Annotated in this window: 55 protein-coding genes; 38 read left to right on the plus strand and 17 right to left on the minus strand. The window is 62.6% G+C overall.

Annotated elements, in window-relative coordinates; translation table 11 throughout:
- Positions 1-110: 110 nt before the first annotated feature.
- Entirely contained in the window at positions 111-722 is a 612-nt protein-coding gene (locus NKJ37_RS10745) for a thymidine kinase (RefSeq protein WP_352674731.1), read from the plus strand.
- Between the two features lie 70 nt (positions 723-792).
- Here the strand turns inward: NKJ37_RS10745 and NKJ37_RS10750 are convergent, their stop codons facing one another.
- Together NKJ37_RS10750 and NKJ37_RS10755 are read right to left on the minus strand one after the other, a co-directional pair.
- On the minus strand, positions 793-1,194 hold the full coding sequence (locus NKJ37_RS10750) for an EamA family transporter (RefSeq protein ID WP_352773806.1): 402 nt from the start codon (positions 1,192-1,194) through the stop codon (positions 793-795).
- A 14-nt stretch (positions 1,195-1,208) separates the two neighbouring features.
- Positions 1,209-1,688 (minus strand): DMT family transporter, encoded by a 480-nt coding sequence (locus NKJ37_RS10755; RefSeq protein WP_352773807.1) that lies wholly within the window; start codon positions 1,686-1,688, stop codon positions 1,209-1,211.
- Between the two features lie 101 nt (positions 1,689-1,789).
- Here NKJ37_RS10755 and NKJ37_RS10760 point away from each other — a divergent pair, with 101 nt between their 5' ends.
- The 9 genes from NKJ37_RS10760 (at position 1,790) to NKJ37_RS10800 (ending at position 12,838) form a co-directional block, all read left to right on the plus strand.
- The gene (locus NKJ37_RS10760) at positions 1,790-2,647 is read left to right on the plus strand and encodes a LysR substrate-binding domain-containing protein (protein ID WP_128303730.1); all 858 of its coding nucleotides are present in this window, start codon (positions 1,790-1,792) and stop codon (positions 2,645-2,647) included.
- A gap of 114 nt (positions 2,648-2,761) precedes the next feature.
- On the plus strand, positions 2,762-3,151 hold the full coding sequence (locus tag NKJ37_RS10765) for a c-type cytochrome (protein ID WP_023809867.1): 390 nt from the start codon (positions 2,762-2,764) through the stop codon (positions 3,149-3,151).
- Positions 3,152-3,462: 311 nt separating this feature from the next.
- Entirely contained in the window at positions 3,463-4,551 is a 1,089-nt protein-coding gene (locus NKJ37_RS10770; protein WP_127266549.1) for a hypothetical protein, read from the plus strand.
- 31 nt (positions 4,552-4,582) lie between these two features.
- Entirely contained in the window at positions 4,583-5,728 is a 1,146-nt protein-coding gene (locus NKJ37_RS10775) for a hypothetical protein (protein WP_023809869.1), read from the plus strand.
- Between the two features lie 24 nt (positions 5,729-5,752).
- Positions 5,753-7,663 carry an AAA family ATPase gene (locus NKJ37_RS10780; RefSeq protein ID WP_352773808.1) on the plus strand — a complete coding sequence of 637 codons (1,911 nt, stop codon included), beginning with the start codon at positions 5,753-5,755 and terminating at the stop codon, positions 7,661-7,663.
- Positions 7,664-7,791: 128 nt separating this feature from the next.
- Entirely contained in the window at positions 7,792-8,208 is a 417-nt protein-coding gene (locus NKJ37_RS10785; RefSeq protein ID WP_127290194.1) for an endonuclease domain-containing protein, read from the plus strand.
- Between the two features lie 109 nt (positions 8,209-8,317).
- Positions 8,318-9,619: a DUF6638 family protein gene (locus NKJ37_RS10790; RefSeq protein ID WP_352773809.1), complete on the plus strand. Its 1,302-nt coding sequence runs from the start codon at positions 8,318-8,320 to the stop codon at positions 9,617-9,619.
- A gap of 103 nt (positions 9,620-9,722) precedes the next feature.
- Positions 9,723-10,847, plus strand: a complete 1,125-nt coding sequence (locus NKJ37_RS10795; protein WP_352674722.1) for a DUF2333 family protein — start codon at positions 9,723-9,725, stop codon at positions 10,845-10,847.
- Between the two features lie 311 nt (positions 10,848-11,158).
- On the plus strand, positions 11,159-12,838 hold the full coding sequence (locus NKJ37_RS10800) for a formate--tetrahydrofolate ligase (protein ID WP_023809872.1): 1,680 nt from the start codon (positions 11,159-11,161) through the stop codon (positions 12,836-12,838).
- Between the two features lie 65 nt (positions 12,839-12,903).
- Here NKJ37_RS10800 and NKJ37_RS10805 read toward each other — a convergent pair whose 3' ends face one another.
- A complete protein-coding gene (locus NKJ37_RS10805) occupies positions 12,904-13,548 on the minus strand; it encodes a cysteine hydrolase family protein (protein WP_352773810.1) in 645 nt (214 codons plus the stop codon).
- A 126-nt stretch (positions 13,549-13,674) separates the two neighbouring features.
- Here NKJ37_RS10805 and NKJ37_RS10810 point away from each other — a divergent pair, with 126 nt between their 5' ends.
- Positions 13,675-14,670: a GlxA family transcriptional regulator gene (locus tag NKJ37_RS10810; protein ID WP_352721673.1), complete on the plus strand. Its 996-nt coding sequence runs from the start codon at positions 13,675-13,677 to the stop codon at positions 14,668-14,670.
- 5 nt (positions 14,671-14,675) lie between these two features.
- Here the strand turns inward: NKJ37_RS10810 and NKJ37_RS10815 are convergent, their stop codons facing one another.
- Positions 14,676-15,233: a sugar O-acetyltransferase gene (locus tag NKJ37_RS10815; protein WP_352610505.1), complete on the minus strand. Its 558-nt coding sequence runs from the start codon at positions 15,231-15,233 to the stop codon at positions 14,676-14,678.
- Positions 15,234-15,373: 140 nt separating this feature from the next.
- Here NKJ37_RS10815 and NKJ37_RS10820 point away from each other — a divergent pair, with 140 nt between their 5' ends.
- The 4 genes from NKJ37_RS10820 to NKJ37_RS10835 all read left to right on the plus strand — a co-directional run bounded on the left by NKJ37_RS10820 (position 15,374) and on the right by NKJ37_RS10835 (position 19,647).
- Complete coding sequence (locus tag NKJ37_RS10820) at positions 15,374-15,835, plus strand: DUF4126 domain-containing protein (RefSeq protein ID WP_352773811.1); 462 nt, start codon at positions 15,374-15,376, stop codon at positions 15,833-15,835.
- The gene (locus NKJ37_RS10825; protein ID WP_352773812.1) at positions 15,832-17,208 is read left to right on the plus strand and encodes an FAD-containing oxidoreductase; all 1,377 of its coding nucleotides are present in this window, start codon (positions 15,832-15,834) and stop codon (positions 17,206-17,208) included. Before NKJ37_RS10820 ends, NKJ37_RS10825 begins: the two co-directional genes overlap by 4 nt.
- A 126-nt stretch (positions 17,209-17,334) precedes the next feature.
- Positions 17,335-18,507 (plus strand): MFS transporter, encoded by a 1,173-nt coding sequence (locus NKJ37_RS10830; RefSeq protein ID WP_352773813.1) that lies wholly within the window; start codon positions 17,335-17,337, stop codon positions 18,505-18,507.
- An 84-nt stretch (positions 18,508-18,591) separates the two neighbouring features.
- Entirely contained in the window at positions 18,592-19,647 is a 1,056-nt protein-coding gene (locus NKJ37_RS10835; RefSeq protein WP_352773814.1) for a succinylglutamate desuccinylase/aspartoacylase family protein, read from the plus strand.
- Between the two features lie 273 nt (positions 19,648-19,920).
- On the opposite strand, the gene NKJ37_RS10840 is transcribed toward NKJ37_RS10835, so the two are convergent.
- Complete coding sequence (locus NKJ37_RS10840; protein WP_352773815.1) at positions 19,921-20,691, minus strand: isocitrate lyase/PEP mutase family protein; 771 nt, start codon at positions 20,689-20,691, stop codon at positions 19,921-19,923.
- A gap of 316 nt (positions 20,692-21,007) precedes the next feature.
- On the opposite strand from NKJ37_RS10840, the gene NKJ37_RS10845 reads away from it, so the two are divergent.
- Both NKJ37_RS10845 and NKJ37_RS10850 read left to right on the plus strand, forming a co-directional pair.
- Entirely contained in the window at positions 21,008-23,197 is a 2,190-nt protein-coding gene (locus NKJ37_RS10845; protein WP_292559717.1) for an anthranilate synthase, read from the plus strand.
- A gap of 5 nt (positions 23,198-23,202) precedes the next feature.
- The gene (locus NKJ37_RS10850) at positions 23,203-24,150 is read left to right on the plus strand and encodes a cation diffusion facilitator family transporter (RefSeq protein ID WP_352759541.1); all 948 of its coding nucleotides are present in this window, start codon (positions 23,203-23,205) and stop codon (positions 24,148-24,150) included.
- A gap of 245 nt (positions 24,151-24,395) precedes the next feature.
- Here the strand turns inward: NKJ37_RS10850 and NKJ37_RS10855 are convergent, their stop codons facing one another.
- Positions 24,396-25,499, minus strand: a complete 1,104-nt coding sequence (locus tag NKJ37_RS10855; RefSeq protein WP_352553376.1) for a hypothetical protein — start codon at positions 25,497-25,499, stop codon at positions 24,396-24,398.
- 102 nt (positions 25,500-25,601) lie between these two features.
- On the opposite strand from NKJ37_RS10855, the gene NKJ37_RS10860 reads away from it, so the two are divergent.
- The 5 genes from NKJ37_RS10860 to NKJ37_RS10880 all read left to right on the plus strand — a co-directional run bounded on the left by NKJ37_RS10860 (position 25,602) and on the right by NKJ37_RS10880 (position 28,809).
- Positions 25,602-26,039 carry a DsrE family protein gene (locus NKJ37_RS10860; RefSeq protein ID WP_352553374.1) on the plus strand — a complete coding sequence of 146 codons (438 nt, stop codon included), beginning with the start codon at positions 25,602-25,604 and terminating at the stop codon, positions 26,037-26,039.
- A gap of 150 nt (positions 26,040-26,189) precedes the next feature.
- Positions 26,190-26,969 (plus strand): SDR family NAD(P)-dependent oxidoreductase, encoded by a 780-nt coding sequence (locus NKJ37_RS10865; RefSeq protein WP_352773816.1) that lies wholly within the window; start codon positions 26,190-26,192, stop codon positions 26,967-26,969.
- Between the two features lie 63 nt (positions 26,970-27,032).
- Complete coding sequence (locus NKJ37_RS10870) at positions 27,033-27,341, plus strand: putative quinol monooxygenase (protein WP_127290228.1); 309 nt, start codon at positions 27,033-27,035, stop codon at positions 27,339-27,341.
- 28 nt (positions 27,342-27,369) lie between these two features.
- Complete coding sequence (locus NKJ37_RS10875) at positions 27,370-27,615, plus strand: type II toxin-antitoxin system Phd/YefM family antitoxin (protein ID WP_023809887.1); 246 nt, start codon at positions 27,370-27,372, stop codon at positions 27,613-27,615.
- A 90-nt stretch (positions 27,616-27,705) separates the two neighbouring features.
- Entirely contained in the window at positions 27,706-28,809 is a 1,104-nt protein-coding gene (locus tag NKJ37_RS10880) for an AbrB family transcriptional regulator (protein WP_352553369.1), read from the plus strand.
- A 36-nt stretch (positions 28,810-28,845) separates the two neighbouring features.
- Here the strand turns inward: NKJ37_RS10880 and NKJ37_RS10885 are convergent, their stop codons facing one another.
- Positions 28,846-29,925 carry an SIP domain-containing protein gene (locus tag NKJ37_RS10885; protein WP_352773817.1) on the minus strand — a complete coding sequence of 360 codons (1,080 nt, stop codon included), beginning with the start codon at positions 29,923-29,925 and terminating at the stop codon, positions 28,846-28,848.
- A 122-nt stretch (positions 29,926-30,047) separates the two neighbouring features.
- The gene (locus NKJ37_RS10890; RefSeq protein ID WP_352773818.1) at positions 30,048-30,932 is read right to left on the minus strand and encodes a LysR family transcriptional regulator; all 885 of its coding nucleotides are present in this window, start codon (positions 30,930-30,932) and stop codon (positions 30,048-30,050) included.
- Positions 30,933-31,079: 147 nt separating this feature from the next.
- On the opposite strand from NKJ37_RS10890, the gene NKJ37_RS10895 reads away from it, so the two are divergent.
- Positions 31,080-32,615, plus strand: coding sequence for an MFS transporter (locus NKJ37_RS10895; protein ID WP_023809890.1), 1,536 nt, complete (start codon positions 31,080-31,082; stop codon positions 32,613-32,615).
- Positions 32,616-32,638: 23 nt separating this feature from the next.
- Here the strand turns inward: NKJ37_RS10895 and NKJ37_RS10900 are convergent, their stop codons facing one another.
- On the minus strand, positions 32,639-33,415 hold the full coding sequence (locus NKJ37_RS10900; RefSeq protein ID WP_023809891.1) for an esterase family protein: 777 nt from the start codon (positions 33,413-33,415) through the stop codon (positions 32,639-32,641).
- Between the two features lie 4 nt (positions 33,416-33,419).
- The gene (locus tag NKJ37_RS10905; RefSeq protein WP_023809892.1) at positions 33,420-34,586 is read right to left on the minus strand and encodes an ATP-grasp domain-containing protein; all 1,167 of its coding nucleotides are present in this window, start codon (positions 34,584-34,586) and stop codon (positions 33,420-33,422) included.
- 712 nt (positions 34,587-35,298) lie between these two features.
- Between NKJ37_RS10905 and leuA the strand changes: the two genes are divergently transcribed.
- The 4 genes from leuA (at position 35,299) to NKJ37_RS10925 (ending at position 40,668) form a co-directional block, all read left to right on the plus strand.
- Positions 35,299-36,975: a 2-isopropylmalate synthase gene (gene leuA / locus NKJ37_RS10910; protein WP_023809894.1), complete on the plus strand. Its 1,677-nt coding sequence runs from the start codon at positions 35,299-35,301 to the stop codon at positions 36,973-36,975.
- Positions 36,976-37,159: 184 nt separating this feature from the next.
- Complete coding sequence (locus tag NKJ37_RS10915; RefSeq protein ID WP_023809895.1) at positions 37,160-38,935, plus strand: tetratricopeptide repeat protein; 1,776 nt, start codon at positions 37,160-37,162, stop codon at positions 38,933-38,935.
- A 198-nt stretch (positions 38,936-39,133) separates the two neighbouring features.
- Positions 39,134-39,937, plus strand: coding sequence for an alpha/beta fold hydrolase (locus NKJ37_RS10920; RefSeq protein ID WP_023809896.1), 804 nt, complete (start codon positions 39,134-39,136; stop codon positions 39,935-39,937).
- 113 nt (positions 39,938-40,050) lie between these two features.
- Positions 40,051-40,668 (plus strand): hypothetical protein, encoded by a 618-nt coding sequence (locus tag NKJ37_RS10925; protein ID WP_023809897.1) that lies wholly within the window; start codon positions 40,051-40,053, stop codon positions 40,666-40,668.
- Here NKJ37_RS10925 and NKJ37_RS10930 read toward each other — a convergent pair.
- The gene (locus tag NKJ37_RS10930; protein WP_023809898.1) at positions 40,652-41,581 is read right to left on the minus strand and encodes a metallophosphoesterase family protein; all 930 of its coding nucleotides are present in this window, start codon (positions 41,579-41,581) and stop codon (positions 40,652-40,654) included. The genes NKJ37_RS10925 and NKJ37_RS10930 overlap by 17 nt on opposite strands.
- A 53-nt stretch (positions 41,582-41,634) precedes the next feature.
- On the opposite strand from NKJ37_RS10930, the gene NKJ37_RS10935 reads away from it, so the two are divergent.
- Positions 41,635-42,129, plus strand: coding sequence for an NUDIX domain-containing protein (locus NKJ37_RS10935; protein ID WP_023809899.1), 495 nt, complete (start codon positions 41,635-41,637; stop codon positions 42,127-42,129).
- Between the two features lies 1 nt (position 42,130).
- Here the strand turns inward: NKJ37_RS10935 and NKJ37_RS10940 are convergent, their stop codons facing one another.
- A complete protein-coding gene (locus NKJ37_RS10940) occupies positions 42,131-43,123 on the minus strand; it encodes a glutathione S-transferase family protein (protein ID WP_023809900.1) in 993 nt (330 codons plus the stop codon).
- A 275-nt stretch (positions 43,124-43,398) separates the two neighbouring features.
- Here NKJ37_RS10940 and NKJ37_RS10945 point away from each other — a divergent pair, with 275 nt between their 5' ends.
- The 6 genes from NKJ37_RS10945 to NKJ37_RS10970 all read left to right on the plus strand — a co-directional run bounded on the left by NKJ37_RS10945 (position 43,399) and on the right by NKJ37_RS10970 (position 48,228).
- Positions 43,399-43,935 (plus strand): GNAT family N-acetyltransferase, encoded by a 537-nt coding sequence (locus NKJ37_RS10945; RefSeq protein WP_023809901.1) that lies wholly within the window; start codon positions 43,399-43,401, stop codon positions 43,933-43,935.
- A gap of 61 nt (positions 43,936-43,996) precedes the next feature.
- A complete protein-coding gene (locus NKJ37_RS10950) occupies positions 43,997-44,758 on the plus strand; it encodes a 3-hydroxyacyl-CoA dehydrogenase (protein WP_023809902.1) in 762 nt (253 codons plus the stop codon).
- Positions 44,759-44,764: 6 nt separating this feature from the next.
- Positions 44,765-45,940 (plus strand): CaiB/BaiF CoA transferase family protein, encoded by a 1,176-nt coding sequence (locus NKJ37_RS10955; protein ID WP_023809903.1) that lies wholly within the window; start codon positions 44,765-44,767, stop codon positions 45,938-45,940.
- Between the two features lie 31 nt (positions 45,941-45,971).
- A complete protein-coding gene (locus NKJ37_RS10960) occupies positions 45,972-46,751 on the plus strand; it encodes a HugZ family pyridoxamine 5'-phosphate oxidase (protein WP_023809904.1) in 780 nt (259 codons plus the stop codon).
- 152 nt (positions 46,752-46,903) lie between these two features.
- A complete protein-coding gene (locus NKJ37_RS10965; RefSeq protein ID WP_023809905.1) occupies positions 46,904-47,248 on the plus strand; it encodes an ArsR/SmtB family transcription factor in 345 nt (114 codons plus the stop codon).
- A 164-nt stretch (positions 47,249-47,412) separates the two neighbouring features.
- Positions 47,413-48,228: a TrmH family RNA methyltransferase gene (locus tag NKJ37_RS10970; RefSeq protein ID WP_352721701.1), complete on the plus strand. Its 816-nt coding sequence runs from the start codon at positions 47,413-47,415 to the stop codon at positions 48,226-48,228.
- Between the two features lie 91 nt (positions 48,229-48,319).
- On the opposite strand, the gene NKJ37_RS10975 is transcribed toward NKJ37_RS10970, so the two are convergent.
- A complete protein-coding gene (locus tag NKJ37_RS10975; RefSeq protein WP_352630089.1) occupies positions 48,320-49,456 on the minus strand; it encodes a coiled-coil domain-containing protein in 1,137 nt (378 codons plus the stop codon).
- A gap of 189 nt (positions 49,457-49,645) precedes the next feature.
- Complete coding sequence (locus tag NKJ37_RS10980; RefSeq protein WP_245273156.1) at positions 49,646-50,182, minus strand: DUF1134 domain-containing protein; 537 nt, start codon at positions 50,180-50,182, stop codon at positions 49,646-49,648.
- A 390-nt stretch (positions 50,183-50,572) separates the two neighbouring features.
- On the opposite strand from NKJ37_RS10980, the gene chpT reads away from it, so the two are divergent.
- Entirely contained in the window at positions 50,573-51,202 is a 630-nt protein-coding gene (gene chpT / locus NKJ37_RS10985) for a histidine phosphotransferase ChpT (RefSeq protein ID WP_024504504.1), read from the plus strand.
- Between the two features lie 239 nt (positions 51,203-51,441).
- Positions 51,442-51,846: a response regulator gene (locus tag NKJ37_RS10990; protein WP_024504503.1), complete on the plus strand. Its 405-nt coding sequence runs from the start codon at positions 51,442-51,444 to the stop codon at positions 51,844-51,846.
- Between the two features lie 104 nt (positions 51,847-51,950).
- Here NKJ37_RS10990 and ctrA read toward each other — a convergent pair whose 3' ends face one another.
- Positions 51,951-52,646 carry a response regulator transcription factor CtrA gene (ctrA, locus tag NKJ37_RS10995; protein WP_006203583.1) on the minus strand — a complete coding sequence of 232 codons (696 nt, stop codon included), beginning with the start codon at positions 52,644-52,646 and terminating at the stop codon, positions 51,951-51,953.
- A 451-nt stretch (positions 52,647-53,097) separates the two neighbouring features.
- Between ctrA and NKJ37_RS11000 the strand changes: the two genes are divergently transcribed.
- Complete coding sequence (locus tag NKJ37_RS11000; RefSeq protein ID WP_013529907.1) at positions 53,098-53,475, plus strand: flagellar export protein FliJ; 378 nt, start codon at positions 53,098-53,100, stop codon at positions 53,473-53,475.
- 86 nt (positions 53,476-53,561) lie between these two features.
- Here the strand turns inward: NKJ37_RS11000 and NKJ37_RS11005 are convergent, their stop codons facing one another.
- Positions 53,562-53,960: a winged helix-turn-helix transcriptional regulator gene (locus tag NKJ37_RS11005; RefSeq protein WP_023809911.1), complete on the minus strand. Its 399-nt coding sequence runs from the start codon at positions 53,958-53,960 to the stop codon at positions 53,562-53,564.
- Between the two features lie 90 nt (positions 53,961-54,050).
- Here NKJ37_RS11005 and NKJ37_RS11010 point away from each other — a divergent pair, with 90 nt between their 5' ends.
- Positions 54,051-54,977: an NADP-dependent oxidoreductase gene (locus NKJ37_RS11010; RefSeq protein WP_352773819.1), complete on the plus strand. Its 927-nt coding sequence runs from the start codon at positions 54,051-54,053 to the stop codon at positions 54,975-54,977.
- Positions 54,978-55,041: 64 nt separating this feature from the next.
- Here the strand turns inward: NKJ37_RS11010 and sciP are convergent, their stop codons facing one another.
- On the minus strand, positions 55,042-55,317 hold the full coding sequence (gene sciP, locus NKJ37_RS11015) for a CtrA inhibitor SciP (RefSeq protein ID WP_013529904.1): 276 nt from the start codon (positions 55,315-55,317) through the stop codon (positions 55,042-55,044).
- Positions 55,318-55,359 lie beyond the last annotated feature (42 nt).

Here is a 55,359-nt window from a genome sequence, read left to right on the forward strand (position 1 = left end):
AGGCGCTTTTGCCATGCCGGACGGTTTTTTCGAAGACGGGCGGGCTTTTTCAGGGGAATGCGGGCGACCGCCCCTCCCCGTATCAGGGCAAGTCGGCTTAAAAGAGCGGCATGGCCAAGCTTTACTTCCACTACGCGACTATGAACGCCGGCAAGACGACGATGCTCTTGCAGGCCTCTTACAATTATCGCGAGCGCGGCATGGGCACGATGCTGTTCGTCGCCGGCCACTACCGCAAGGGCGACACCGGCCTGATCTCGTCGCGCATCGGCCTGGAGACGGAAGCCGAGATGTTCCGCGATGGCGACGATCTGTTCACCCGCGTCGCCGATCATCACGCGCATACGTCAGTGCATTGCGTCTTCGTCGACGAGGCGCAGTTCCTCGAGGAGGAGCAGGTCTGGCAGCTCGCCCGCATCGCCGACCGGCTGAATATCCCGGTCATGTGCTACGGCCTGCGCACCGATTTCCAGGGCAAGCTGTTTTCCGGCTCGCGCGCGCTGCTGGCCATCGCCGACGATTTGCGCGAAGTGCGTACAATCTGCCGCTGCGGCCGCAAGGCGACGATGGTCGTGCGCCTCGGCCCCGATGGCAAAGTGGCGCGCCAGGGCGAGCAGGTGGCGATCGGCAAGGACGTCTATGTCTCGCTCTGCCGCCGTCATTGGGAAGAAGAAATGGGCCGCGCCGCGCCCGACGACTTCATCGGCTTTATCAAGGGCTGACTCTGTCTCTTGGTTTTTGGAGCAATTCCCAGGGGGAGCGCTATGTGCTTTTCTTGGAATTGCACCGGGCTCATACGGTCGAGACACGCCACTTCGGAAACCGCCAACCCAGCCGCACACCCAGCGTCGCCACTGCAATCAGCGCCATGCCGGCAGCCTGCGCCGGTCCGAGCGGATGCCCATAGATCGCCCAGTCGACGATGATGGCGACGACGGGATAGATGAAGGTGATGACGCCGATCACCGGTGTCGTCAGGCGCGGAAAGGCCGAATTCATCAACACGTAGGCAATGCCGGTGTGCAGCACGCCGATGCCGAGCAGCCAGCCCCATGACGCAAGCGCAATATGTTGGCCGACGCCGGCGAACGGGGCGAGCATGACGACCCCCACCACCGTCTGGCAGAGTACCGTAATTTCGGCGCGCTGCTGACCAAGGCCCTTGGCGAGGATCGTTGTAACGGCGTAGAGCATTGCGCCGCCCAGCGTCAGCGCAATGCCCGGCGCCAGTTGGCATCGTCGTGGCCGTGCGCGAAGACGAGGCCGCTGGCCAGCACGACGCCGAGAAACGCACCGAGCATCCACAGCAGTTGGTCGAGCGAGATGCGCTCCTTGAGGAAGACGACACCGATCAGGACCACGAAGAACGGCTGGATATGGTAGATAATCGTCGTCGTGGCGATCGATGTCATGGCGAAGCCGGCGAAGAAGGCCGTCCAGCTCAGCACCATGCACACGCCGGCAAGTGCTGCAAGGGCAAGCCGAGACGGCGACAGCGTCCGATCCGGCAGATAGCCGCGCAACAGGCACCATAAGAAAAGGAATATCGCGCCGAACACACATCGCCAGAAGACGACGGCAACGGGATGCAGCCCCGATTCCGTGGCGAAGGCGCCGACCGTACCGGCGATCACCATTGCCAGAGCAAGGCTCGCGGCCGGAAAGCGGGCTGTCGAGGCGTCCGTCATGTGGTGGTTTCCCAGCGATCCCAGCAACCATCTGGTCACTGGCGCCACCTTCAAACAAGCGAATAGATTTGTGATGACCTATTCGATATACTGATAGCACCATGGCCGCGCCACTCGATCTCAATCTGCTGAAAACCTTTGTCGCCGTCGTCGAGAGCGGCAGCCTTTCCAATGCAGCACCCAGGGTCGGCCGCAGCCAGTCGGCGGTCAGCATGCAGATGCAGCGGCTGGAGGAGATGGTCGGCAACCAGCTTCTGGTGCGTGGTCCCAGAACCGTCACTCCCAATGCGATCGGCGAGGATTTCCTGATCTATGCGCGCCGGTTGCTGAAACTGTCGGATGAAGCCTGGGCAAGTGTCACCCGGCCCAAGGAAACAGGCAGCGTCCGCTTGGGGGTGCCCGACGATTATGCCGCCTTCCTCCTGCCGCCCGTGCTCTCACGCTTCGCGGCGGAGCATCCCCTGGTGACGGTGGAGTTGATCTGCGAACAGTCGACCGCGCTGGTGAAGACGCTGGCGGAGGGGCGGCTGGATCTGGCGATCATCACCCGCTTGCCGGAGCAGCCGCTTGAGGTGATCCGGCTGGAACGCTTCGTCTGGGTCGCCTCATCAAACCATGTCGCCTGGGAGACCGATCCGCTTCCGGTCGCCTTGTTCGAACCGGGCTGCGCCGCCAGGATGAATGTCCTGCAGGCGCTTGGCGATGCCGACCGCTCCTATCGCTGTACCTATTCAAGCGCCTCTCTGCTTGGCCTGATCGCCGTCGTCCAGGCCGGGCTCGCGGTGGCTGGCCTCGCCCTGCGCAGCGTACCACCGTCGCTGCGCATCGTCGGCGGCAATGAAGGGCTTCCGGTGCTGCCGGACCTCGAAATCGGCATCCTTCGCAACCCGCTGTCGACGACCCAGGCGGTCGAGCGGCTGAATGATTTCCTGCGCCGCGATCTGGCACAACAGGCCTGACTCGCGGGCCTGTCTTCCGCAATCCCGCCGCGATGCAGCGTTTGTTTCCGCGATGCAGCGTTTGTTAAAGCCTCGGCACTATAAGGCCGCCAGCCAGAACTCTCCGGGGGCAGCATGTTTCGAGCCGCTTCGTCCGCCAGCATCCTTCTCCTTGCCAGCTCGCTTGTGGCCCATGCCGGCGGCGACCCGGCCCTGGGCAAGAAGGCCTTCAACCGGTGCATGGCCTGCCATGAAGCAGCCACCGACCGCGACAAGGTCGGTCCGCATCTGTTGGGCGTCGTTGGCCGCACCGCCGGCAGCGCCGAGAGTTTTCTTGGCCGCTATTCCGAGGCGATGAAGAGTGCCGGCGCCGCCGGCCTGGTCTGGGATGAAGCCAATCTCACCGAGTATCTCAGGGCACCCAAGCTGAAAGTGCCCGGCAACAAGATGGCGTTTGCCGGCCTGGCCAAAGACGACGACATCGCCAATGTCATTGCCTATCTGAAGGCCGATCCCAAGCCCTGATCCGCTGTTCGTCAGCTCTGTAAAGCCGGCTTTCTCCTCGCATATCGCGGCCGCGATTGCTTCGGTGGTTTGCCCAATACAAAGGCATCCGTGCGCCTTCGCCTTGCCGCATGAAAGTTCAATGACAGCTGAACTATGGCTGGTCGGCAAGCTAATCACGCTAAGCCCACGCCTTCACTGGTTTTCAAGACCCTGACGAATTTTTTTGTTTTCACGCCGCCCTTATCTTCACGTCTTTCAATCCCCTGATGCCCCACATATATTCGCCGCTGTTCGCGACCAGCGACGTCATGCCGAAGCGGGAGGCCCCAATGGCGACATTGCAGAATTTCGACGCCGAAATTGCCAAGACCAAGCAGGTCGTGCAGGACATGCGCTCCAAGATCGAGCAATCCGGCACCATGCTTGATACGCTTGCCACATCAGACAAGAAGATCGGCGACGCAAATTTCGACCTCGAGAACGCCCGCATCGAGGATGTGCTGAAGCAGCAGAAGGTGATGGAAGGCAACATTGCCGACCTGATCATCGGGCTGGAGGACGCCACCAACGTCTTCGGCGCCGAGTTCGAGAGCATGAAGAACTACACCGGCTGGGAAAAATTCATTGGCATCTTCTCCAGCCAGAGCAAGCAGCGCATGCGCACCGACCGCGTTCGCAACATGTCGCTGGCCGGCAATCTGCAGGAACTGCTGGTCAAATCCGACACCATCGTCGGCATATTGAAGGCGCAGAAAGAGGTTCTCGACCAACGCTACAAGACCTCGGAAACCAGCCTGTCTCAGGTTATCGAGCGCCGCAAGACCACCATGACCAATCTCGAAGCCGTGCAGAAGCGCATCGAGGAGCTCAACCCGATGCTGCTCGACATCGAAAACAAGATCGCCGCTTCGACCAGCCAGAAAGACCGCACGCAGCTCGAAGGCGAACGCTCCAAGCTGGCGACGGAATACAACGAAAAGCAGGCCAAGGAGCAGGAGCTGCTGGCCGAGAGCCAGACGCTCGAGCGTTACACCTCGATGTTCCAGACCTTCGTCGATTCGCTCAACAACCAGATCGCCGCGCAATCGACGCTGATCAACAAGCTGACCATCGATACCGAGCAGCGCATCGTGCTCTACAAAGCGCTGGAAGATTCGCTGAAGACCGCCGCCCAGCAGGACGTCGCCCACAAGATCAACACGCTGGGCAGCCAGGTCGACAACACCGCCGAGGAAACCATGGCCGGCATCGGGGCTGCTTCGCAAAAGCACATCGGCGACCTGCTTGAGATGCACGAGAAGAACATGGTCGCCACCGCCGACATCCAGCGCCGCAAGAAGCTGGCCGACGATGCCTTCGCCCGCCGCTTCGACGAGGTGCTGAAGAAGCACAATTCGGCTAACTACGTGCAGTCTTAAGGGTGACAGCACTGCCCGCGAGCGACCAGGCATGACCCCCGAAAACGAAGCGGCGGCACGGTATTTTTCCGCCATCACGGCCGCGCTCAGCGGCCTTGAAGTGTTCATGCGCGACGATCGCTCGCCGCTCTACCGGCATGGCATCGTCGCCAAGATCGTCGCCGAACACATCGCCAGGCTCGACAAGTCGTTTTCCTGCTGGCGCAACCGGCTCGGCTTCATGGACACATTCCGCATTTCGCGCGCCGAAAGCGGATTTCCGGTGTTCCAGAACCTGCTCGAACTGGAAAACGACCGACGCCAGGCCGACGCGCGGCTTGCCAACATTCCGCTCGCCGGCGAGTTGCGCGAGGAAATGGCCGACTTCATCCTGCGCCACAAGGAATTCCCCGCAGCGCTGCAGAAGTCGATAGCCGAGCGGCTTTATCTCGAGGACGTGAAAAGCGAGAACACGTTCGGCCCGTTCACGCTGGCGCAAACGGCCAAGGTCTCGGTAAATCCAAAGACGGGGCGGCCTTATTATCTCGTCCACTGGGCGACGTTCGACGGCAGCGCCAACCTGCCGCTAGTCTACATGGTGACGGTGGAGGATTCGTCCGAAACGATGATTCGCCAGCTTGTCGATAGAAACGGCAAGCTGAACGAGACGATTGACATTCCGCTGCCGGTCGATGGCCTGCTCAATCCCGAGCTTGCCCACCGTTTCGACGATTTCACCGAGAAGAACTCCGCCTACACGCTGTCGCCGGCGACCATCGCGGTCAATCTCGACAAGGATTTCGAGCCGCTGCACCCCAAGCAGCTGCGCCGCGTTGTGCTCGGCCCGTTCTATTCGGCTGGCATCACCGACAACAATTCGACGGTGACCGAGGTTTTGGCCAAGGTGCGCAAGCCCGAAAATGCCTGGCTTTTGACCTGGACCATCCAGGAGGTCTATTCCAAGGCCGAGAAGCCCGGCCGCAAGGGCCTGTTTTCCAGCGAGAAGACGACGCAGGAATTCTTCATCAACACCGACGATCTGGAAGCCGCGCGCCAGGGCGTGTCGAGCTATGAAAACCACGCGCTGATCCCGCACGAGGCCTATCAGGCGCTCTACGCCGCCGGCGAGGCGCAAAAGGTCTTTGCCGGCTACAAGGTTCACATCCTGTCCAACGGACAGGTCATCTCAGACGTCTGACCGTCACACCACGGAGCACCCTTCATGGATACCGGCCTGACCACCATCCCGGAAGCCGCCATCGAGAAGCACCGCGCCACCGCGCAGAGCTTCATCACCCGTGTCGTCGTGCTGGAGGACCCGTCACGCGAGTCCGGCACAGCACTTGCCGGCACCAACCGCCGCTTCGTCTCGACCGTCTCGGTCGGTTCGGTGCGCCGCACGCGCGAGGTCGAGCTGTCGAAGACCGTCGGCGCCGTTCATCCCGATGATCAGCTGCTGACCATCCCGCAGCACACGCTCCTGTTTCGCGCCCGGCGCGGCACGGCGATCGCGCTGGCAATATCGGACGTCTTTGCCGAGGGCTCGGACCTTGAAAGTCTGCAGGCCAAGAACACCCGCGCGCCGCTCGAAGGCGACGAGGCGTCTACCTTCAAGAAGCTTCTGTCGGCCTCGGCTTACATTTCGGCCTTCAGCCTCGCCTCCTACCTGTTCCAGCTGATCGACAGCGACGGCGAGGCGCCCAACGACAGTCCCGAACCGGACTTCCTGTTCGACACGCCGCAGGATGCGGTGAAGTCGATCCTGGCCGGCCTCGACAAAGCGATCTCGGGATCATCCGACGACGCCGATTTGATGACCAGAGCGCGTGCCTTTGCCCGCGTCGCCATCGACGGGCTGCTGGCCCGCAAGGGCCGCTTCGACGGCATCGGCCCGTTCGAGAACGCGCATATCCGTATCGATGCCGACGATTTCACCCTCGATGGTTTCGACGTCGCGCCGGGCAAGCGTTCAAAACCGCTGGTGATGACATTCAAGAAGCCGGAAGAGGTCGTCGGCAATCACATCGCCAAATACCAGTCGGTCAAGCTCGCCAAGATGCTGATGGCCTACGACTTCGAGCGCGAACTCAATCCGTTCGTCGAACTCGGCGGCTTCCTGTTCACCTTCATCGGCGACGGCGCCCCCGGCACCGGCAAGACGACCCTGATCCAGATGATCGCCGGCCTCGTCAACGGCTACTGCCAGGTCGCCGGCTATCCCTTCGCCTACGAGAATTTCGGCGTCGACCAGATCTCGTCCTATCAGGGCAAATCAGGCCAGAACTGCCGCCAGTTCATCAACAATGTGCTGAACCCGCGCGTCATCGGATTCGGCACCATCGACGACATCGACCAGGTGGCGGCGCGCCGCTCAGACGACCGCGCCTCGGCCGGCCAGCAGGAAATCACCGGCGTGTTGATGGATGCCTTCGCCGGTGCCGCGACCGTGGTGCGCGGCAATTGCTCGTTCGGCATGTTCTCCAACTATCCCGAAAATGTCGACGACGCGCTGCGCCAGCGCGCCGGCGCCCGCTGGCTGGTCGACGGGCCGCAGAGCCGCAACGACTACATCGATATTTTTGTCCTGCTGGCGGGGAAAAACCACAAGATCCCGCTCGGCGACCACGATCTCTACGCCGCGCAGGAAATCCAGCGCGCCGTGACCGAAGCCTATGAGGGGCACGAGAAGCCGCAAGAAGACGGGCTGATGAAGGTCTACGAGCGCTACATGAAGGAGAACGGCGCACCGAAATCGATGGCCGACATCGGCACCTATCTGCACCTGATCAAGGATGCCGAGCCCCGCTTCACCGGCCGCGCCATCAAAAACGTCACCGACGCCATCAAGATGCGCGCCATGGACATCGAGCTTCCCAACGACTGGTTCGAGAAGCCGGAAGTCTTCATGCACAAGGGTTATGACGAGAAGAAAGCGATGATCGAGGAACTGCGCGGCCCCTTTTCGATGGACATGGTCATGCAGGAGATCAACCGCTACGCCGACTCGGAGTTCCGCTATTCCGACAAGTCCGACGACTCCGCCGTCCAAAAGCTGCTGCGCGACGCCCGCCTGCGCGAACGGGCCGCGCTCGAGATGGAGGAGATGAAGAAGAAGGGGCTGTGGAATGCGTGACGTTCCGTTTGAGAATCCTCGCCATCAGTGGACAGGTTGCAATCGCGGCGCCGAAGAACAAGGCTCCAACGCTGACGCCCCCCTCTCCCCGTTCTTCACGGGGAGAGGGTAAGGGTGAGGGGCAGCGCATGCGTGGACCAGAAATCGAGACAACGGGTCGAGCGAGACGTCTGCGTCAGTCGGACAATGATGCTGAAAACGCCCTTTGGCTCGAATTGCGTGACCGCAGACTGAACGGCCATAAATTCGTGCGGCAGTTTCCGATAGGCAGCTACTTTGCCGATTTTGCCTGCAGGGAGTGCCAGCTAGTTATCGAAGTCGATGGCAGTCAGCATGCCGGCAACAAGTATGATCAGGCCAGGGATCGCTTCATGGTTTCAAATGATTGGTCGGTCCTCCGCTTCTGGAATGTCGACGTCTTGAAGGATCGGGAAGCTGTGCTTGACACCATACTGGCCGCGATCGGGGGACGTCTTGAACGCCATATCGAAACGCATGAGCTTCGATTTGTTGCCGCCAAAGGCTATGGGGAGGCATGTTCTTGACCGTTCGCGCCGCCCCTCACCCTTACCCTCTCCCCGTGAAGAACGGGGAGAGGGGGGCGTCAGCGTTGGCGCTTCGTCCCTCTAAGCAAAGCTCCTCGGAGCCTTCCACATGACCACCAAGAAGCCCGATCTTCTGCGCGACAATGAGCTGATCTACGGCCGGTTGCTGACGGTCGACGAGCCGCATCTGATCCAGCGCTACAACAAAGCGCTCGCCGCGTTCGGCTTGAAGCCGACCAAGCTGAAGAGCTTCCAGATCGACCGCACCGGCTTCTCGCCTGAAGTGGCCGAGGAATGCGATGATTATGACTATCTCGATCCCAACGAGGTCAACCGCCGTTTCATCATCCTGACGCCGTCGCAGATCGACCTGCCGGTGGTGCACACCGCCTTCTCCAACACCTCGCAACTGATGTTCGAGTTCATGTCCAGGAACCGGCGCGCCATCGATGCGCTGACGATCAAGGACGTCATCTACGGCGAGATCGAGGATTCCGTTCCCAAGGTCAACGACATCGAGGATCTGCTGTCGATCAGCCAGGTCGAGTTCAAGGTGCTGTCGGCCGAGGATGTGCTGGGCAAGGCCGCCGAACTCGGCAAGCTCGTCGACCGGCTGAAGCAGGAGCCCGACGCCTGGCGCGACAACGCCATGCTGACCCGCATGGTGGAGCTCGCCAAGATCTGCGGCGACATCCGCGAGAACGCGCTGGTGCCGGACCAGGTGATCTTTCGCCACAACGCCTACTGGACCAGCCATTTCGGCGGCCTCTACGTCTTCGTCGACCCTGACATGACGACAGTGATCGGCGATCCGGCCGCGCCCGGCTTCCGCCGTTCGCGGCCGTGGCAGGTCAGCTACCTCTCGATCAACGACGCCGACAAGGTGTTCAAGTTCCTCGCCACCACCGGCCGCATCGAGCTGCCGCGTGCCTCCTGGGTGGAGACCTCGGGCTATCTCGAGCACCGCGCCGAGATGGTGGTGCGCGCGCTGATCCGCGATGCCGAGCCGAACCGCAATTTGACCGATGTCGACAAGGTCTGGCTGCAGACCTGGATCCAGAGCCATGCCGACCTGATCACCAGAGACGGCAATTTTCCGTTCCTCAACGCCGCCAAGCGCGAGATCGCCCAGCTCGGCCACCTCAAGATCGAGGATGTCTTCCCGCAGCAACGTTTCCTTGTCATCCGCGCCAAGCCTGACCACCCCGACGCCTGGCTGACCAACCGGCTGATCTCGGATTTCGTACCGTCGGACTTCGTCTCGCGCTACATCTTCAACAAGGACGGCTTTTATGAGGACTATGGCGGCTTCAGCGACGCGTGGCGATCGCATGTTGTGGACCTTCTCAAAACCACATATTTGAAAGACAAGGTGGCGTTTCGCACACGCCTCTACGGCCTGACTGACTAGAACGAAATGAATCGTTATGTCGTTCTAACTTCTTGTTTTGGCGCATGATGTTATCCAAAAAGCCTGCAACTTTTTGGCGTCATGCTTTGAGGGGGACACAGCCATGCTCGATCCGATCGTGAATTTCTTCACCCGCATTTTCCAGTGGATTGGCCGCGGCATCGGCCTGTTAATCGGCGTGATCCTGTGGCCCTTCCTATGGGCCGGGCGCTGGTACACGCAGCGCGGCTGGATCCTCAAGGCGGCGGTCGGCCTTGCCCTGCTGGTGCTGATCGGCCTCTACGCCAATTTCTTCTACGCCACCCAGTGGTGGAACAATTTCAACCCGAACTATCCCGACACCTACACGTTCGAGAAGCGCAATGTCTCCGCCGGCGAACAGGTCGCCGCCGGCGCCGGCACCGACACGGCCAAGACCTGCGGCAACTCCGGCATTGCCCAGATCGCCGCCGACCTGACCGACTTCAACGTCAACCAGAATGCCTGGATCTCGTCGATGATCCTCTACAAGCTTGGCCTGTTCGGCATCGACTGGGACAACACGCCGTGGATGGACAACAAGGCCTCCTTCCAGCGCGGCATCAACCAGGCGGTGCGGCGCACCGCGACCGAACTCGCTGACAATCTCGGCCGCGTCCGCACCACCTCGCAGATCGACAGCGATCTGCAGAATGCCCGCGGCAACCTGCAGTTCGACGAGGAGACCTGGTATTTCGGCCTGAACCCGTTTGGCCCCAAGACGCCGACACCGAGCTACTATCGCGACGCCGTGCGCATGCTGCGTTCCTTCAACGCTCGCCTTGCCACCTGCCAGGCGACATTCGACGCCCGCGCCGACAATCTGAAACAGTATATCGACCGCATCTCGTCCGACATCGGCTCGACCTCGGCGATCCTCAAGGAACGCGCCGAGAACCACAACAATGGCTGGTTCGACTTCCGCGCCGACGACCGCTACTGGTTCGCCTATGGCCAGCTCTACGGCTATTACGGCCTGATGAAGGGCGCCCAGGCCGACTTCGAGGACGTCATCAAGGAAAAGCATCTGCAGAACCTGTGGGACACGATGGACTCGCAGTTCGTTTCGGCGCTGAAGATCCAGCCTTTCATCATCGCCAATGGCCGCGAGGATGGCTGGCTGTTGCCGACGCATCTGACGACGATGGGCTTCTATGTGCTCAGGGTGCGCTCCAACATGGTCGAAATCAGCAACGTTCTGACGCAGTAGCGCTGTTCCATTAGGGACCAAGCGATGGCGAATTTGCGCCGTCGCCTCTGTCGCATTCCGTGCATTGTGCGGCTGTTTTGAGACGGCGGCGCGGCGTGTCCTCTGGCTTCTATACGGCGCGGCAACGGAGCCAGGAAGAACCGATGACAGGTCGGCCGGTCCGCAGAGGAATTTTCTCTATAGGAAACATAGTTGCATGAAAGTTGACGCCGCGGCAGCGACAGGGTTAGAACATGCCCGCGCCCGGGTCCACCTGCCTGCGAGTAAGATCAACCCGTCCCCTCCATCGTCCAATCCAGAGGAAAGCCGTCATGGCCGAAGTGAAGTCCGACATCGAGATCGCGCGCGGCGCCAGGAAAAAGCAGATCCAGGAGATCGGCCAGAAGATCGGTATCCCGACCGAACATTTGCTGCCCTATGGCCACGACAAGGCCAAGATCTCAGCTGAATTCATCAAATCGGTGAAGGGCAACAAGGACGGCAAGCTGATCCTCGTCACCGCCATCAACCCGACGCCGGCCGGCGAAGGCAAGACCACGACCACGGTCGGTCTCGGCGACGGCCTGAACCGCATCGGCAAGAAGGCGATCATCTGCATCCGCGAGGCCTCGCTGGGCCCGAACTTCGGCGTCAAGGGCGGTGCCGCCGGCGGCGGCTATGCGCAAGTCGTGCCGATGGAGGACATGAACCTCCACTTCACCGGCGACTTCCATGCCATCACCACGGCGCACAACCTGCTTTCGGCGCTGATCGACAACCACATCTACTGGGGCAATGAGCTCGGCATCGACACCCGCCGCGTCGTCTGGCGCCGCGTCATGGACATGAACGACCGCGCGCTGCGCGAAATCATCTGCTCGCTCGGCGGCGTCGCCAACGGATTCCCGCGCGAGGGCGGTTTCGATATCACCGTCGCCTCGGAAGTCATGGCCATCCTGTGCCTGTCGACCGACCTGAAGGACCTCGAAAAGCGCCTCGGCGACATCATCGTCGCCTATCGCCGCGACAAGTCGCCGGTCTATGCCCGCGACCTCAAGGCCGACGGCGCCATGGCCGTGCTGTTGAAGGACGCCATGCAGCCGAACCTGGTGCAGACGCTGGAGAACAACCCGGCCTTCGTGCATGGCGGCCCGTTCGCCAACATCGCGCATGGCTGCAACTCGGTCGTCGCCACCACGACGGCGCTCAAGCTCGCCGACTACGTCGTCACCGAAGCCGGCTTCGGCGCTGACCTCGGTGCTGAAAAGTTCTTCGACATCAAGTGCCGCAAGGCGGGCCTCAAGCCGGCGGCGGCCGTCATTGTCGCCACCGTGCGCGCCATGAAAATGAATGGCGGCGTCAAGAAGGAAGACCTCGGCAAGGAAAACGTCGAAGCGGTGAAGAAGGGCTGCGCCAATCTCGGCCGCCACATCGAGAACATCCGCCAGTTCGGCGTGCCGGCGGTGGTTGCCATCAACCACTTCTACTCCGACACCGACGCCGAGATCCAGGCGATGAAGGACTATGTCGCCTCGATGGGCGAAGAGGCGATCCTGTGCAAGCACTGGGCGCACGGCTCGGCCGGCATCGAGGATCTCGCCAACAAGGTGGTGGCACTGGCCGAATCCGGTGCTTCGCAGTTCGCGCCGCTCTATCCCGATGCCATGCCGCTGTTCGAGAAGATCAACACCATCGTCCAGCGCATCTATCGCGGCTCGGAAGCGATCGCCGACAAGTCGGTGCGCGACCAGCTCAAGGCCTGGGAAGACGCCGGATACGGCCACTTGCCGGTGTGCATGGCCAAGACGCAGTACTCGTTCTCGACCGACCCGAACCTGCGCGGCGCGCCGACCGGCCACACGGTGCCGGTGCGCGAGGTCAGGCTGTCGGCCGGTGCCGGCTTCGTCGTCATCATCTGCGGCGAGGTCATGACCATGCCCGGCCTGCCCAAGGCGCCGTCCTCGGAAAAGATCTTCCTCAACGAGATGGGCCAGATCGAAGGCCTGTTCTAAAATCCTTCAGTTCAAACCGCAAAGGGCGCCGCAGCGATGCGGCGCCCTTCTGTTTTCGGATAGCCCTAAGCAGCGCTGCGCGACAGCGCCCGCTGGTTGGAGCCGAAGATCGTGTCGCGCTCCGGCAGCGCGCCGGTCTGCAGGCACTCGACCCATTCCGCGGTCTTGAGCACGGCGGCAAAGCGCGACTGCAGGATGATCGTGACCACGCGGTGGATCTCCTCGGCCGAGGCGTAGCCGGCGCTGTTGGCGTAAGGCACCGAGCCCGTCGCATCCGACAGGAACTCGACGGCAAAGCCCATATGCACGGCGTGGATGATGGTCGACAGGTCGCAATTGTGCGTCATGTAGCCGACCACCGTGATCGTATCGATGGCATTGGCGCGCAGCCAGTCTTCCAGATCAGTGCCGGTGAAGGCGGATGGCAGGCTCTTTTCGACATAATGGTCGCGCTCACGCCTGGCGATTTCGGGATGCAGTTCGCCGCCATGGCTTCCCCTGGCAAAGATCGGCGATGTCTGCGGCGCCATCTGCTTGACGACCACCACCTTGATGCCGGCGGCCGCCGCCGCATCCATCGCCTGCGCCACATGGACGACGCTGTCGCGGAATGGCGGATGCTGGATGGCCAGATTGCCGCCATCATAGTCGTTCTGCACATCGACGACGATCAGCGCCCGGCGCGGCGTGGTGTTGGCTGGGTCAGACATGGTGTTTTCCTTTCCGGCTCGAATGCGATGGACCGAAAATAGGCGGACTCCCCGACAGTCGGAAGTGGCCCAATTGACATCATTCGAAAGAATTGGGACAATCGCATTCAACTGCCGGAAGCACCCATGACCGACCCGATCATTGCCGTACTCGCCTTCGACGGCATCAGCCCGTTCCATCTTTCCGTACCGTGCCTGGTCTTCGCAGAGGACAGGACGGCGCTTGGCCTGCCGCGCTTCGACTTCCGCATCTGCGCGGTCAAGCCCGGCCCGATCCACACCGAGGCCGGACTGACAATTGCCGCGCCGCATGGGCTCGAAGGGCTCGACGGCGCCGATATCGTCATCATTCCAAGCTGGCATCATCTCGGCGAGCCGGCATCGCCGCCGCTGATGGAGGCGTTGCGCCGGGCGCACCAACGCGGCGCCTTGATCGTCGGCCTGTGCCTCGGAACCTTCGCCATTGCCGCGGCCGGGCTGCTTTCGGGCCGTCGTGCCGCGACGCACTGGGCCTATTCCGAACAGTTGCAGAAACTCCATCCCGACGTCGCCGTCGACGCTTCGGTGCTCTATGTCGACAATGGCAACATCGTGACCTCGGCCGGCGTCGCCGCCGGCCTCGACTGCTGTCTCCACATCGTGCGCGCCCGCTACGGCGCGGAAGCGGCATTGCGGCTCGCCCGCCAGATCGTTCTTTCTCCGCATCGGCAGGGCGGGCAGGCGCAATTCATCGAGCATCCGGTGGCAAGAAGCGCCGACGCCGACCGCTTCACCCAGGCCCTGGACTCGGTTCGTGCGACGCTTGGCGAGACGCATAGCCTCGACAGCGTCGCCGAGGCCGCTGGCCTGACCCGCCGCACCTTTACCCGTCGCTTTCAGAAATCGATCGGCGCCAGCTTTGGCGATTGGCTGACCAGCCAGCGGATCGAACTGGCGCAGCGTTTGCTGGAAGCGACGGAGAAATCCATGGACATAGTGGCCTTCGAAGCCGGCTTCGGCAGCGCCACCTCGCTGCGCCAGCATTTTTCGGCACGGCTCAAGACATCGCCGGCGCAATACCGGCGGGAATTCTCCAGAAGGACCGATCAGGACGAACGCATGACGTACGTCCTATCGTCCTGACCTGTTCAGCCTCGCTTGATCGCCCGCGCCGGATTGCCGAGCACCGTGGTGTTCGCAGCCACGTCACGCGTCACCACCGCCCCCGCACCGACGATGGCACCTTCACCAATGCTGACGCCGCCAAGGATGACGGCTGAGCCGCCGATCCAGGCATTGGCGCCGATCTCGACGGGTCGGGCGATCTCCAGTCCGGCCTGCCGCCCACTGGCCTCCTTGTGATGCTCGGCGCAATAGATCTGCACATTGGGACCGAGCAGCGTTCCCTTGCCGATGCGCACACTCGCTGTGTCGAGGATGGTGCAGCCGGCATTGAGAAAGACGCCGTCGCCGAGAAAGATGTTGAAGCCATAGGCGCAGTGGAACGGCGCCTCGATGCGGGCGCCCTCACCGGCGTTGCCGAGCAAAGTTTTCAAGCCCGGCCCGAGATTGCCGCGCTGCCGCGGCGGCAGGCAATTGTGCTCGAACACCGCGTCACGCGCGACAACACGCAAGGACTCCAGCTCATCATCGAGGCAGGTGTACCATTCGCCGGCCGCCATCTTCACGCGCTCGCTTTCGACCATGACGCGTCTCCAGTTCACGTCCTTGCAAAGCACAAGTGCGGCCAACAGAAAAGCGCCGATGCAAGTACTGGCCAAATATTGGACCTATGGTAGCCTGTGTCTCAAGGCCGTCTTGGCCCGGTGATCGAGGGGGATCGACCATGCTCTACATTCTCGCACTTCTGATCGGCGTCATTGCCGGTCTTCGCGCCATGACGGCGCCGGCTGCCGTTGCCTGGGGCGCTTATCTCGGCTGGCTGCCGGTTGCCGGCACCTGGGCGAGCTTCATGAGTCACTGGGCGGCTGTCGGCATCTTCACCATCCTGGCCATCGTCGAACTGGTCACCGACCAGTTGCCGTCGACGCCGAGCCGTAAAGTGCCGCAGCAATTCGGCGCCCGCATCGTCATGGGCGCCTTCACCGGCGCGGTGATCGGAGCGACAGGCGGCGCCACCATCGGCGGCTTGATTGCCGGCGCCATCGGCGCTGTCATCGGCACGCTGGGCGGCGCTGAAGCTCGCGGCCGGCTCGCAGCCGTCTTCGGCAAGGATCCGCCCGCCGCCTTCATCGAGGACGCGGTGGCGATCATCGGCGGTCTGCTGATCGTGGCTGCGGTGGCATGACGACGAAAACCTTCGACGCCATCATCATCGGTGCCGGACAGGCTGGCCCTCCGCTGGCCGGCCGGCTGACGGCCGCCGGCAGGAGCGTGGCGCTGATCGAGCGCAAGCTGGTCGGCGGCACTTGCGTCAACACCGGCTGCATGCCGACCAAGACCATGGTCGCCAGCGCCTATGCCGCGCATCTGGCGCGCCGCGCCGCCGACTACGGCGTGACGCTCAGTGGCCCCGTCGGCGTCGACTATGCCAGGATCAAGGCGCGCAAGGACAAGGTGACGATCGACGCTCGCACCAATCTCGAGACCTGGATTGCCGGCATGAAGGGCTGCACGCTCTATCGCGGCCATGCGCGTTTCGAATCCGCCAACACGGTGCGCGTCGGCGACGATCTGCTGACCGCCGAAAAGATCTTCCTGAACACCGGCGGCCGCGCCTCGGTCCCAGACCTGCCCGGCATCCACGACATCGACTATCTGACCAATTCCTCGATGATGAATCTCGACGTGCTGCCGCGCCATCTCATCGTCGTCGGCGGCAGCTACATCTCGCTCGAATTCGCACAGATGTTCCGCCGCTTCGGTAGCGAAATCACCGTCATCGAGAAGAGCCCCCGCCTGACCGGCCGCGAGGACGAGGATGTCTCCGCCGCCATCCTGTCGATCCTCGAAAACGAAGGCATTACGGTCCATCTCGGCGCCGACGACATCGGCTTTGCCAGACAAGGCCAGGACATTTCCGTGACCTTCTCGGCCGGCAAACCGCCGGCGGTCGGCTCGCACGTGCTGCTGGCTCTGGGGCGGACGCCCAACACCGACGACCTCGGCCTGGAAAAGGCCGGCGTCGAGGTCGACAAGCGCGGTTTCGTCTCTGTCGACGACCAGTTGCGCAGCAGCGTGCCCGGCATCTGGGCAATGGGCGACTGCAACGGCAGGGGCGCCTTCACCCACACCTCCTACAATGACTACGAGATCGTGGCCGCCAATTTGCTCGACAACGATCCGCGCAAGGTCAGCGACCGTATCGAGGCCTATGCGCTCTACATCGACCCGCCGCTTGGCCGCTGCGGCATGACCGAGGCCGCGGTGAAGAAATCCGGCCGTCGCGCACTGGTCGGCCAGCGGCCGATGACCCGCGTCGGCCGCGCTATCGAAAAGGGCGAGACGCAGGGCTTCATGAAGATCCTGGTCGATGCCGACACCAGGCAGATCCTCGGCTGCTCGGTGCTCGGCCCCGGCGGCGACGAGGCTATCCATTGCGTGCTCGACCTGATGTACGCCAAGGCGCCCGTCGACACGCTGGCGCGTGCCGTCCACATCCACCCGAATGTCTCGGAACTGCTGCCCACCATTGCCCAGGAGCTGAAGCCGCTGGCCTGACAGCCTGTTGGCGATCCATTTCAAAGCTCTTCCTTTTCTGCATCGCTGCAATGCAGCAATGCAGCTTGCGCACGGTGGCGTCCTTCGCGCAGTGTCGAAATTGAACCGATTCAGTCTGGACGCACCATGCCCTTGCCGATCCTTGCGCTTGCCATTGCGTCCTTCTGCATCGGCACCACCGAATTCGTCATCATGGGCTTGCTGCCCGAAGTCGCCGCCGACCTCGGCGTGTCGATCCCATCTGCTGGCCTGCTGGTCACAGGGTATGCGCTGGGCGTCGTCTTCGGCGCCCCGATCGTCGCGATGGCCACCGCGCATTTGCCGCGCAAGCCGGTGCTGGTCGGGCTGGCCGTGCTGTTCGTCGTCGGCAATCTGTTTTGCGCCATCTCGCCCAACTACTGGACGCTAATGGCGGCGCGCGTTTTCACCGCTTTCGGCCATGGCGCCTTCTTCGGCATCGGCTCGGTCGTTGCCGCCAGCCTGGTGCCGCGCAACAAACGGGCCAGCGCCATCGCGCTGATGTTCGCCGGGCTGACGCTCTCCAACATCCTGGGTGTTCCCGCCGGAACCGCACTTGGCGAAGCGTTCGGCTGGCGCTCCACCTTCGTTGCCGTGGTCGGTATCGGCCTGATCTCGGTGGCAGCGATCGCCTGGCTGGTGCCGTCCGATGTCGCCCAGCCAAGCGGTGGCGGCCTGCGCGGCGAGCTACGCGTGCTGGGCAAGCTGCAGGTCTGGCTGGCCATGCTGATCGCGGCGCTGACTTCCGCAAGCCTGTTCACCGTCTTCACCTACATCAAGCCCTACCTCACCGAGGTATCGGGCTTGTCGACCTCCGCAGTCACGTGGGTTCTGCTGCTGTTCGGCGCGGGCATGACCATCGGCAACATTATCGGCGGCAGACTGGCCGACTGGAAACTGATGCCGACAGTGATCGGCACCCTATTGCTGATGGCCTTGCTTTTCGTTGGCTTCAGGCAGTTCGGCGCAATCGCCAGCGTTGCCGTCGGCATCGTCTTCTTGTGGGGTCTGCTGATCTTCGTCGTTGTCCCGCCGCTGCAAATCCGGGTCGTCGAGGCCGCTTCCGAGGGGCCGAACCTCGCCGCCACGCTGAACCAGGGCGCCTTCAATGTCGGCAATGCCAGCGGCGCCTGGATCGGCGGCGTGGCCCTGTCCGCCGGTGTTTCCTATGCCAATTTGCCGCTGGTCGGCGCAGCACTCGCTTTGTTGGCGGTCACCGTCGCCGTGCTGTCACAGGCGCTGGGCCGGCGCGCGCCGGTCATCCCGCTCCCGGCTGAATAGTCTTGCGCCCATAGCGCGGCGGGCTGGACCAATCGACATAGGCGCCTTCAAATCGCATGTCTTCTGGTCTTGATGGAGGAAGTCATGCAGAAATCGATCGAGCGCATCGCCGGCGAAAGCGAAGGGGTTTCCTACGAATTCCCGCTGTTCCGCTTCACTGGTTCCGACAAGGCTGCTCCTTCGGCCTATCTGCAGGCGGCGCTCCATGCCGGTGAGTTGCCGGGCGTCGTTGCCATCGACGCGCTGATGCCGATGCTTGCCAGGGCGAAGGCCGAAGGCCGCATCAAGGGCAACCTCACCGTCGTGCCCTGGGCCAACCCTGTCGGCCGGGCGCAATATCATTTCGGCGAGCATCAGGGCCGCTTCCATCTGGGCACGCGCACCAATTTCAACCGCGGCTTTCCGCTGCTCGCCGCGCCCGACACAGCCCTCTTGCCAGACACCACCCTTGGCAGCGTCGACCAGCGGCTGAAGACGCGGCTGGTGCAGCTGTCGTTCGGCCATGACATCGTGCTCGACCTGCACTGCGATGACGAGGGCCTCGCCTATCTCTACGTCCACACCAGCCTGTGGCCGGCCATGGCCGATTGCGCCGCCGCCATGGGCGTCGACGCGGTCGTGCTGTGGAGCGAGGACACCGACGGCACCTTCGAGGGCGCCTCGATCATGCCCTACCAGAACGTCCCCGCCGATATGGCCAAGCTCGACCGTCGCGTCGCCACCACCGTCGAATATCGCGGCATCCTCGATGTCGACGGTGCCTTGGCCGACGCCGACGCCGACGGCCTCTACCGGCTGCTGGTGGCGCGCGGCGTGATCGCCGATAGCGCCCTGCCCGCGCCGGGTCCTTTCACCGGCTTCGTGGCGCCATTGGAAAACATCGACATGATGCCGGCGCCACGGGCCGGTGCCGTGCTCTACGACGTGAAACCCGGCGACCGCGTCGCCAAGGGCGCGCGCCTAGCCACCATCGTCCATGCACCGGGTGAAACCGATGGCCGCACCGAAGTGTTTGCGCCGCAGGATGGCATCATCCTGACCCGCCGCTCTCGCCGCATCATCCGCGCCGGCGAGGATCTCTTGAAGCTGGTCGGCGACAGGAAGAGCACCGACGCCCGGTCGGGGACGCTGGAAGATTGAGAAAGCTTTGCCTCGTAGTTTGCCGAAGCACTCCATAGCTTCGTCATTCTAGGGCGAAGCAAGGAGCGAAGCGACGCGGCGCAGACCCTAGAATCCATGCCGCGACTTCAAAGCGTCGCTACGTTCAGAATTCTGTTCCGCTGCGCCCTTCAACTGAGGTCGCGGCATGGATCCTCGGGTCTCCGCGACGTCGCTTCGCTCCTGCTCCGCCCGTGGATGACGAAGTTGCGAGGCTTCGGCCAATCCCAAACCCGTTGCATGCAGCATCACCGCCTAGCCCGAAATGGCCTGCCTAGCCTTCGCCTCCAGCCATTCGGCCATCTGCCGGTAAGGCACCGGGCCGTGGCTGATGCGGGCGACACCCAGTTCCGCCAGTCGCTGACGCGGCGGCACATGCGCCAGCGCGATGATATTGACCGGCAACGCGATTGCCTTGCAAAGCGTCTCGATCAGGTCCTCATCGCCAAGACCCGGCGCAAAGAAGCCGTGCGCGCCAGCTTTTTCGAAGGCCTGTGCGCGCTCTATGGCCTGGTCGAGCAGGGCGTCATCATGCGCATCCGGTTTCGCCTTGAGGAAGATGTCGGTTCGAGCGTTGATGAACGCCGGTATCCCGGAAGCCTTGACGGCCGCCGCCGCGGCTTCGATGCGTTTTACCTGAACAGCGATGTCGTGCAGGCCGCTGCCACCGACAACCTGGTCTTCGAAATTGAACCCAACAGCGCCAGCCCACAGTGCCAACGTTACCGTGCGAGCAACAATTTCCGGGTCGACGCCGTAACCACCCTCGAGGTCCATGGTCACCGGCAGGTCGACGGCAGTGACGATGCGCTTGATGTTGTCGAGCGCCAGCTCCAGCGGGATTTTCTCGCCATCGGCATAGCCGAAGGCGGCCGCCACCGGCCAGCTTCCGGTGGCGATCGCCTTGGCGCCCGCTTTCTCGACGATCTTGGCCGAACCCGGATCCCAGACGTTGTAGAGAACGATCGGGTTTCCCTTGACGTGGAGGGAATGGAACGTCCGCGCACGCTCGATCTGCTCGGTCATGATTGTTTTCTCGTCTTCCTGCTGTTGATGAACATTCTAAGCGCCATAGCCGGTTCTGGCGATGCACCATGAGGCGCAGAAGCGACAGCCACCGCAGGCTTTTCAAATCAGTTGCGCATCCGGTTTTTCGCGGCTATGGATTTCGCCATGAACATGCGTTCGATCAAGACCATTTGGTGGTGGGCCTGCTGACAGCGGCCTGTTCGAACACGTGCGCGTGAAAAGAGAGGGTGGCCGCAACGGAAAGTCCGGGCGGCCATTTGTTTTTTCCAAGCCATTCCCGGGTCCGTTGCCCAAGAAGCTGATGGAGACGGCAATGACGATGAAGGTTCTGGAAAACGGCGCGGAAAGTTTCGTGACCGCGGGTGGCATAACCATCACGCGCGCGCGCCACGACCGGCCCTATGCAGGTGCGATTGACGCCTATGTCGACGGCCTGAATTCGCGCCGCGGTGCGGTGTTTTCCTCCAATTATGAATATCCCGGCCGCTACACGCGCTGGGACACCGCCATCATCGATCCGCCGCTGGTCGTCTCGGCGCGCGGCCGTGCCATGCGCATCGAGGCGCTGAACCGCCGTGGCGAGGCGCTGCTGCCGGTCATCGGCAAGGCGCTCGCCAGCCAGGCGGATGTCACCATCGCCGAGACGTCGAAGACACTCATCCGCCTCGATGTCGCCAAGCCCGGCCGTGTCTTCACCGAGGAGGAGCGCAGCCGCGTCCCTTCAGTCTTCACCGTACTGCGCGCCATCACCGCTCTGTTCAAGACCGAGGAAGACGCCAATCTTGGTCTCTACGGCGCCTTCGGATACGACCTCGCCTTCCAGTTCGATCCGGTCGAACACACTCTCGAGCGCAAAGAGAGCCAGCGCGATCTGGTGCTGTTCCTGCCCGACGAGATCCTGGTCGTCGACCACTATTCGGCCAAGGCCTGGACCGACCGCTACGACTATGCCGGCGATGGGTTTTCGACGGAGGGGCTGCCGCGCGACGAAATCGCCGAGCCGTTCAAGAGCCCCGACCGCATCCCGCCGCGCGGCGACCATGAACCCGGCGAATACGCCAATCTGGTGCGCAAGGCGATGGATTCGTTCAAGCGCGGCGACCTGTTCGAGGTCGTGCCCGGCCAGATGTTCTACGAGCGCTGCGAGACGCAGCCATCCGAGATTTCGCGCAAGCTGAAGGCCATCAACCCCTCGCCCTATTCCTTCTTCATTAATCTGGGCGAAGGCGAATACCTGATCGGCGCCTCGCCCGAAATGTTCGTGCGCGTCAACGGCCGCCGCGTCGAGACCTGCCCGATCTCGGGCACCATCAAGCGCGGCGACGATGCCATTTCGGACTCCGAGCAGATCCTGAAACTGCTCAACTCGAAGAAGGACGAATCCGAGCTGACCATGTGCTCGGACGTCGACCGCAACGACAAGTCGCGGGTCTGCGAGCCGGGTTCGGTGCGCGTCATCGGCCGCCGGCAGATCGAAATGTATTCGCGTCTGATCCACACGGTCGACCACATCGAAGGCCGGCTGCGCGAAGGCATGGATGCTTTCGACGCCTTCCTGTCGCACGCCTGGGCGGTCACCGTGACCGGCGCGCCGAAATTGTGGGCCATGCGCTTCATCGAGCAGAACGAGAAAAGCCCGCGCGCCTGGTATGGCGGCGCGATCGGCATGGTCAATTTCAACGGCGACATGAACACCGGTCTCACCCTTCGCACCATCCGCATCAAGGACGGCATTGCCGAAGTGCGCGCCGGCGCCACATTGCTGTTCGACAGCATTCCCGAGGAAGAAGAAGCCGAAACCGAACTGAAGGCATCCGCCATGCTCTCCGCCATTCGCGACGCCAAGACAGGCAATTCCGCCAGCACCGAGCGAACCACCGCGCGCGTCGGCGACGGCGTCAACATCCTGCTGGTCGACCACGAGGATAGTTTCGTCCACACGCTGGCCAATTATTTCCGCCAGACCGGCGCCAACGTCTCGACCGTTCGCTCGCCGGTGCCTGAGGAAGTCTTCGACCGGCTGAAACCCGATCTCGTCGTGCTGTCGCCCGGCCCCGGCACGCCGAAGGACTTCGATTGCGCCGCAACCATCAAGAAGGCGCGCGCCCGTGAACTGCCGATCTTCGGCGTCTGCCTTGGCCTGCAGGCATTGGCGGAGGCCTATGGCGGCGAACTGCGGCAGCTACACATACCGATGCACGGCAAGCCGTCGCGCATCCGGGTCTCCAAGCCCGGCATCATCTTCTCGGGCCTGCCCAAGGAAGTGACCGTCGGCCGCTACCACTCGATCTTTGCCGATCCGGTGCGGCTGCCCGACGATTTCATCGTCACGGCAGAGACCGAGGACGGCATCATCATGGCCTTCGAACACCGCAAGGAGCCGATCGCCGCGGTACAGTTCCACCCGGAATCGATCATGACGCTCGGCCACAATGCCGGCATGCGCATCATCGAGAACATCGTCGCCCACCTGCCGCGCAAGGCCAAGGAAAAGGCCGCCTGACAATCATGGCCGAAACCGAGAACACGATGGCGATCGCGGCCAAGGCGGCCGCGAAGCGCAAGGTCGCCAATCTTGCCTTCTGGTCGATCATCATTGCCGCAATCGTGCTCGGCCTGAAACTCGTCGCCTGGTACGTCACCGGCTCCGTCGCGCTCTATTCGGACGCGCTGGAATCGATCGTCAACGTCATTGCCTCGGTTGCAGCCTTCTGGGCGATCCAGGTCAGCCACAAGCCGGCCGACCAGGACCACCCTTTCGGCCATCACAAGGCCGAGTATTTCTCGGCGGTGCTGGAAGGCGTGCTGATCGTGCTCGCCGCCCTTTTGATCCTCAACGAGGTCTGGCGCCACTGGCAGACCCCGGCACCGCTCGAACAGCCCTGGGAAGGTCTTGCCGTCAACGGCGTCGCTACAGTCATCAACGCCTTCTGGGCCTGGACGTTGATCCGCGCCGGCAGGGCGGAGAAGTCACCGGCGCTGGTTGCCGACGGCAACCACATCATGACCGACGTGGTCACCTCGATCGGCGTCTTCGGCGGCCTGGTCGGAGCGATCCTGACCGGCTGGCAGATTCTCGACCCGGCACTTGCCGTCCTCGTGGCGCTGAACATCCTGTGGCAGGGCTGGCACGTCATCGGTTCGTCGATGAACGGCCTGATGGACCGCGCCGTCGACACCCAGGAACACATGCGCATCCGCGACGTCATCTCGGCCAATTGCAAGGGCGCGCTGGAGGTGCACGACCTCAAGACGCGCATCGCCGGCCGCGCCACCTTCATCGAGTTTCATCTGGTCGTCGATGCCGACATGTCGGTCGGCGCCAGCCATGTCATCTGCGACCGCATAGAGGACGCGCTGAAGGCCGAAATCCCCTCGGTGCGCGTCACCATCCATGTCGAGCCCGACGACGAGGCCAAGCTCCCCAAGGGCACGACGGCCGTGCCGTTTGCGTGAGGCGGTCTCCCGTCACGACCTTGGAAAATTAGCCAAAGCCCCTCGACTTCGTCATCCACGGGCGGAGCAGGAGCGAAGCTCCGTCGCGGAGACCCGAGGATCCATGCCGCGACCTTGGCCTCAGAGTGCAGCGGAACAGAATTCTGCACCGCAGCAGCGCTCGGATGTCACGGCATGGATCCTATGGTCTGCGCCGCGTCGCTTCGCTCCTTGCTCCGCCATAGGATGACGAAAACGCTGGGTGCTTACGGAGCGCATGCCGATTGCGGCATCGGCTGCAGCCGATAGACCTTGTCGTCGGATTTCGTCTTGCCGTCGGCGGCCTTCGAACACAGGTCGACGATCGCGAGTGCACTGTTGGGATTGGCCAGCATCATCGTGCCATCGGCACCACGCTTGAGGAAAATCTCCTTCTGCGCGATGTCGCAGGAGAAATCACTCATCTTCGAACTGGCCGCGCAGCGCCACTGGTCGGCTTCGGCCTGGCAGGAATAGGTCTGCGTGACTTTGGCCGATTTCTGCCGTGTGGTGACGGTAACGGCAATGTCGGCGCCATCAGGCCAGTTGGCTGCGTCGCCCCCTGAAGCAAACGACGCCAGTTCGACCGGGCCGCGGAAAACCCGGATCGACTTGGTGAGCTGATCGGAGTGCGAGCCGAGATGCGCTGCATCATAGTCGCGCCCATAGCAGAATGCCTGGTCCGGCTTCAGACGCTCGCGCAGCGGCGGGCCTAGCGCCGGGTCGACCGGATCGATGCGCGCGAACTCCGCCTTGCAGGTCGCCGCTGGGATCGGGTCGAGGCGAAAATTGTCGTCATCCTTGCCGAGCGCCTGCCTGTGATATTCCGCTGCGCTAAGCTCCTCTTCCGATCCGGCATCGAGATAGATGTCGGGCTGCAGATCCGAGAGGAACAGCCGGCCCTTGTCGTCGACCTTCAGCGACGCAAGCGTCCGGTCGCATTCCATGCCGCAATGGACCGGGCCTGTCTTGCCGTTCTCGGACGCATGATTGCACCAGCCACCGGCCCATTCCGGCGACTTGGCGCCGCGCACGGTGGTGGCGATGAAAGCATTGTAGGACGTGTCGGAATTCGCGGTCGGTTCCTCGTTCGGCCGGCTGACTGGATCATGGCCGTAGTAGAAGAAGATCCGGGCCACCTTCTGCTTCGGGTGCGCCTTGAGATGCCCCGCATCATAGACGCGGCCGAAACAGGCATCAGCGCCGTTCGGACTGAGTTCGGTGAGCTTCAGCGCATAGTCGGCGGAGGCCGGTCCGGCAAGCAAGCCAAGCAGCGCCGCGCCAAACCCGGCGCCGGCGACTGTCTTCCATTCCCCTGCCCTGAACGCCATGTGATCTCTCCTCCGCATCGACAGGACGCAACGTCAATTTATGCTAGTATTGCGGCCGCAGCCACGCAATTCGCGGCGGCCCGCCAAGCGAAGGAGGATGCCATGCGTCGGCGCGACATATTCCGCGCGGTTCTTGCCGGAACCGGAACGCTTCTCGGTTTGCGGGCAGCACAGGCAGCCGCCACCGAGCCCACAAGGCAAAAAGTCGCCTACCACTTGAGCGACACCGACAAGGTCAATTTCGTGCTCGGCAACATCAAGAACCACTATGAGGGCACCGGCGGCAATGTCGACATCGTGCTGGTCGTGCATGGTCCGGCCTTGGCCAGCTTCAAGTCGAAGGGAATATCGGCCGCTATTTCCGGGCGCTTCGCCGGCCTGGTGCGGCAGGGGCTGGAATCCCATGCTTGCGCCAACACCATGCAAGGCATGGATATTTCGCTCCCCGACCTGCTCGCCGGGTTTCATGCCGCCGACAAGGGCGGCGTCGTCAAACTCGCCGAACTGCAAGGCCAAGGTTACGCCTATCTGCACCCGTAGAGCGGTTTGCTTGGCGCAAATTCCCCAAGGGAAAGCGCTACTCCTTTTCCCGGGAAACCGTTTCACACGTTTCCTTGAATTGCTCAAAGGCTTGAACACCGGGGTGGCAAGGGCCTACGAAGGACAGGCAGACGTCCCGGAGGAAGAACCGTGCCAGCCACCACACTCAGCATACCCGATCTTGCCGGCAAGGCAGTGCTGGTCACCGGTGCGTCGACCGGCATCGGAGCGGCGCTCGCGCTGGCCTATGCCGCGCAGAAATGCAAGGTGGCGCTGCACTACAATTCGAGTCAAGACGCCGCCGAGAAGCTCGGCCTGACGATTGCCGACAAGGGCGGCGAGGTGTTTCTCGTTCAGGGCGATTTCTCCGTTGCCGCCGATGTCGAACGCGTTGTCGAGGACAGCGCGAAGTTTTTCGGCCGCCTCGACGGGCTGGTCAACAATGCCGGCGGCATGCTTGGCCGCGTGCCCTATGCCGAGCAGACCGAGGCGCATTACGACGCGGTCATGGATCTCAACGCGCGTTCGGTGCTGACCGCCTCGCGCAAGGCGATCCCATGGCTGAAGAAACAGGGCGGCTTCATCGTCAACACCTCGTCGATCGCCGCCCGCAATGGTGCCGGCGGCGGCGCCGGGCTCTACGGCTCGGCCAAGGCCTTCGTCTCCAATGTGACGCGCGGCATGGCCAAGGAGCTGATCGGCTTCGGCATCCGCGTCAACGCGGTGGCGCCCGGCACAATTCTCACCCCGTTCCACGAGCGCTATTCGACCGACGAGCAGATGAAGGGCATGGTCGCCACCATTCCGCAGGGACGCGCCGGCACGGCGCAGGATTGCGTCGGCGCCTATCTGTTCCTCTCTTCCGATCTTCTCAGCGGCTACATCACCGGCCAGGTGATCGAGGTGAATGGCGGCCAGTTGATGCCTTGAACGGCTATCGGCATACTGGCGGTCTGCACGCTCTTGTCGAAAACCTCAAAGGGAGACAACGGAATGTACGGACTGATCGGCAAGATGCGGGCGGCGCGCGGCCAGCGTGACGCGGTCATCGACCTCCTGCGCGCCAGCACCGGCGCCCTGCCGGGTTGCCTGAACTACATCATCGCCCGCGACCCCGCGGATGCCGATGCGATCTGGGTCACCGAAGTGTGGACCGACGCCGAAAGCCACAAGGCCTCGCTGCAGCTTCCCGAAGTCCAGGCGGCGATCGCCAAGGCGCGGCCGTTCATCGCCGGCTTCGAATTCCAGGTCGAAACCCACCCTGTCGGCGGCTTCGGCCTGGCCGACGGCAAGACGGGGTGAGTTCGATGCCAACTTTGAGGAGCAACCTTTGACGCAGACAGTAAACATTCGCGATGCGAAAGCCCATCTGTCGCGCCTTGTGAGACGTGCAGCCCAAGGCGAGTCGTTTGTTATTGCCAAAGCCGGCAAGCCGTTGGCCAGAATCGTGCCGATCGAACAACCGGCTCTGCAGGCGCGACGGGTCGGTTTTATGGCCGGCCAGTTTTCCGTCCCCGACGATTTCGACCGCATGGGTCGCAATGAGATCGAGCAACGGTTCGACGCCGGCTTATGAAACCTGTTACTCGACACCTGGACGGGTGAAACAATAGTTTTCTATGAACCGCGGTTCGCATTTTTCGCCCTGCGGGTCTAAGAGCGAAACATGGATTCCTCGGCCGAGCAGCCCTCCCCGGACCTGCCCACACTCGAGCGCATGGCGCGGATGCGCAAGCTCTGGCAGTGGCTTGCCCTGCTGGTTGTTTCTCTCCTGTTTGCCGGCGCGCTGGAACTCGCCACCCTGCCGGCGGCGTTGCTGATCGGGCCGATGCTGGCGGCCATCGTCGCCGGCACCAATGGCGCCACGGTGCGTGTGCCGCGCCTTCTGTTCGGCGCCGCCCAGGCGATCGTCGGCTGCCTCGTCGCCAGCTCGATCTCGGCCGACATCTTTCCAGTCTTCTACCGGGAATGGCCGCTGTTTCTCGGTGTCGTGGTGGCCACCGTCACGGCCTCCAGCCTGCTCGGTTGGCTGATCAGCCGCTGGCGCATCCTGCCCGGCACCACCGCCGTCTGGGGTTCGTCGCCGGGCGCGGCCACCGCCATGGTGCTGATGGCCGGTGCGTTCGGCGCCGACCAGCGTCTCGTCGCCTTCATGCAATATCTGCGCGTCATCTTCGTCTCGATGACGGCAGCACTCGTTGCCAAGATGTGGGTCGACACATCGGGCGTCGAAATCCCCGCCATCACCTGGTTCCCGCCGATCGACGCCCAAGCCTTCGCCGCCACCATCGGCATCGCGTTTATCGGCGGCTTGGCGGGAAAGCTGTGCCGGCTGCCTTCTCCCTACTTCCTCGGCACCTTCATCTTCGGCGGCGTCATCCATCTCGGCCTGGGCGTTGAGATGCAATTGCCGCCCTGGCTGCTGGCATTCAGTTACGCTATGGTCGGCTGGTCGATCGGGTTGAATTTCACCAGGGCGATCCTGCGCCATGCAACGCGCGCGCTGCCGCAGATCATCGCCTCGATCGTGGCGCTGATCGCCTTTTGCGGCGGCCTTGCCTTCATGATCAGCCATCTCCTGGGCATCGATCCGCTGACCGCCTATCTGGCGACCAGCCCTGGCGGCATGGACAGCATCGCCATCATCGCCGCCGCAGCGCAGAACGTCGACATCTCCTTCGTCATGGCGCTGCAGTCGGCGCGCTTCCTGATCGTGCTGCTGGTCGGCCCGAGCGTCGCGCGACTGGTGGCGAGAAGCGTCAGGCAATAGGCAAAACCGACGCCGGAGACGGTCATAAGCCGCGGATTATTCCTCGCCGCCCTCGCCCACGCTGTGCGCGTCCCGGCGCCAGTAGGCGGTGACCAGGTGCCGGTCGCGCGACAGGTTCCACTGCTTGCGCACGATCTTGCGGATCTCCCGGAAATCGCCGAATTCGCATCCGGCCCAGACATAAAGACCGTCGGCAAGCGCCATGTGGCTGCGCTCCCGCAAGGCGGCTGGCAACAGGCCGGCGGTGCCGGCCTCTCGGCCGTGCCGGTAGAGCCAGGTGATATCGACATTGTCCCCTTGCGCCAGCGCGATCCGGTCATCCGGGCCATCGACCTCGATCAGTGCCTCGGCGCGGGTTGACGCCGGCAAATGCTCCAAAATCCGGCCGATGGCTGGCAGTGCGGTGTCGTCGCCGAGCAGAAGCAAGGTCTGCGCCACCGGGGCGTCGCCGCCACCGGGTCCGATCATGCCGATCACGTCTCCTGCCTGTGCGCTTTGCGCGAAGGCGGCGGCGGGCGTCTCCTGGCCTGGATGCAACACGAAATCGACGTCGAGCCAACCGCTTGCGGCGTCCACCGCCCGGATCGTGTAGACCCGCACGGCAAGCGCATCGTCGCCAGAAGGCCAGACGATCAAGCCGTCAGCGCCCATCGTCGGCCAAACCAGCCGGCGGCCAGGCGGCGGCAGCAGCAGCCGCATGTGCAGGCCGCCATGGGTAAATCGGCCGAGATCCTTGCCGGCGAAGCGCAGGCGCTGCATGTGCGCCGATATCCGCGTTGACGACATCACCGCGATCTCGCGGAAGAAGACCGGCGTACCGGCGTCGCTGCCGTCACCTTGCCAATGGATGCCCTTGGTCGTGCCGAGATGTTCGGCGACATGGCCGGCGACCGTCATCTTCATGTAGGACAGGCAGGTTTCGTCTGTCGCCGCGACCCGGATCAGCACGCTTTCATCATCAAGCGTAGCGCTCAACGAGCCGTAGTAGAGGCGGAGCTCCCACTGGTCGGCAACGCCAGTGTCAATCTCGAATTCGCTGTGCTCTGCGCGCAGCCGGTCCATCACCAACCTGATCGCCGCGTCGCTGATCCGGGTTTGCGCGCTAAGTTGGTCCATCGCTCAGTCCTTCGCAACAATTCGGCAAGCGCCGCAGCGCCACCGCCGTCAGCGACATGCCACAGCCGCTGCGGCGTTTCCACATAAACTTGATTATAAAATTCATATTTAGCGATGAACGCCTACCGCGCAGCAAGCCGCTCGGGAAGGAAGTCGACGAAGACGCGCACCTTCGGCGACAAATGGCGATTGGAGGGCCACAGCATCCGGAACTGGCCACGGCCGTCGACATGACCGTCGAGGACGGTACGCAGCCTGTCTTCGTGCAGCGCCTCGCGCACCAGGAAATCCGGCATGCAGGCTATGCCGAGGCCGGCGAGCGTGGCGCCCTTCAAGGCTTCCATGTTGTTGCAGGTCAGCATCGAGCGGATCTGCGGTTCGGCGCTTCCGGTCATGAACGGCCACTCCAGCAACCTGCCGCTGTTCAGGAAGCGGAAGTTTATGCCGAAATGCGTGGTGAGATCCGCCGGCACACTGGGGGCGCCATGACGATCCAGATAGGAGGGCGCCGCGCACAGCAGCATGCGAAAGGGGGCAACGGGTCTCGAAACAAGGCGCGAATCCGGCAGTTCGCCGCTACGGATCGCGACATCGATGCCCTCGTCGATGACGTCGACGATCCGGTCGTTGAAATCGATGTCGAGCTCTATCTCCGGATAGCGGGCCATGAACTCCGACAGCACCGGCAGCAGCAGATGATAGGTGACGATCGGAGTGGATATGCGCAGCCGCCCATGCGGCGTTTCCCGTGTCCGCGACAGCATCGCTTCGGCATCGTCGATGTCGTCGAGGATGCGGCGCACGCGCTCGTTGAACAGTCTGCCCTCTTCCGTCAGGCCAATCCGCCGCGTGCTGCGCTGCAGGAGCCGCACGCCGAGCTCCTGTTCGAGCCGCGCGACGCTCTTGCCGACGGCGGAAGCCGAGATGCCGAGCGCCCGCCCTGCAGCGACGAAACTGCCGAATTCGGCGGTGCGGGCGAAGGCCAGGAGCCCGTTGAGACGATCCATCGCGTCATTCCATTCGAGCGTTTCAGTCCGATATACCAGGAGATATAACACCATTTTTCCTGAAATGCCGACGACCTATCTTGTCGTCACGACCGGATCCGCAAACGCGCGGCCGACCGGCGAGTGCTGTTTCAGATAGGGAAATCCATGACTTCTAGGACCACAACCGGCTCTGCCGAGAGATGGCTCGTGCTCTTGTCCGTTTGCCTTGCCGCGATGACGATGCCCTTGACCTTCACCGGTCCGGCCGTCGCTCTGTCGCGCATCGCGGCCGATCTCGGCGGCAGTCCGATCGAGCTCAACTGGGTGACAAACGCCTTCATGCTGACCTTCGGCGCCACCCTGATGGCGTCGGGCGCTCTGGCCGACAACCATGGCCGCAAGCGCCTCTTCCTCGTCGGCCTCTCCCTCTATGTCCTGGCGTCGCTGGGCGCGATGCTGGCGCCGGACATCATCTGGTTCGACATTTTCCGGGCCGCGCAGGGGATCGGCAGTGCGGCCGCCTTCGCTGGCGGCGCCTCGGCACTCGCCCAGGAACTCGAAGGGCCATTGCGGCTGCGCGCCTTCAGCTTTCTCGGCACCAGTTTCGGCATCGGCCTCGCCTTCGGCCCGATCGCGTCGGGCCTGCTTATCTCTGCATTCGGCTGGCGGTCGATCTTTATTCTGGTTGCAGCACTCGCGATTGCCGCCGCCATGCTCGGCCTGCGCACCATCAGGGAATCGCGAGATCCGGATGCGACTGGCCTCGACTGGGCGGGAGCCGGCACCTTCACGATCGCGCTGGCGTCGCTGACCTATGGCGTGCTCCAGGCCCCGCAGCGCGGCTGGGCCGATCCCCTTGTCGTCACCCTTCTGGCCGCTTCTGTCATCTGTTTTGTCGCCTTCGTCTTTGTCGAGCGGCGCGCACAACGGCCGATGCTTGACCTCACGCTGTTTGCCTATCCCCGCTTCGTCGGCGTCCAGTTTCTGGCTGCGGCACCCGCTTACGCCTTCGTCGTCCTGCTCGTCCTGTTGCCGATCCGCTTCATCGGCATCGAGGGCATGAGCGAGATCAAGGCCGGGCAATTGATGATCTGCCTATCAGGCCCGCTGCTGATCCTGCCGATGCTCGCCGGACAGCTGGCGCGCTGGATCGCGCCGGCCACGATCTGCGGCGTCGGCCTGCTTGTCGCTGCCGCCGGGCTTGTCTGGCTGAGCCTGACACCACCGGTCGATAGTGCGCTGGTGGCGCCGCTGATGCTGATCGGCGTCGGCATCGCCCTGCCCTGGGGATTGATGGACGGGCTTGCCGTCAGTGTCGTGCCGAGAGAGCGCGCCGGCATGGCGGTCGGCATCTTCAACACCACCCGCGTCGCCTGCGAGGGTGTGGCGCTCGCGATCGTCATGGCGACCCTTTCCGGCTTTACCGCCGCGCAGGTCGCCGCCGAGGAAACGGCATCTTCGACGGAGGCGGCGGCGGCAGCCCAGCTGCTGGTGACCGGCAATCTCGGCGAAGCAGCACAACATCTGCCCCAAGCCGGAGCCGCTGTTCTGGTCCAGGCCTACGAGACGGCGTTCGACAGGCTGCTGATCGTGCTGGCGGCAATCACCGTCATGACCGCCGTCGTCGTCTTCCTTGGCCTGCGTCGCGGATCGGCTTCAGGTGAAAGTGTCGACGTCCAGGCAGTGCCGCAGGAAGGGTAGCAGTCAGCGGACGGCCCCCGCTATCAATCGAGCCTGTGCATCAGGTCCTCATCCAGCCAGCGGCCGAAGAAATAGACCAGTTGCTTGTGCCACCACGGCCAGTCGTGGCTGACATCGCCACCCCAATAATCGACCCAGGCGGGAATGGACTTGTCGCGCAGGATTTGTTCCAACCTGCGCGTCTCGACCAGCATCCGCTCTTCCCATGCGCCCTGCCCGCAGCAGAAGATCAGCCTGAGCGCCTTCAGCCGGGTCAGCAGTTTGGGATCGACGATGCCGGGCAGATAGTCCAGCGGCGAGTTGTAGAAAATGTCGCCCTCGAGCGCTTTGCCGAAGAAGTCGCGCGCCGAATAGACGCCCGACAGCGCGATGACGCCGCTGGCAAGTTCGGGAAAGCGGAAGACGAAGTTCGACGAGTGATAGCCGCCCATCGAACAGCCCGAGAACAGCGGCTTCAGCTTGCGGCCGCCATTGGCCTGCTCGGCTGCGGACAGGAACTCCGGCAGCGCCTCCTCGCGCACATAGCGGAAATAGGCTTCGTGGCGGGCGATGCGATGGGCCGCGTCGGCATGCTTGTCGAAGAAGGATTCCGAATCGACGCCGTCGACCGTGAACAGCTGGATGCGGCCGGTGTCGATGAATTCGGCCAGTGCGCCCACCCCGCCGGAATCCTCGAACTGGTAGAACCGGCCCTGCGAGGTCGGAAACACCACCACCGGCCGGCCGGCATGGCCGTAGCGCTTGTATTCCATGTCGCGGCCGAGCTGGCTCGAGAAATTCTTGTGATAGGAGATGTCCATCGCCTCACGCCTTTTCCGCGTGGATATAGGCGACTGCCTCGCGCAACGCTGCTTCGTCCTTCGAGCGCATCTGATAGGCGTAATTTCCCATGGCGCGGCTGAAAACCTCTTCGATGGCCTGATGGTGGACGATCTTGTCGCGGTGCGCGGCTAGCACGTCCTCATGGCTGTGCAAATAGTGGAGGCGTCGCTTGCGGCTGGCATAGGCGGTGAAGTATTTGCCCTCGTAAGGGCCGCCGGCGGCATCTCTGACCACCATATCGGCCCATGCCGCATAGACGTCGACGTCGAACGTATAGTTGATCGCATCGGTCATCCAGGCGCCGGGCGGACGCATGTTGACCTCCAGCGCGATGACCCGGTCGTCCTTGGTCTCGAACAGCTCAATGTGGAAGAAGCGTTCGCGCACGTCGAACGCCTTCAGTATCTTGCGGCCGGCCTCCTCGATCGCCGGTCTAACCTTGGGAAAGCAGGTGTAGCTCATGTGGCGGTCCTTGTTGACCACCTCCATGATGCTCTGGTCATAGCGATGGCTGGCCGCCAGCACCACCTCGCCGTCGCGGTTGACCAGCCCGTCATAAGTCACCACCAGTCCCTCGATGAACTGCTCCATGACGAAGGTCACGTCCTCGGGCTTGTCCCGGAAGAACTGGTCGAGTTCCTTGGCGTTGGAGATCTTGAAGGTGTTCGATGCGCCGGAACCGCTGTCGGGCTTGACCACCACCGGATAGCCGACGCGCCGGATGAAAGTCATGGCCCCGGCACGGTCGGAGCATTTGCGCTGCGCGATGGTGTCGACGCCACTCTTGCGGAAGAAGGCGCGCATGCGGCTCTTGCGCTTCAGATTCTTCACGAAATCGAGCTTGGTGCCGTAGATGTTGAAGTCGGAGCGGATGTTGGCTTCCAGCTCCAGCCAATGTTCATTGAGCGATTCGAAACGGTCGATGCGGCCCCATTTGTGGATGAAATGCCCCATCGCCCGGAACACCGGATCGTAGTCTTCCATGTCGGCGACACGGTAATATTCCGAAAGCGCCGCCTTCAGCTTGGCGTCGAGTGCGTCATAGGGTGCGTCGCCGATGCCGAGCACCCTGGCTCCGGCCTTCTTCAAACGGTCGCAGAAATCCGCGCCGTTGGCGGGAAAATGCGGGGAGAAGAACACGAAATTCATGGACAACCCCATCGCAACCCGTCGATGCCCAAGTCTGGCGCATTTGCAGCGCCTGGGGAAGGGCATGTGCGGTGGGGACAATATCCAGCAAAATCCGGCCAGCAAAGCCAAGGCACCGAACTCGGGTTCCCTCGCGGCCTTCGGCGCGTTGGCTGACGGAGCATCAAACGAAAAACCCGCCTGTGCGGCGGGTCACTGGCGCAGATCAGCACCATGGACGAATATGTACCGTAGCTGAGGTCACCCAGTCAAGAAAAAATTCCTATCGTGGAAAGCTGCCGGCACAAAGGCTGCCAACACTGCCGAACTCGCTGTCATCAGCATTACCCGCAATGCGGCCCCACTTGCCTCCCACAAGCCGCTCCTATATGAGATCAGCCATGAACACGCGCGCCACCAACGCTTCCCGTCCGACCGGTTTTTCCGGCGAGACCGTGCGCGCGCTGGCTTCGACCCTGCTTCTTCTCGGCCTTATCGGCGATCGCCGGGTTCGCTGAAGGAGCGCCCGGCGGTCGAACCGCCGCGCAAGCGCATGCTCCTTGGCAATCACATCAAGCGAACGAAATTCTGGTAAGGCGCCGCTCGCCATCAATCCACCTGAGGGTGGATCCATGAGCCGCCGGGAGAAAAGACGATGAACGCACGAGAAGAGATCCGTTCCGATGCCGCGGTAGCCGGCAAGGATGCGGAACGAAGCATCCAGAACAAGGGCATGTCCGACGCAGCCCGCAAATATCAGCCCTATCCGACCGTCGGCCTCACCGACCGCACATGGCCCTCGAAGGTCATCGACAAGGCGCCGATCTGGTGCTCGGTCGACCTGCGCGACGGCAACCAGGCGCTGATCGATCCGATGGGCCATGAGCGCAAGGCACGCATGTTCGGCCTGCTGCTCGACATGGGCTTCAAGGAGATCGAGATCGGCTTCCCGTCGGCCTCGCAGACCGATTTCGACTTTGCCCGCTGGTGCATCGAGGAAGGCAACGTGCCCGCCGATGTCTCGCTGCAGGTGCTGGTGCAGTGCCGGCCGGAGCTGATCACCCGCACCTTCGAGGCGCTGAAGGGCGCCACCAACCCGATCGTCCATTTCTACAATTCGACCAGCGAGCTGCAGCGTCGCGTCGTCTTCGAAAAGGACGTCGGCGGCATCAAGCGGATCGCCACCGACGCCGCCAAGATGATCACCGACATGGCGGCCAAGGCCGGCGGAGGCTTTCGCTTCGAGTATTCGCCGGAGAGCTTTACCGGCACCGAACTCGAAGTGGCGCTGGAGATCTGCAACGCCGTCACCGAGATCGTCAGGCCGACGGCGGACAACAAGCTGATCGTCAACCTGCCCTCGACGGTCGAGATGTCGACACCCAACATCTATGCCGACCGCATCGAGTGGATGTGCCGCAACCTCGACAACCGGGAGAACCTGCTGGTCTCGCTGCATCCGCACAATGACCGCGGCACCGGCATCGCCACCACCGAACTCGGCCTGATGGCCGGCGCCGACCGTGTCGAAGGCACGCTGTTCGGCAATGGCGAGCGCACCGGCAATGTCGACATCGTCACGCTGGCGCTGAACATGTACACGCAAGGTGTCGATCCGTTGATCGACTGCTCCGACATCAACCGGATGAAGGACGTCTACGAATATTCGAACCAGTTGAAGATCCCCGAGCGCCACCCCTATGTCGGCGAACTCGTCTACACCGCCTTTTCCGGTTCGCACCAGGATGCCATCAACAAGGGCATGAAGGCGCTGAAGAAGGCCAATACGAGCCTGTGGGAAGTGCCCTATCTGCCGATCGATCCGGCCGATGTCGGCCGCAGCTATGAAGCCATCATCCGCATCAACTCGCAGTCCGGCAAGGGTGGCATCGCTTATGTGCTGCAGGCCGATTACGGCCTCAACTTGCCGCGCAATCTGCAGATCGAATTTAGCCAGGAAATCCAGGCGATCACCGACGCCGAGGGCAAGGAAGTGCCGGCCAGGCGTATCTACGAGCGCTTTCTCGAGACCTATGTCGATCAGCCGGCCGCGCGGCTGAAATTCCTCGATCACCACACCTATCCCAGCACCGAAATCAAGGGCCGGCGCGTCGTCGAGGCGGTCATCCTGGACAATGGCAAGGAAGTGACGATCTCCGGCACAGGCACCGGTCCGATCGACGGCTTCGTCGATGCGCTGTCGCGCCATGTCGGCGTCGAGATGTCGGTGCTCGACTATTCCGAGCACTCGATGCAGCGCGGCTCGAACGCGTCAGCCATTTCGTATGTCGAGATGGAGTATCCCCAGGGCAAGCTGTTCGGCGCCGGCATCAACACCAACATCGTCGCCGCCTCACTGGAGGCGGTGATGTCTGCCGCGAACCGTATCGTCGGTAAAAAAGCCGGCTGACGCCCGACGGGAACAAAGATCGGAACCCTCCCAACCTGGTGAACGGTTCCGATCTTTCGGGCCATTAACCACCGCGGAATTATCCGGTGGGTACGTGATCGCATAACGGGGTGTATACTTGTGTGGTGGTGCGGGACCTATATGATCGCGCCTCAACCTGTGCCGACTTCGAGAGGATCGACACTTGCAGCATGCCACGCCTGCCGCCCCCGCAGTGCGCGAGACACTGGAGCGACTGCTTGCCAGCCAAACGTTCGGCCGATCCGAACGCGCGCGCAAGCTGCTGCGTTATCTTGTCGAACGTGAACAGGCCGGCGAAGCCGACAGGCTCAAGGGCTTTTCCATTGCCATGGATGTTTTCGGCAAGGACGGCGACTTCGATCCGTCCACCGATGCCGTGGTGCGTGTGCAGGCAGGCAGGCTGCGCGAGCTTCTGCAGCACTATTTTGCCAATGAGGGAATTGCCGAGCCGGTCCGCATCGCCATTCCGCGCGGCGGCTATGTTCCTGCCTATGAATTGAACGCGATCCGCCTGCCGGATATTGCCGAGGCTGTTCCCGAACTCAGGCTGGACGGCGTCGTATCCGCCGATCGGTCCAACGAAGCCGGCACGGGCATGCTGGACGCGATGTCTCTGGCTTCCGTACCGATTTCGCCTGCCCCCTCGGTGGCGCGCCATCTCCGCTTTTTCTGGATGGCGATCGCCTTGGTCATCGCCATGCTGGGCGTACTGATCCTTCGCCAGGGCAGCACTGCCTTGCTGGCAGGCGGCGACATCTCGGCAACGCCGGAGATCGCTGGCGCAAGCGCAAGCGTCACGGCATCGGCAAGGGCTGACGCCCTTCCGCAAGTCTATATCGGACTCAAGGCTGACGGCCCCGACGCCAGCCGTGTCGCCGCATCGCTGCGCGCCGGCCTGAGTGGCTTCGATACCATCGACTTCATCGGCCGCGACACCGTCGGCGATCCGGCTGACGACGCTGCGAGCTTCATATTCGACGTCCTGCCCGGACCGGACGCGGGCGACATCACGATCGAACTGCAAAGCATGGCGTCCGGACGGGTGCTTCTATCGCGCAATCTCACCCCCGCCGACAGCGCACCTGCCGCGGTCGAAGACCGTATCGCCGACATGCTGAGCTCGGCACTCCCCGCCTCCGGCACCATCTACAACTATATCGAGCAGACCGGCACGCCAAACGGCCTGACGCAATGTCTGCTGCTCAACGGCAAATATTATCTCGACCAGAACGCCAGGACCCATGAGGCAGCCTACCGTTGCCTCGAGAAGCTGGCCAATGGTGGAACCAAGTCCTCGCTCGTCTATTCGGAACTTGCTTCCCTGCATCTCGAGGCGGTGTCCGATCATTACGCCTATCCGCCCAATGCGACGATTGAGACAGCCGTCGAGTTTGCCCATCGCGGCGTGCAGATGGGTCCGACCAGCCCTTATGCGCATCGCTCCTACGGCTATGTCAGTTCGCGCCTCGGCAATACGGACGAAGCGATCCGCTGGATGCGCAAGGCCTATGAACTCAACCCCTACGACCTCGGCATGGCCGCCGCTTACGGCTACGGGCTGATCTTCGCCGGACGATATGCCGAGGGAACGCCGATCCTCGATCATGCGGCGGAGACCTTCAGCGGGCACCCGACATGGTGGGACTACGGGCTGTTCGTTGGTGAGTTCATGCTCGGCGACATGAACAAGGCGGTCGCGGCCAGCATGGCACTGAGAACGACGGCAACGAAATCACACTATCTGGCGGCGCGGCTGGTCGGCGCCAAGGCTGCCGGACAGGACCATCTGGTGAGCACGCTGCTGAAACAGCTGACCACCGAGTTCCCCAAATTTGCCGCCGATCCACGGGCGACTTTCGTCGAGCGGAAATATCCGGCCGACCTGACCGACCGGCTGGTCCAGGCACTCCGCGCTGCCGGGCTCGGCAGCCCAAGCTGACACCATCGACGTCCGCGCACTGGCTGCGCCGCGTCCCGATGGATTTCCTGCGCTCCGATCGCCGATTGCCGATTGGTGGCCAAGTTCTGTACACAACCGTACAAATCGCGAAAATTTTACTGGTCATCACGTTGGACTAGGAGCAATTCAGCCATCATTGGTGTCGCGCATTCTGCAATAACAAAAAAATCAGCTTTCATGACCGCATCACTTTTTGCCGCCGAAGAGGGTGTTGGCTCGAAGGCCATCGTCCTGCTGCACGGTTTCGGCGGCTGCCATGATGTATGGCGCGAGGTGATTTCCGCCCTGACGCCTTCCACGCATACGCTGGCCTATGATCTGCCTGGGTATGGGATGTCGCTCGATTTTCCCGCCGCCGGTCCGGCCAGGGTGGCGGCCAAGGCCGTGCTCGCCGATCTCTCTGAGCGTCGCCTGAAGCGCGTTCATCTCGTGGGCCACTCGATGGGCGGTGCCGTGGCGGCGCTGATGGCGCTGGCCGAGCCTGAAAAGATAGCCTCGCTGACGCTTCTGGCGCCGGGCGGCCTTGGCCCCGAAATCAATGGACCGCTATTGCGCCGCTATGCCGAAGCCTCGGATCGGTCCGAGATCCGCTCCTGCCTCGCCGTCATGTCGGGACCTTCAGCCCCGCCACTCGAACATATGGTGGACACCCTTTGGGAAATGCGCAGGCGACCCGGCCAACTCGAAAAGCTGGTCGAGATCGCAGCCGCCATGACCGTGGACGGTCGGCAAGGCGTCATCCCGCACGATCGCCTCGATGGACTGAACATGCCAGTGATGGTGGCATGGGGAACCAACGATGCGGTGCTGCCCTTTACCCAGGCGGATGACCTGCCGGCGCATTTTCACGTGCACCACGTGCTGGAGGCCGGCCATATGCTGGCTGAGGAAGCCCCCGGCCTTGTTGCCGAGATCATTCGCCGCAACACCAATCGTCGCGCCAGGCCACATCGCCAGAAATTCGCCGCAGCAGCCAGCTGACCTTTTTCGCACGACAACCTTCCTGGGCACCCCGGGGGCCGTCGATCTCGCCAGTGCATTTTGCCGGCGGCTGTGTTAACCCGGTGTTAACCAAACCCACGAGGCAGACGCCGATGAAGGAAGCAGGCGAGAAGACCATCGACCAGTCCAAGAAACTGTCCGATGCCATCCGTGATGTCAAAAATGCCTTCGCCGACCGCGACGACGTCGTCGTCGACATGCGCGAGGCGCATCGCATGCGCCTCGATCTGCTCGCCGCCGAACTGGCACCGGTTTTTGCCGATGTTCCGGCCGACATGGACAATTTCGACTTTGTCGTCTCGTCCGGCTTGCAGCCGCGCTTGTGGATCGACGCCATCAGTCATGTCGCCATGGGGCGCGACCGCCGGACCTATCGCTTCCTCAAGGACACCCGTATCGGCCGGGTGGTGCTTGCCGAATCCACCGAGATGAAGCCGGTTGCCCATTCCGTGACACGCTATGTCGCGGAGCGCATTGTCGAGCGTCAGAGGATGCTGGAAGGCGGCGTCGAACCGGCCGTCGCCGGCATGAAACGTGCCTATGTGCCGGAAGCCGAACCGCCGCTGCGCGCGACGGCGCGCGGCAAACGCTGGTCGGCCTTTCTGTCCGGGCTTGGCCTTGTGGCTGCCGGTGCCCTGGTCGGTCTTCTCGTGTCCATCGTCCTGTTCTGGGACCGCATCGTCGCCATGGTAGTCAGCTTGCGGCCATAGCGGCGCCAGTCACGGCACCGAGTTCCAGCGTCTGCAGATCGGATGGCGGCATGGACGGCCCGGTCAGGCCGCGCCGCGTCAGCCGGATCCGCCAGTTGCCCGTCTCGCCGTCAATGTCGAACAGATTGTACTGCGCCGCCGGGTTCTTGCCGCCCGGCGCCTGGCCGGCGGCGGCGACGCCGACCGCTGGAATCCTGACGCCGCGACCGCCGATGAAGAACAGCGACGGCAGATGTGAATGGCCGTGCAGGACAAGGTCGGCGCCGTGGCGGCGAATGATCTTGTTGAAGCGGGCAATGCCGAACAGCCGCTTGTGCTGCGGGACCGCGCCGCGCACCGGCGGATGATGGATCATGATGGCGCGGAACAGCCCCTGTCCGGCGGTATCCCCGAGGATTTTGCCGAGCCGCTTCGCTTGGCCTTCCATGAAGAAACCATTGGCCATGAAGGGTGCCGTGGCGCGCGCTGTCGAGACACCGATCAGCGCGACGTTGCCGCGCACGCGCAGATAGGGAAATGCGTTACGATCGACCGGCGTGTTGACGCCGTCGCCGCTCATCCACGCCGCCCAGGATCGGCAGACCTTGTCGAAGGCGCCTGGCACATAGGCGTCGTGGTTGCCCGGAACGACCGAAACATCATGCGCCGGCCCCAGCGTCTCCAACCAGTGCCTGGCCATCTCGATCTCGCCGTCGAGCGCCAGATTGACCAGGTCGCCGGTGACGGCGAGGTGGTCAGGCGTGTTCGCCTTGATGTCGGCGACGATCGTGTCAATCACCGCATCATGCATATGGCGGCGGCGGTTGCGCTGCCAGTTGACATAGCCGAGCACGCGCTTGGAGGCGAGATCGCGATAGGATACATCGGGGAGCGGCCCCAGATGGACATCGGAAATATGCGCGAGCCTGAACATACAACCTTCATAGGCGACCCGCGCGCGGCTTTCCACCCACGGTTTCGCTATCAATGACGAGCCCTGAAGATGCCTTCCGCCAGACCGGCTGGCCAGGTTTGAGGGCCAGGCTGTTCCATCTCTATTTCGTGCTGCGGAGGCCGATGACGCTTGGCGTGCGCGGCTTGATCCACGACAGGGCGTCCAGGTCCGTCTTCCTTATTCGCCATACCTATGTACCGGGCTGGCAGCTTCCCGGCGGCGGCGTCGAAGTCGGCGAGACGATGAACGAGGCACTGGCCCGTGAACTGGCCGAGGAAGGCAACATCGCTCTCACCGCCCCGCCGGTGCTCAAATCGATGCATTTCAACCGCCGCTCCAGCCGCCGCGACCATGTCGGCTTTTATTTGCTCGAGCATTTCAGCCAGACGGCGCCGAAGCTGCCGGACCACGAAATCGCCGAAGCCGGCTTCTTCCCGCTCGACGGCTTGCCGCAGGGCACGACGCCGGCGACGCTGCGCCGGATCGCCGAGGTTTTTGACGGCGAGCAGCCCTCGCCCTACTGGTAGATCAGGCTGCCGCTTTCTCGAAGCGCGCCCGGTCATGCCGTGCGGCATAATCCAGATCCGGTCCGACAGGCACGATCCGCGTCGGATTGATTGTCTGGTGGCTGCCGTAATAATGCGCCTTGATATGATGCAGATTCACCGTCCCGGCCACATCAGGCACCTGATAGAGATCGCGCAGATAGTTGGACAGGTTCGGGTAGTCGGCGATACGGCGCAGATTGCATTTGAAATGGCCGACATAGACCGGATCGAAGCGCACCAGCGTGGTGAACAGCCGCCAGTCGGCTTCGGTGATACGATCGCCGACGAGATAGCGCTGCTTCGACAGCCGCTCCTCCAGCGTATCCAGCGCTGTGAACAATTCACCGAACGCCTCTTCATAGGCACGTTGCGTGGTGGCGAAGCCGGCGCGATAGACGCCGTTGTTGACCGCGGGATAGACCAGCGCATTGATCCGATCGATCTCGCCGCGCAACGCCTTCGGATAGAAATCGAGGCTGGCGTCGCCCCATTCGTCGAAGGCTGAATTCAGCATGCGGATGATTTCGGAAGACTCATTGGAGACGATGGTCTGCTCCTTTTTGTCCCACAGCACCGGCACCGTCACCCGGCCCGAATAGGCGGGATCGGCCTTGGCATAGATCTGGTGCAGGAAGTCGAGGCCGTAAAGCGTGTCGCCCGTGGCGCCGTCCTCAGCCACGAACGTCCAGCCGTTGGCGCCCATGAAATGATGCACCACCGACACCGATATGACGCCTTCCAGCTTCTTCAGCGCGCGAAAGATCAACGTCCGGTGGGCCCACGGACAGGCAAGCGAGACATAGAGGTGATAGCGGCCGGGCTCGGCCTTGAAACCGCGCGTCCGGCCTTCAGCCGGCTTGCCGTCAACAGTGATCCAGTCGCGCCATTGCGACTGCGTCCGCACGAAGCTGCCACCATTGTCCGCCGTATCATACCAGCGATCCTGCCATCTTCCTTCAACCAGCAATCCCATGCAAATCTCCTTGCGTCCTGTTGGTTGATGTAGGCACAAGGCTGCCCTGTCGAAGACGTCAGGTGCTGAACAGACCGTCACTTGGCAGAAATGACGGACAAAAACGGCCGATTGCAGCGGCGGGAAATTGATGCTAGCGCACAATCCGCATGTTCGACTTTGCTTTGATCCGGTTTGACCGACGACGAAAGGGCGCCCGCGCTTGATGAAGCGCTGACTGGCGAATGCTGCCGTTTGCAGCAAACCTCTCCTCCTTGTATCGGACCGCAACGACCATGAGCCTTGCCGACGTGAAATACCTGCCGGAAACCCCGGCGCACGACCCCGAGATCGAAGCCATCAACGACGAAGCCTTCGGGCCCGGCCGCTTTGTGCTGGCCGCTTACAAGATCCGTGAAGCCGGAGGGCACGAGCGCTCGCTGTCCTTTGTCGCCGTCGACGGCGACCTTGTCGTCGCCTCGGTGCGCATGACCCGCATCGCCGCCGGCGCCGGCCGCGCATTGATGCTCGGGCCGCTCGCGGTGCGGCCGGCCTTCAAGAATCTCGGCATCGGCCGCCGGCTGGTGGCGATCGCGCTGGAGGCCGCCGCCCGGGCCGGCGCACCTGCCGTAATGCTGGTCGGTGACGAGCCCTATTACGGGCCGCTCGGTTTCAAGCGGATTCCGCGCGGCCAGATTTCGATGCCGCGCCCCGTCGATCTCGACCGGCTGCTGTCGCACGAGATCGCGCCGGGCGCGGTAGCCAGGCTCTTGGGCGAGGTCGGCCACGCCGATCAGGCCAGGGTGGCCGATCCTACCGCGGCGATGGCTTGACCTTTCCCTTCGATCTGGCGCCTGATCCATCCCACTGTTCCCGAGATCAAAGGATGACGCCATGAACCCGAACGGCCAGATCGCGATCGTCACCGGCGGCGGCTCCGGCCTTGGCGAGGCAACGGCGCGCGCGCTGGCGGCCAAGGGCGCCCGCGTCGCCATCTTCGATGTCGGTATCGATCGCGCGGCCAAGGTCGCGGCCGAGATCGGCGGTATAGCCGTCCAGTGCGACGTCAGCAGCGCCGACAGCGGGACCGCTGCCCTCGCCGACGTTACGGCCAAGCTTGGCCAGCCACGGATCCTGGTCAACTGCGCCGGCATCGCCATCGGCGTGAAGACGATCGGCAAGGATGGTCCCCACCCCCTTGATCAGTATCGCAAGGTGATCGAGGTCAATCTGATCGGCACGTTCAACATGATCCGCCTCGTTGCCGAGCGCGCGTCGAAGCTCGAGCCGCTGCAGTGCGGCGAGCGCGGCGTCATCGTCAACACCGCTTCGGTTGCCGCTTATGATGGCCAGATCGGTCAGGCCGCCTATGCGGCTTCCAAGGGCGGCGTCGTCGGCATGACGCTGCCGGTGGCGCGCGATCTTGCCCGTTCCGGCATCCGCGTCTGCACCATCGCGCCCGGCATCTTCAAGACGCCGATGATGGCCGGCATGCCGCAAGAGGTGCAGGATTCGCTGGGCGCCGCCGTGCCTTTCCCGTCGCGCCTGGGCGAACCGTCCGAATACGCCGCGCTCGCCCTGCACATCGTCGAGAACCAGATGCTGAACGGCGAGACCATTCGTCTCGACGGCGCCATTCGCATGGCGCCGAAATAGAAGGTCATGAGCGCCGGCCTGTCCGCTGCCGCTAAAACCGGGCCGCTGGCCGGGCTGAAGGTGATCGAGATGGCCGGGCTCGGCCCGGTGCCGCTGGCCGGCCTGATGCTGTCGGAGATGGGCGCGCAAGTGTTGCGCATCGAACGGGCGGGGACGAGCCAGTTCCTGTCGCTGCCGGATGAGTACAACATCGACCGCCATGGCCGCGCCGTCCTGCGCCTCGACCTGAAGCGCCGTGAAGGCACCGATCTGTTGCTGCGCCTTGCCGAAAAGGCGGACATGTTGCTCGAAAGCTTTCGCCCGGGCGTCATGGAGCGGCTCGGCCTCGGCCCGGAAGCGGTGCTGGCGCGTAACCCCGCGCTGATCTACGGCCGTATGACCGGCTTCGGCCAGGACGGCCCGCTCGCCGGCCGCGCCGGCCACGACATCACCTACCTCGCCTATAGCGGCGTGCTGCACGCCATCGGCCATGCCGACGGCCGTCCGGTCCCGCCGCTCAACCTTGTCGCCGACTATGGCGGTGGCGCCATGATGCTGATGGCCGGCGTGCTGGCCGCCCTATTCCAACGTTCGCGCACCGGCAAGGGTGAAGTCATCGACGCCGCGATGGTCGACGGTGCCTCGATGCTGGCGGTGCCCCTGCACGCCTTGATGGCGGCCGGCTTGTGGAGCGACAAGCGCGGCGCGAACCTGCTCGATTCCGGCGCCCCGTTCTACGATACCTATGAGACGTCGGACGGACGCCATATCGCCATCGGCTGTCTCGAGCCGCAATTCTTCGCCGAATTCGCCAGGCTGCTGCCGCTCGACGAGCGCTTTGCGTCCGGCCAGTACGACAAGGCCCTGTGGCCGCCGATGCGCGCCGCCATTGCCGATCGGATCCGGCAGAAACCACGCGACGACTGGGACCTTCTGTTCACGCAAACCGATGCCTGCGTTGCACCCGTCCTGTCGCTGCAAGAGGCGAAGCACCACCCGCACAATCGGGCACGCAACGCCTCTGTGACGACAGGTGCATTTGAGCGCCCGGCCCCCGCGCCGCGTTTCTCGAGCTCGCAACCGACATTGGCCCCTATGCCAGGCAATGAGGATGTGTCGCCATCGGAAATTCTGGCACGTTTCGGCTTTGCGAAAGCCGAGATCGACGACCTTGTCAAATCCAGCTTGCTGACCGATAACTAGAGAAGAAAGATCAACTTACTGTGGTGCTGCCTTGGACGAGCCGAAAAAGGACGTGATCCGCGAGACGGACGCCGAAGCGATCCGGCTGGCGAAGACGCTTCTGCGCAGCGCCCGCTTTGGCGCCCTGGCGGTGATCGAACCGCAAACCGGCTCGCCGCTGGCCAGCAGGGTCGGCGTGGCCACCGACATCGACGGCGCGCCGCTGATCCTGGTTTCGATGCTTTCGGCGCACACCGGCGCTCTGCTTGCCGATCCGCGCTGTTCCCTGTTGCTCGGCGAACCGGGCAAGGGCGACCCGCTGGCGCACCCGCGCCTGACATTGATCTGCCAGGCGGCACGGCTTGAGCGCGGATCAGCCGAACACGCCCGCACCGAGCGCCGTTATCTCAATCACAATCCCAGGGCGAATCTTTACGCCGGTCTCGGCGACTTTTCGATCTTTCGCCTCGGTCCGCAACGCGCCAGCCTCAACGGCGGCTTCGGCAAGGCCTATCAGCTCGATCGATCGGATTTGCTCGCCAGCGGACCGGTCGTCGAGGAACTCGCGGCGCGCGAACAATCCGCCATCGACCACATGAACGCCGACCATCTCGACGCAATCGCCGTTTACGCACAGCATTTCGCCAAAGCGTCCGGAAACGGCTGGCGTGTTGCCGGATTCGATGCCGATGGCATGGATCTGGTGTCGGGCGACGATGTTTGCCGGGTCTTTTACCCACACCCTTTGGCGGCGGCAGGCGAATTGCGGCACGTTCTGGTCGATATGGCCAAGGCCGGCCGAGCCATGGCCGACGCCGGGACTGAGACTTAATTATGCTGGATCAAAAGCAACACTTGAGATTTAAGTGAAATGCTCTACCTTTTGGTGACGCTGAATCGCCAGCGCCGATCGACAAGTGAATTTATGGAATCAGACGCCATTGCCCCCATGGCGTCGGGATGAACAGGAAGCATGGGGGATCGATGGTCTCGACAAAGCTAATCGTGAACGCCGAATCGGCGGCAGAGTTTCTCATGCTGATGGGCAATGAGAAGCGACTGTTGATCATGAGCTATCTCGCCGAAGGTGAAATGTCGGTTGGAGCCATTGCTGAGAAGGTGATGCTCAGCCAATCCGCCCTGTCCCAGCACCTCGCCAAGTTGCGGGCGCTCGACCTGGTCGAGACCCGCCGCGACCGGCAGATGATCTACTACTCCTGCAAATCCGACGCCGTGCGAGAACTGCTTGTCATGCTGGACGGCATTTTCGGCAGCGGCAAGGATGACCTCTCCCAGATGGCGCACCGTTTGCGCCGTGCTGGAACCTGACCACATAGCGCCGATCTCGCCGGTGATTTCAGAGCGACATGCGCCCATCCGGGGCGCACAAAGCTGGCTGATTGTCCCGAATTGTCGCATCGTGCTTTCCAAACAAGATGAGCGCCGGGAAGCGGTCCGGATTTTCGGGCCGATGCGACGGTCGCGAGGAATGCATGGATCCCATTCGCATCGACGACCCGCAAGATCCGCGCGTCGCTGCCTATCTCGACATTCGCGAGCGTGACCTCGCCGGCCGGCAAGGCCGCTTCGTCGCCGAAGGCAAGGTGGTGCTCGACCTGCTGCTCTCGACCGGGCGCTTTGCCGCCGAATCGATCCTGGTCCTGGAAAACCGGCTGGCAGGTCTCGACAACATCCTGAGCAAGGCGCCCGCCGACCTCCCGGTCTATGTCGCCACCAGCGCGGTGATGGACGCTATCGCCGGATTTCATATGCATCGCGGCATCCTGGCCATTGGCCGCAAGGGAGAGCCGCAGCCGGCCGAAGACCTGCTCGATGGCTTGCCGCCTCGGGCGCTCGTCGTAGTGCTCGTCGGTATCGCCAACCATGACAATGTGGGCTCGATCTTCCGCAATGCCGCCGCCTTTGGCGCTGACGCGGTTCTGCTGGATGCGACATGCTGCGACCCGCTCTATCGCAAGGCGATCCGCGTTTCGGTCGGCGCCGCGCTCAAAATCCCCTTCGCATCGTTCTCCGACACCGCCGGCTTCACAACGATGCTCGCCCGACGTGGCTTCGAACAATTCGCGCTGTCGCCACGCGGGAAGACCGACATCCGCGATGCGCAGCGCAGTAAGCGCCTGGCGCTCTATCTCGGCACCGAGGGCGAAGGCTTGCCGGACAACCTGCTCGCAAGCCTGCGCAACGTGCGGATTACCATGGCGGAAGGCTTCGACAGCCTGAATGTCGCCGCGGCTTCAGCCATCGCGCTGCATCATTTTTCGGCTAGAGCAATTCTAGGAAAAGTGTGAAGCGGTTTTCCGTCCAGAATTGCGTCAAAGCAAAGAGTTAGGGCATTTCGCCGTTTCCGTGAAACGGTGAAATACTCTAAAGAAGCCTGATTCAGCTTGTCGCGTCAGCCTTCTGCAGCGCGCGCACGCGGTCGGCAAGACTGCGGTCATCGTTGCCGGAGCGGGCGTCCGACGGTACCGCCAATGCCTTGGCGATCGGCGAACCAGGCCCCTCGAGCTTGGCCGTCAGATGGACGACCTCCGCCGCCAGTTCGTTCATCTGCTCGCGCAAGGCGGAGCTGCTGTCCGTGGCCTTGGACACTGCCAGTGCGGTGAGATCCGCCTTCAGCCGCTTGTTCTCTCGCGCCAGCGCCGCCAGCCTCGCCTCGAGCTGCTCACGGTCACTGTCGAGCTTGGCGATTGCCTTGTCGAAATCATCGCTCCCCGCGACATCGCCGCCCTTGCCGACCAGCCGCAAGGCTGGCGCGCTGTCTTCGGATTTCGATCTTTCGCGCATGCGTGCCAGTTCCTTTTCGCGGCGGTCGAGTTTGTCTTCGCGATCGGCAAGTGTGGCCAGCAGCCGCTCGACCTTCTTGTCGAGCTCGGCGGTCCTTTTCTTCTCGGCTTTCAGGGCCTCCCGCGCGGCCTTGCTTTCAGCCACGATTTCCTGGCCGCGCCTGTCGGCTTCCTTGCGCTGGCCGCGCAGCATCGCAATGTCACTGGCGAGCTTCTGCATTTCGGACTCTCGCGCCACGAGCTCGATCTGCCGGCTGCTCGAGGAAAAACTGGCGTCGTCATACATGCGCTCCAGCTTTTCCAGCTCAACTGCGCGCTTTTCCAGCTTGCGCTCGGTTTCCTTCAGCCGCTCCGAAAGCTGCTGCAACTCGCCCTCTCGTTGACGCAGCGCTTCGTTCTTCGCGCCCAGCTCGGTCAGCGCCTGGTTCTTGTCCGTCCGCTCGACCGCCAGGCCCTTTATGGCCTCGCGACCGCGATTGATCTCGACGAGTTGTTCGGCCGCCTTCTCTCGCAACGCCTTGACGCCGATTTCCAGGCGGCGCGTCGTCATAGCGTATTCGGCGCGGATGCGATCCTTGTCCGCCTGGATCTCGGTTTGCGTCAGAGGGATCGAGGATTCGACGCGTCTGCGTGTAAGCGCGACCGCACGACGCCATATGGCCGGAGCCACCATGAGCGCCAGAAAGCCAGCGCAGAGAAAGCCGAGGACGAAGAACAGGACCGACTGGACCAAGTGACTACCCGTTGTGGCCGGTAAGCATCAAACCAGATAAACCAAAAGCGCATAGAGCGCTTGACTGTGCCACGTTGACATGGCGGAAATCCAGCGTTGCGGCAAGGGTTTGCCGCAACGCCACGAGTTTAATGCATGTCGACCCAAAAGCGGTCCCGGTTTTGGGCAACGACAGCCAAGGACTTCAGCTTAGAACGGATTCCAGGTGGCGCGCTCGGTAAGCTTCAGATAGCCGAGATTGACGCCAAGCCGGGCACCGACACCGGTGCGGATCGGCACCAAAATCACATTGTTGTTCTTCAGCACGTTGAAGCCGACGCCGGCCACCACATAGGCCGAACCGGCGACGCCGCCATAGCGGTTGTAGAGGCTGCCCACATCGTCGAGATTGTAGACCAGCATCATCACCCGCGACCCCTCGCCGCCGAAATCCCAGCCGAGTGACGGGCCTTGCCAGAACACTTTGTGGTCGCCGGCATTCTTGGTGTAGAGCGTGCCTTCGCCATAGGTCAGGCCACCGATCAGCGCACCCGAGCCTTCTTCGCCCAGCAGATAGCCGTTGGGCAGGCCGTAGGAGGCAAAAATCTTCTCGATCACCGTGGCGAGCCCGCCCGATGTCGCGCCAAAAAATTTGTGACCGGAATCGACAATCTCCTGAGCGGTGTATTCCTGGGCCCGCAGGGCTGAAGTCGAGAAGACGAGAACGCCCAGGAGCGTGACCGCCATTGAGAAGACACGGAGAAAGCTCCGGTCGTAGTATCGGGAAAACATGCTTCCAATCTCCGTCAGGGAGCACCTTCGCCGACGCCTCGCACCCCGTACGGCTCTTTTAGCCGGCCGTTAAGGGTAACTGTTAGGGCAAACTATGCCGTAATCCTTTTTCAACCATTAAGCTCACACATGAACATGGCGGTTCGAAGGCTGTTTGGGGTCGCTCAAGTGGGGCCGGCAGCCTGCGTGAACACGCCATTTGCCACAACCACAATTTGGATTTGTTGCTGCACGCACGGGCGCTGTGTATTCAGAAAGCCCGAGGAGAGAGTGCGTGATTCGTGTGGCAGGCGACGATCGATCGCCCGGCCACGAGTTGTGAGATTTTGCAGGGATTTTTCGCCGATGGCCGATCTGTTCACCCTTTCCGCACCCGATCTGGCAGCGCTTTTGTGCAGTCGGGTCTGCCACGACATCATCTCGCCGGTCGGCGCGATCAACAACGGGCTCGAATTGCTTGATGAAGGCGGCGCCGACGAGGACGCCATGAAGCTGATCCGCCAGAGCGCCCGCAACGCTTCGGCCCGCCTGCAGTTCGCCCGCATCGCCTTCGGTGCCGCCGGCTCGGCCGGCATGTTGATCGATACCGGCGATGCCGAAGCGGTCGCCATCGCCTTCCTCAAGAACGAAAAGCCGGAACTGACCTGGAACGGGCCCCGCGCGTTGCTGCCCAAGAACAAGGTCAAGCTGCTGCTCAACCTGATCCTCGTCGCCAATGCCGCCATTCCGCGCGGCGGCAAGCTTTCCGTGACGCTGGAAAATCTTGAGACCGAACCGCGTTTCGCGCTTGCGTCGGCTGGCCCGATGCTGCGTGTGCCGCCGAAGTTCCTCGAACTGCATTCCGGCCACAAGCCGGAGGAACCGATCGACGCGCATTCCGTGCAGCCCTACTACACGCTGCTTCTGGCGCGCGAAGCCGGCATGACGATATCGATCCACGCGACGCCGGAAGAAATCGTGCTTTCTGCGGCCTGATTGCGCAGCCGATAAAGCGAAGTATTTCTACACTGAAATCTGTAATTCCAGCTCATCGACTTGGGAGGCATCTGTTCGTCCAGGCAGTGCCAAAGCATTCGCGAATAAAAGCAGGCACCTGCCCATCTTTGTAAAAATTTTACCTAACGCCTTTTCGGCTTCTTTACCAGATTGGCCTATGGTCCGCCCTGGATGCCCCCGACGCTACCGGACTGCCAGAAGGCAAAGAGGACCCGGAAATGAAACGCTGCATGTTCGTCGACGATTCAAGCGTCATCAGGAAGGTTGCAAAACGCATCCTGGGCGGCTCCGAAATGATTGTCATCGAGGCTGCCAGCGGACTTGACGCGCTGGAGATGTGCGCCGCCGACATGCCCGACATCATCGTCGTCGATGGCGCCTTGCCCGACGTACCGGCGGTCGATCTCATCCGCCGCGTCCGCGCCATGGAGAGCCCGATAAGGCCGCAGATCCTGATTTCCCTGGTCGAGCTCGATATTGCTTCGATCATGCGGGCCAAGCGCGCCGGCGCCCAGGGCTATCTCTTGAAGCCATTCAACCGCCCGCAGCTGCTCGAGCGCTTTCGCACCTTGAAGAGCGCACCTGATTCGGCATCCTTGAGCAATTCCAGAAAAAGTGCGTGACGGTTGTCTGCTCGGAAGCCCAAAAACAGAGTGTTACCAGCCCATCATGCAAAAACCCGGCCGAAGCCGGGTTTTCTATTGAAAAGATTCGAACGATTCGTCGCTCAGGCGCTGACGCGAATGTCTTCCGGTTCGCGCAGCACATAGCCGCGTCCCCAGACCGTTTCGATGTAGTTCTGACCGCCTGATGCCGCGTCGAGCTTTTTGCGCAGCTTGCAGATGAAGACGTCGATGATCTTCAACTCAGGCTCGTCCATGCCGCCATAGAGGTGGTTGAGGAACATTTCCTTGGTCAGCGTGGTGCCTTTGCGCAGCGAAAGCAACTCCAGCATCTGGTATTCCTTGCCGGTCAGGTGCACGCGCTGGCCGCCGACTTCGACGGTCTTGGCATCGAGGTTGACCACCAGGTCGCCGGTGGTGATGACCGACTGGGCGTGGCCCTTGGAGCGCCGCACGATGGCATGAATGCGGGCAACCAGCTCATCCTTGTGGAACGGCTTGGTCATGTAGTCGTCCGCGCCGAAGCCGAGGCCGCGCACCTTGTCCTCGATGCCGGCCATGCCGGAGAGGATGAGAATAGGTGTCTTGACCTTGGAAAGGCGAAGCGTTCTCAAGACCTCGTAGCCCGACATGTCAGGCAGGTTGAGATCGAGAAGAATGATATCGTAGTCGTAGAGCTTGCCTAGATCGACGCCCTCTTCACCGAGATCGGTCGTGTAGACGTTGAAACTTTCCGATTTCAGCATCAGTTCGATGCTTTGTGCGGTTGCACTGTCATCTTCTATCAGCAGAACACGCATTTCATTCCCCTTTTCTGCTGCCGGACCATTTCACGACCCGTCCGGACCCGGAGCAGTGGTTGCCTTGTGCAGAGGCTGCCATTGAATGGTTAACAAATCCTAATTTCCCGTCGATGACGGTACCAGATTTTTTAACCTCTTTCTACACCCTCTTGAATCTAATAACGAATCTCAGAACCAAATTCCTAATGCAACACATTAACAACCTGGACTAAGCGACTCCAGGGACTCATCGACGTCGCTTCCGCATCGGTGGCCGGAATTTTTACCCGGCCTTAAGTCCTGACCCGTATGATTAACAATGCCCGTAAACGAATGGTTACCGTCGGCAAAAAACTTTAGGGTTTTGTTCCCATAGTTCGGGGAAAGGCGGTGGACACGGGTGCGGCCTGGGCGTTTCCAGGTGGTTTGGACGATAGATGCGGGTGTGCGTTTCCGGGAGTACCGAATCATGAAGTCACGTGAAAACCTCGTTCGGCTGAAACAGTTTCAGGTGAATGAGAAGCGGCGGCAGCTGCTGCAGCTCGACATGATGATCGCCGAGTTCGAACGCATGGCCGTCGAACTGGAGCTTCAGATCACCGCCGAGGAAAAGAAGGCCGGCATCACCGACATCAACCATTTCGCCTATCCAACCTTCGCCAAGGCGGCTCGCCTGCGCCGCGACAACCTCAGGAATTCCCAAAGCGACCTCGCGCAGCAGCGAAGCGCCGCCGAATCATTACTCGGCGAAGCTGAAGCGGAGCTTTCCAAGGCGGAAATGCTGGAATCGCGCGACACGAAGATCCGCGAAGCGGAAGTCGGTGGCCGCAGCGCCATGATCGGCTAAGACCTGGCGGTTTGCCGCGCCAACGCCCGCCATCAGGCTGGCGCATTGTCGCGGCTTGCGGCTCCGGCGGGAAAAATGAATCCGCCCTACGCGGCCCAATCCCCTTCACTCTCGGCAATTGCCCTTGCACGGGCATCCTTGATATCCGGCGCATGCTGCTCCGCCCATGACCTGATCTGGGTAAGCAGTCCCGCCAGGTTCTGGCCGAGCTCGGTCAATTCATATTCGACGCGCGGCGGAATGACCGGGAAGATCTCGCGCCGCACCAGGCCGTCGCGCTCGAGCACCCGCAGCGTCTGCGTCAGCATCTTCGGCGTGATGCCTTCGAGCTTGCGGGCGAGCTCGCCATTGCGCAGCCGGCCTTTGCGCAGCGCGCAAACCACCAGATAGACCCATTTGCTGGCCAGCATCTCCAGCACGGTGTGCGAAGGACACGTCCGCCGGAACGCATCATAGCCGAAACCGCAATCATCTTCACTATCCATGGGGTGCGTATATATCAGGAAGGTACATACTGGACAAGAGACTATTACTATCCAAATGATAGTGGCATCAACCGAGCAGGAGACATCTCAATGCGTGCCGTTATCCAGAAATCCGTCGGCGGACCCGACGTCCTTGTCATCGCCGATCAGCCGGATCCCACGCCAGAGGCCGGCGAAGTGCTGGTTCGCGTCAAGGCCGCAGGCATCAATCCGGTCGACGGCGCCGTCCGTGCCGGCTACTACCCCTTGCTCGGCGAGCCGCCCTTCATCCTGGGTTGGGACATCTCGGGAACTGTCGAAGCACTCGGCCCCGGCGTCACCGGCTTCAAGATCGGCGACGAGGTGTTCGGCATGCCGCGCTTCCCCAAGCAGGCGGCGGCCTATGCCGAGCTGGCTGCCGTGCCTGCCGATCAAATCGCACTGAAGCCGAAGGGCGCGGACCACCTCCAGACGGGCGCCTTGCCGCTGGCCGGCCTCACCGCCTGGCAAGGGCTTGTTCGTCACGGCCGACTGAAATCGGATCGGCGCGTATTGGTGCATGCGGGAGCCGGCGGCGTCGGTCATCTGGCGGTGCAGATCGCCAAGGCGCGCAGCGCCTACGTCGTCGCCACGGCCAGCCCGGGCAAGCTCGATTTCGTCCGCAAACTGGGCGCCGACGAAGTCATCGACTACACCAAGGGCGATTTCACCGATCAGGTCCGCGACATCGATCTGGTGCTGGATCCAATGGGCGGCGACCACGCCCAACGCTCGCTGAAGGTGCTCAAGCGTGGCGGCGTGCTGGTGTCATTGCTCGATGTCAGCGACAACACAAGGGCCCAGGCCGGCGCGCGAGACATTCGGGTCGAGCGTATGTCCGTCGTGCCCGACAGTGAGGGCCTGCTGGAACTGGCTCGGTTGATCGATGCCAACAAGCTTGCCGTCCATGTGGCGAAGAGCTTCCCGCTGGACCAGGCGGGGGCCGCTCACGCCTTCCTCGCCACCAAGCCGATCGGCAAGGTTGTGCTGTCGCTCTGAGCGGGAGCGGTGAAAAACAGAAGGGCGCGGGGTTAGCCGCGCCCTTCGTCTAAATTCGCGATGGTCAGTGCCGGTATTGCTGGATGCGTGTCGTGCGCAGCCCGGCAAGGCCATATTCGTCGATCGACGCCTGCCAGGACAGGAATTCCTCGGTGGTGAGCTTGTAGCGTTGGCATGCCTCGTCCAGGCTCAAAAGCCCGCCGCGCACGGCCGCAACCACTTCCGCCTTACGCCGGATAACCCAGCGACGTGTATTGGTCGGCGGCAGATCGGCAATCGTAAGAGGGCTGCCGTCAGGCCCGATAACATATTTGACTCTCGGTCTAACCAGATCGGTCATCGTACTCTCTACAAAAAACTCAAAGACCCAATCCCCGCCACG

The organism is Mesorhizobium sp. M0140, assembly GCF_040322475.1.
Classification (GTDB): Bacteria; Pseudomonadota; Alphaproteobacteria; order Rhizobiales; family Rhizobiaceae; genus Mesorhizobium.

Excerpts from the sequence above, each read along its gene's own strand:
- NKJ37_RS10750 (WP_352773806.1), bottom strand. The coding sequence starts at position 1,194 with ATGCTCTACGCCGTTACAACGATCCTCGCCAAGGGCCTTGGTCAGCAG.
- NKJ37_RS10890 (WP_352773818.1), bottom strand. The coding sequence starts at position 30,932 with ATGGATCGTCTCAACGGGCTCCTGGCCTTCGCCCGCACCGCCGAATTC.
- NKJ37_RS10850 (WP_352759541.1), top strand. The coding sequence starts at position 23,203 with ATGGCCGAAACCGAGAACACGATGGCGATCGCGGCCAAGGCGGCCGCG.
- NKJ37_RS10955 (WP_023809903.1), top strand. The coding sequence starts at position 44,765 with ATGAGCGCCGGCCTGTCCGCTGCCGCTAAAACCGGGCCGCTGGCCGGG.
- NKJ37_RS11000 (WP_013529907.1), top strand. The coding sequence starts at position 53,098 with ATGAAGTCACGTGAAAACCTCGTTCGGCTGAAACAGTTTCAGGTGAAT.
- NKJ37_RS10945 (WP_023809901.1), top strand. The coding sequence starts at position 43,399 with ATGAGCCTTGCCGACGTGAAATACCTGCCGGAAACCCCGGCGCACGAC.
- NKJ37_RS10845 (WP_292559717.1), top strand. The coding sequence starts at position 21,008 with ATGACGATGAAGGTTCTGGAAAACGGCGCGGAAAGTTTCGTGACCGCG.
- leuA (WP_023809894.1), top strand. The coding sequence starts at position 35,299 with ATGTCCGACGCAGCCCGCAAATATCAGCCCTATCCGACCGTCGGCCTC.
- NKJ37_RS10880 (WP_352553369.1), top strand. The coding sequence starts at position 27,706 with ATGGATTCCTCGGCCGAGCAGCCCTCCCCGGACCTGCCCACACTCGAG.
- NKJ37_RS10815 (WP_352610505.1), bottom strand. The coding sequence starts at position 15,233 with ATGGTCGAAAGCGAGCGCGTGAAGATGGCGGCCGGCGAATGGTACACC.
- NKJ37_RS10930 (WP_023809898.1), bottom strand. The coding sequence starts at position 41,581 with ATGTTCAGGCTCGCGCATATTTCCGATGTCCATCTGGGGCCGCTCCCC.
- NKJ37_RS10830 (WP_352773813.1), top strand. The coding sequence starts at position 17,335 with ATGCCCTTGCCGATCCTTGCGCTTGCCATTGCGTCCTTCTGCATCGGC.
- NKJ37_RS10825 (WP_352773812.1), top strand. The coding sequence starts at position 15,832 with ATGACGACGAAAACCTTCGACGCCATCATCATCGGTGCCGGACAGGCT.
- sciP (WP_013529904.1), bottom strand. The coding sequence starts at position 55,317 with ATGACCGATCTGGTTAGACCGAGAGTCAAATATGTTATCGGGCCTGAC.
- chpT (WP_024504504.1), top strand. The coding sequence starts at position 50,573 with ATGGCCGATCTGTTCACCCTTTCCGCACCCGATCTGGCAGCGCTTTTG.
- NKJ37_RS10770 (WP_127266549.1), top strand. The coding sequence starts at position 3,463 with ATGGCGACATTGCAGAATTTCGACGCCGAAATTGCCAAGACCAAGCAG.
- NKJ37_RS10895 (WP_023809890.1), top strand. The coding sequence starts at position 31,080 with ATGACTTCTAGGACCACAACCGGCTCTGCCGAGAGATGGCTCGTGCTC.
- NKJ37_RS10775 (WP_023809869.1), top strand. The coding sequence starts at position 4,583 with ATGACCCCCGAAAACGAAGCGGCGGCACGGTATTTTTCCGCCATCACG.
- NKJ37_RS10885 (WP_352773817.1), bottom strand. The coding sequence starts at position 29,925 with ATGGACCAACTTAGCGCGCAAACCCGGATCAGCGACGCGGCGATCAGG.
- NKJ37_RS10900 (WP_023809891.1), bottom strand. The coding sequence starts at position 33,415 with ATGGACATCTCCTATCACAAGAATTTCTCGAGCCAGCTCGGCCGCGAC.
- NKJ37_RS11005 (WP_023809911.1), bottom strand. The coding sequence starts at position 53,960 with ATGGATAGTGAAGATGATTGCGGTTTCGGCTATGATGCGTTCCGGCGG.
- NKJ37_RS10920 (WP_023809896.1), top strand. The coding sequence starts at position 39,134 with ATGACCGCATCACTTTTTGCCGCCGAAGAGGGTGTTGGCTCGAAGGCC.
- NKJ37_RS10810 (WP_352721673.1), top strand. The coding sequence starts at position 13,675 with ATGACCGACCCGATCATTGCCGTACTCGCCTTCGACGGCATCAGCCCG.
- NKJ37_RS10805 (WP_352773810.1), bottom strand. The coding sequence starts at position 13,548 with ATGTCTGACCCAGCCAACACCACGCCGCGCCGGGCGCTGATCGTCGTC.
- NKJ37_RS10925 (WP_023809897.1), top strand. The coding sequence starts at position 40,051 with ATGAAGGAAGCAGGCGAGAAGACCATCGACCAGTCCAAGAAACTGTCC.
- NKJ37_RS11010 (WP_352773819.1), top strand. The coding sequence starts at position 54,051 with ATGCGTGCCGTTATCCAGAAATCCGTCGGCGGACCCGACGTCCTTGTC.
- NKJ37_RS10980 (WP_245273156.1), bottom strand. The coding sequence starts at position 50,182 with ATGGCGGTCACGCTCCTGGGCGTTCTCGTCTTCTCGACTTCAGCCCTG.
- NKJ37_RS10795 (WP_352674722.1), top strand. The coding sequence starts at position 9,723 with ATGCTCGATCCGATCGTGAATTTCTTCACCCGCATTTTCCAGTGGATT.
- NKJ37_RS10835 (WP_352773814.1), top strand. The coding sequence starts at position 18,592 with ATGCAGAAATCGATCGAGCGCATCGCCGGCGAAAGCGAAGGGGTTTCC.
- NKJ37_RS10760 (WP_128303730.1), top strand. The coding sequence starts at position 1,790 with ATGGCCGCGCCACTCGATCTCAATCTGCTGAAAACCTTTGTCGCCGTC.
- NKJ37_RS10820 (WP_352773811.1), top strand. The coding sequence starts at position 15,374 with ATGCTCTACATTCTCGCACTTCTGATCGGCGTCATTGCCGGTCTTCGC.
- NKJ37_RS10745 (WP_352674731.1), top strand. The coding sequence starts at position 111 with ATGGCCAAGCTTTACTTCCACTACGCGACTATGAACGCCGGCAAGACG.
- NKJ37_RS10905 (WP_023809892.1), bottom strand. The coding sequence starts at position 34,586 with ATGAATTTCGTGTTCTTCTCCCCGCATTTTCCCGCCAACGGCGCGGAT.
- NKJ37_RS10800 (WP_023809872.1), top strand. The coding sequence starts at position 11,159 with ATGGCCGAAGTGAAGTCCGACATCGAGATCGCGCGCGGCGCCAGGAAA.
- NKJ37_RS10780 (WP_352773808.1), top strand. The coding sequence starts at position 5,753 with ATGGATACCGGCCTGACCACCATCCCGGAAGCCGCCATCGAGAAGCAC.
- NKJ37_RS10990 (WP_024504503.1), top strand. The coding sequence starts at position 51,442 with ATGAAACGCTGCATGTTCGTCGACGATTCAAGCGTCATCAGGAAGGTT.
- NKJ37_RS10965 (WP_023809905.1), top strand. The coding sequence starts at position 46,904 with ATGGTCTCGACAAAGCTAATCGTGAACGCCGAATCGGCGGCAGAGTTT.
- NKJ37_RS10790 (WP_352773809.1), top strand. The coding sequence starts at position 8,318 with ATGACCACCAAGAAGCCCGATCTTCTGCGCGACAATGAGCTGATCTAC.
- NKJ37_RS10950 (WP_023809902.1), top strand. The coding sequence starts at position 43,997 with ATGAACCCGAACGGCCAGATCGCGATCGTCACCGGCGGCGGCTCCGGC.
- NKJ37_RS10870 (WP_127290228.1), top strand. The coding sequence starts at position 27,033 with ATGTACGGACTGATCGGCAAGATGCGGGCGGCGCGCGGCCAGCGTGAC.
- NKJ37_RS10785 (WP_127290194.1), top strand. The coding sequence starts at position 7,792 with ATGCGTGGACCAGAAATCGAGACAACGGGTCGAGCGAGACGTCTGCGT.
- NKJ37_RS10755 (WP_352773807.1), bottom strand. The coding sequence starts at position 1,688 with ATGACGGACGCCTCGACAGCCCGCTTTCCGGCCGCGAGCCTTGCTCTG.
- NKJ37_RS10860 (WP_352553374.1), top strand. The coding sequence starts at position 25,602 with ATGCGTCGGCGCGACATATTCCGCGCGGTTCTTGCCGGAACCGGAACG.
- NKJ37_RS10935 (WP_023809899.1), top strand. The coding sequence starts at position 41,635 with ATGACGAGCCCTGAAGATGCCTTCCGCCAGACCGGCTGGCCAGGTTTG.
- NKJ37_RS10765 (WP_023809867.1), top strand. The coding sequence starts at position 2,762 with ATGTTTCGAGCCGCTTCGTCCGCCAGCATCCTTCTCCTTGCCAGCTCG.
- ctrA (WP_006203583.1), bottom strand. The coding sequence starts at position 52,646 with ATGCGTGTTCTGCTGATAGAAGATGACAGTGCAACCGCACAAAGCATC.
- NKJ37_RS10940 (WP_023809900.1), bottom strand. The coding sequence starts at position 43,123 with ATGGGATTGCTGGTTGAAGGAAGATGGCAGGATCGCTGGTATGATACG.
- NKJ37_RS10840 (WP_352773815.1), bottom strand. The coding sequence starts at position 20,691 with ATGACCGAGCAGATCGAGCGTGCGCGGACGTTCCATTCCCTCCACGTC.
- NKJ37_RS10855 (WP_352553376.1), bottom strand. The coding sequence starts at position 25,499 with ATGGCGTTCAGGGCAGGGGAATGGAAGACAGTCGCCGGCGCCGGGTTT.
- NKJ37_RS10970 (WP_352721701.1), top strand. The coding sequence starts at position 47,413 with ATGGATCCCATTCGCATCGACGACCCGCAAGATCCGCGCGTCGCTGCC.